This window comes from Methanomicrobiales archaeon (assembly GCA_030019205.1).
GTDB lineage: Archaea > Halobacteriota > Methanomicrobia > Methanomicrobiales > JACTUA01 > JASEFH01.
Genome location: JASEFH010000022.1, coordinates 1 through 45,236 on the forward strand (window position 1 = coordinate 1; position 45,236 = coordinate 45,236).

The 45,236-nt window shown below is 64.1% G+C and carries 52 protein-coding genes; 17 read left to right on the top strand and 35 right to left on the bottom strand.

The window, feature by feature from the left end; genetic code table 11:
* Both QMC96_10875 and QMC96_10880 read left to right on the top strand, forming a co-directional pair.
* A partial coding sequence (locus QMC96_10875) for a hypothetical protein (GenBank protein MDI6877258.1) occupies positions 1-281 on the top strand: 281 nt, incomplete at its 5' end.
* A 158-nt stretch (positions 282-439) separates the two neighbouring features.
* Positions 440-913, top strand: a complete 474-nt coding sequence (locus QMC96_10880) for a PAS domain S-box protein (protein MDI6877259.1) — start codon at positions 440-442, stop codon at positions 911-913.
* Here the strand turns inward: QMC96_10880 and QMC96_10885 are convergent.
* The 3 genes from QMC96_10885 to QMC96_10895 form a co-directional block, all read right to left on the bottom strand.
* Positions 895-2,922, bottom strand: a complete 2,028-nt coding sequence (locus QMC96_10885; GenBank protein ID MDI6877260.1) for a DUF2298 domain-containing protein — start codon at positions 2,920-2,922, stop codon at positions 895-897. The two genes, QMC96_10880 and QMC96_10885, sit on opposite strands and share 19 nt — an antisense overlap.
* 119 nt (positions 2,923-3,041) lie before the next feature.
* The gene (locus QMC96_10890; GenBank protein ID MDI6877261.1) at positions 3,042-3,704 is read right to left on the bottom strand and encodes a metal-dependent hydrolase; all 663 of its coding nucleotides are present in this window, start codon (positions 3,702-3,704) and stop codon (positions 3,042-3,044) included.
* 44 nt (positions 3,705-3,748) lie between these two features.
* Entirely contained in the window at positions 3,749-4,357 is a 609-nt protein-coding gene (locus tag QMC96_10895) for a response regulator receiver protein (protein ID MDI6877262.1), read from the bottom strand.
* A 1,293-nt stretch (positions 4,358-5,650) separates the two neighbouring features.
* Between QMC96_10895 and glyS the strand changes: the two genes are divergently transcribed.
* Both glyS and QMC96_10905 read left to right on the top strand, forming a co-directional pair.
* Positions 5,651-7,381: a glycine--tRNA ligase gene (gene glyS, locus QMC96_10900; protein MDI6877263.1), complete on the top strand. Its 1,731-nt coding sequence runs from the start codon at positions 5,651-5,653 to the stop codon at positions 7,379-7,381.
* Positions 7,378-9,603 (top strand): DEAD/DEAH box helicase, encoded by a 2,226-nt coding sequence (locus tag QMC96_10905; GenBank protein MDI6877264.1) that lies wholly within the window; start codon positions 7,378-7,380, stop codon positions 9,601-9,603. Before glyS ends, QMC96_10905 begins: the two co-directional genes overlap by 4 nt.
* Here QMC96_10905 and QMC96_10910 read toward each other — a convergent pair.
* A complete protein-coding gene (locus QMC96_10910) occupies positions 9,600-9,953 on the bottom strand; it encodes an autoantigen p27 domain-containing protein (GenBank protein ID MDI6877265.1) in 354 nt (117 codons plus the stop codon). The genes QMC96_10905 and QMC96_10910 overlap by 4 nt on opposite strands.
* A gap of 71 nt (positions 9,954-10,024) precedes the next feature.
* On the opposite strand from QMC96_10910, the gene QMC96_10915 reads away from it, so the two are divergent.
* Positions 10,025-10,288: a UPF0147 family protein gene (locus QMC96_10915; protein ID MDI6877266.1), complete on the top strand. Its 264-nt coding sequence runs from the start codon at positions 10,025-10,027 to the stop codon at positions 10,286-10,288.
* Positions 10,289-10,308: 20 nt separating this feature from the next.
* Here QMC96_10915 and QMC96_10920 read toward each other — a convergent pair whose 3' ends face one another.
* The 10 genes from QMC96_10920 to QMC96_10965 all read right to left on the bottom strand — a co-directional run bounded on the left by QMC96_10920 (position 10,309) and on the right by QMC96_10965 (position 20,751).
* Positions 10,309-11,133, bottom strand: a complete 825-nt coding sequence (locus tag QMC96_10920) for a radical SAM protein (GenBank protein MDI6877267.1) — start codon at positions 11,131-11,133, stop codon at positions 10,309-10,311.
* A gap of 11 nt (positions 11,134-11,144) precedes the next feature.
* A complete protein-coding gene (locus tag QMC96_10925) occupies positions 11,145-11,558 on the bottom strand; it encodes a secondary thiamine-phosphate synthase enzyme YjbQ (GenBank protein ID MDI6877268.1) in 414 nt (137 codons plus the stop codon).
* Positions 11,559-11,609: 51 nt separating this feature from the next.
* Complete coding sequence (gene gyrA, locus QMC96_10930; protein ID MDI6877269.1) at positions 11,610-14,063, bottom strand: DNA gyrase subunit A; 2,454 nt, start codon at positions 14,061-14,063, stop codon at positions 11,610-11,612.
* Positions 14,053-16,026, bottom strand: a complete 1,974-nt coding sequence (gene gyrB, locus QMC96_10935; protein MDI6877270.1) for a DNA topoisomerase (ATP-hydrolyzing) subunit B — start codon at positions 16,024-16,026, stop codon at positions 14,053-14,055. The genes gyrA and gyrB overlap by 11 nt, the downstream gene beginning before the upstream one ends.
* 111 nt (positions 16,027-16,137) lie before the next feature.
* On the bottom strand, positions 16,138-16,446 hold the full coding sequence (locus tag QMC96_10940) for a hypothetical protein (protein MDI6877271.1): 309 nt from the start codon (positions 16,444-16,446) through the stop codon (positions 16,138-16,140).
* A 55-nt stretch (positions 16,447-16,501) separates the two neighbouring features.
* Positions 16,502-17,317, bottom strand: a complete 816-nt coding sequence (gene cbiQ, locus QMC96_10945; GenBank protein MDI6877272.1) for a cobalt ECF transporter T component CbiQ — start codon at positions 17,315-17,317, stop codon at positions 16,502-16,504.
* Positions 17,314-18,147: an ATP-binding cassette domain-containing protein gene (locus tag QMC96_10950; protein ID MDI6877273.1), complete on the bottom strand. Its 834-nt coding sequence runs from the start codon at positions 18,145-18,147 to the stop codon at positions 17,314-17,316. The genes cbiQ and QMC96_10950 overlap by 4 nt, the downstream gene beginning before the upstream one ends.
* A gap of 36 nt (positions 18,148-18,183) precedes the next feature.
* Complete coding sequence (locus tag QMC96_10955) at positions 18,184-18,534, bottom strand: PDGLE domain-containing protein (protein ID MDI6877274.1); 351 nt, start codon at positions 18,532-18,534, stop codon at positions 18,184-18,186.
* The gene (gene cbiM / locus QMC96_10960) at positions 18,534-19,172 is read right to left on the bottom strand and encodes a cobalt transporter CbiM (GenBank protein MDI6877275.1); all 639 of its coding nucleotides are present in this window, start codon (positions 19,170-19,172) and stop codon (positions 18,534-18,536) included. The genes QMC96_10955 and cbiM overlap by 1 nt, the downstream gene beginning before the upstream one ends.
* A gap of 400 nt (positions 19,173-19,572) precedes the next feature.
* Entirely contained in the window at positions 19,573-20,751 is a 1,179-nt protein-coding gene (locus QMC96_10965) for an NAD(P)/FAD-dependent oxidoreductase (GenBank protein MDI6877276.1), read from the bottom strand.
* A 75-nt stretch (positions 20,752-20,826) separates the two neighbouring features.
* Between QMC96_10965 and QMC96_10970 the strand changes: the two genes are divergently transcribed.
* The 5 genes from QMC96_10970 (at position 20,827) to truD (ending at position 24,050) form a co-directional block, all read left to right on the top strand.
* On the top strand, positions 20,827-21,414 hold the full coding sequence (locus tag QMC96_10970) for a TIGR03557 family F420-dependent LLM class oxidoreductase (protein MDI6877277.1): 588 nt from the start codon (positions 20,827-20,829) through the stop codon (positions 21,412-21,414).
* Positions 21,411-21,539, top strand: a complete 129-nt coding sequence (locus QMC96_10975) for a hypothetical protein (protein MDI6877278.1) — start codon at positions 21,411-21,413, stop codon at positions 21,537-21,539. Before QMC96_10970 ends, QMC96_10975 begins: the two co-directional genes overlap by 4 nt.
* A gap of 422 nt (positions 21,540-21,961) precedes the next feature.
* Positions 21,962-22,123 carry a hypothetical protein gene (locus QMC96_10980; protein ID MDI6877279.1) on the top strand — a complete coding sequence of 54 codons (162 nt, stop codon included), beginning with the start codon at positions 21,962-21,964 and terminating at the stop codon, positions 22,121-22,123.
* Between the two features lie 302 nt (positions 22,124-22,425).
* Positions 22,426-22,788, top strand: coding sequence for a peptidyl-tRNA hydrolase Pth2 (pth2, locus tag QMC96_10985; GenBank protein MDI6877280.1), 363 nt, complete (start codon positions 22,426-22,428; stop codon positions 22,786-22,788).
* On the top strand, positions 22,785-24,050 hold the full coding sequence (gene truD, locus QMC96_10990) for a tRNA pseudouridine(13) synthase TruD (protein MDI6877281.1): 1,266 nt from the start codon (positions 22,785-22,787) through the stop codon (positions 24,048-24,050). The genes pth2 and truD overlap by 4 nt, the downstream gene beginning before the upstream one ends.
* Here truD and sppA read toward each other — a convergent pair.
* Positions 24,019-24,837, bottom strand: coding sequence for a signal peptide peptidase SppA (gene sppA / locus QMC96_10995; protein MDI6877282.1), 819 nt, complete (start codon positions 24,835-24,837; stop codon positions 24,019-24,021). The two genes, truD and sppA, sit on opposite strands and share 32 nt — an antisense overlap.
* The gene (locus tag QMC96_11000; GenBank protein MDI6877283.1) at positions 24,821-25,525 is read right to left on the bottom strand and encodes a dihydrofolate reductase family protein; all 705 of its coding nucleotides are present in this window, start codon (positions 25,523-25,525) and stop codon (positions 24,821-24,823) included. The genes sppA and QMC96_11000 overlap by 17 nt, the downstream gene beginning before the upstream one ends.
* Positions 25,526-25,609: 84 nt before the next feature.
* On the opposite strand from QMC96_11000, the gene QMC96_11005 reads away from it, so the two are divergent.
* Complete coding sequence (locus tag QMC96_11005) at positions 25,610-26,239, top strand: CDP-alcohol phosphatidyltransferase family protein (protein ID MDI6877284.1); 630 nt, start codon at positions 25,610-25,612, stop codon at positions 26,237-26,239.
* Between the two features lie 309 nt (positions 26,240-26,548).
* On the opposite strand, the gene artA is transcribed toward QMC96_11005, so the two are convergent.
* Entirely contained in the window at positions 26,549-27,400 is an 852-nt protein-coding gene (gene artA, locus QMC96_11010; GenBank protein ID MDI6877285.1) for an archaeosortase A, read from the bottom strand.
* Between the two features lie 214 nt (positions 27,401-27,614).
* On the opposite strand from artA, the gene QMC96_11015 reads away from it, so the two are divergent.
* On the top strand, positions 27,615-27,923 hold the full coding sequence (locus QMC96_11015) for a transcription factor S (GenBank protein ID MDI6877286.1): 309 nt from the start codon (positions 27,615-27,617) through the stop codon (positions 27,921-27,923).
* Positions 27,924-28,095: 172 nt separating this feature from the next.
* Here QMC96_11015 and QMC96_11020 read toward each other — a convergent pair whose 3' ends face one another.
* The 7 genes from QMC96_11020 to cfbA form a co-directional block, all read right to left on the bottom strand.
* On the bottom strand, positions 28,096-28,710 hold the full coding sequence (locus tag QMC96_11020; protein ID MDI6877287.1) for a hypothetical protein: 615 nt from the start codon (positions 28,708-28,710) through the stop codon (positions 28,096-28,098).
* Positions 28,707-28,961: a hypothetical protein gene (locus tag QMC96_11025; GenBank protein ID MDI6877288.1), complete on the bottom strand. Its 255-nt coding sequence runs from the start codon at positions 28,959-28,961 to the stop codon at positions 28,707-28,709. Before QMC96_11025 ends, QMC96_11020 begins: the two co-directional genes overlap by 4 nt.
* 329 nt (positions 28,962-29,290) lie before the next feature.
* Entirely contained in the window at positions 29,291-30,160 is an 870-nt protein-coding gene (ilvE, locus tag QMC96_11030) for a branched-chain-amino-acid transaminase (GenBank protein MDI6877289.1), read from the bottom strand.
* A gap of 78 nt (positions 30,161-30,238) precedes the next feature.
* Positions 30,239-31,609: a Ni-sirohydrochlorin a,c-diamide synthase gene (cfbB, locus tag QMC96_11035; GenBank protein MDI6877290.1), complete on the bottom strand. Its 1,371-nt coding sequence runs from the start codon at positions 31,607-31,609 to the stop codon at positions 30,239-30,241.
* Positions 31,606-32,670 (bottom strand): Ni-sirohydrochlorin a,c-diamide reductive cyclase catalytic subunit, encoded by a 1,065-nt coding sequence (cfbD, locus tag QMC96_11040; protein MDI6877291.1) that lies wholly within the window; start codon positions 32,668-32,670, stop codon positions 31,606-31,608. Before cfbD ends, cfbB begins: the two co-directional genes overlap by 4 nt.
* Before the next feature lie 3 nt (positions 32,671-32,673).
* Positions 32,674-33,831: a coenzyme F430 synthase gene (gene cfbE / locus QMC96_11045; GenBank protein MDI6877292.1), complete on the bottom strand. Its 1,158-nt coding sequence runs from the start codon at positions 33,829-33,831 to the stop codon at positions 32,674-32,676.
* On the bottom strand, positions 33,832-34,236 hold the full coding sequence (cfbA, locus tag QMC96_11050) for a sirohydrochlorin nickelochelatase (protein ID MDI6877293.1): 405 nt from the start codon (positions 34,234-34,236) through the stop codon (positions 33,832-33,834).
* A gap of 185 nt (positions 34,237-34,421) precedes the next feature.
* On the opposite strand from cfbA, the gene QMC96_11055 reads away from it, so the two are divergent.
* From QMC96_11055 to QMC96_11065, 3 genes are read left to right on the top strand one after another with little or no spacing between them, the layout of a single operon-like run.
* The gene (locus QMC96_11055) at positions 34,422-35,555 is read left to right on the top strand and encodes a methanogenesis marker 9 domain-containing protein (protein ID MDI6877294.1); all 1,134 of its coding nucleotides are present in this window, start codon (positions 34,422-34,424) and stop codon (positions 35,553-35,555) included.
* Entirely contained in the window at positions 35,524-36,345 is an 822-nt protein-coding gene (locus QMC96_11060) for a triphosphoribosyl-dephospho-CoA synthase (protein ID MDI6877295.1), read from the top strand. Before QMC96_11055 ends, QMC96_11060 begins: the two co-directional genes overlap by 32 nt.
* The gene (locus QMC96_11065) at positions 36,336-36,902 is read left to right on the top strand and encodes a DUF447 family protein (GenBank protein ID MDI6877296.1); all 567 of its coding nucleotides are present in this window, start codon (positions 36,336-36,338) and stop codon (positions 36,900-36,902) included. The genes QMC96_11060 and QMC96_11065 overlap by 10 nt, the downstream gene beginning before the upstream one ends.
* Here the strand turns inward: QMC96_11065 and QMC96_11070 are convergent.
* Positions 36,893-37,075, bottom strand: coding sequence for an antitoxin family protein (locus tag QMC96_11070; GenBank protein MDI6877297.1), 183 nt, complete (start codon positions 37,073-37,075; stop codon positions 36,893-36,895). The two genes, QMC96_11065 and QMC96_11070, sit on opposite strands and share 10 nt — an antisense overlap.
* A gap of 79 nt (positions 37,076-37,154) precedes the next feature.
* Between QMC96_11070 and QMC96_11075 the strand changes: the two genes are divergently transcribed.
* Positions 37,155-37,457 carry an acylphosphatase gene (locus QMC96_11075; protein MDI6877298.1) on the top strand — a complete coding sequence of 101 codons (303 nt, stop codon included), beginning with the start codon at positions 37,155-37,157 and terminating at the stop codon, positions 37,455-37,457.
* Here the strand turns inward: QMC96_11075 and QMC96_11080 are convergent.
* The 5 genes from QMC96_11080 to QMC96_11100 form a co-directional block, all read right to left on the bottom strand.
* Positions 37,454-38,347: a glycosyltransferase gene (locus tag QMC96_11080; GenBank protein ID MDI6877299.1), complete on the bottom strand. Its 894-nt coding sequence runs from the start codon at positions 38,345-38,347 to the stop codon at positions 37,454-37,456. The two genes, QMC96_11075 and QMC96_11080, sit on opposite strands and share 4 nt — an antisense overlap.
* 127 nt (positions 38,348-38,474) lie before the next feature.
* A complete protein-coding gene (locus QMC96_11085) occupies positions 38,475-38,912 on the bottom strand; it encodes a type II toxin-antitoxin system VapC family toxin (GenBank protein MDI6877300.1) in 438 nt (145 codons plus the stop codon).
* Positions 38,893-39,087, bottom strand: coding sequence for an antitoxin family protein (locus QMC96_11090; protein MDI6877301.1), 195 nt, complete (start codon positions 39,085-39,087; stop codon positions 38,893-38,895). Before QMC96_11090 ends, QMC96_11085 begins: the two co-directional genes overlap by 20 nt.
* Positions 39,088-39,790: 703 nt before the next feature.
* The gene (locus QMC96_11095; GenBank protein ID MDI6877302.1) at positions 39,791-40,138 is read right to left on the bottom strand and encodes a type II toxin-antitoxin system HicB family antitoxin; all 348 of its coding nucleotides are present in this window, start codon (positions 40,136-40,138) and stop codon (positions 39,791-39,793) included.
* Between the two features lie 403 nt (positions 40,139-40,541).
* Positions 40,542-41,951, bottom strand: coding sequence for an ATP-binding protein (locus tag QMC96_11100; GenBank protein ID MDI6877303.1), 1,410 nt, complete (start codon positions 41,949-41,951; stop codon positions 40,542-40,544).
* 35 nt (positions 41,952-41,986) lie between these two features.
* Between QMC96_11100 and QMC96_11105 the strand changes: the two genes are divergently transcribed.
* A complete protein-coding gene (locus tag QMC96_11105) occupies positions 41,987-42,148 on the top strand; it encodes a hypothetical protein (protein MDI6877304.1) in 162 nt (53 codons plus the stop codon).
* A 296-nt stretch (positions 42,149-42,444) separates the two neighbouring features.
* On the opposite strand, the gene QMC96_11110 is transcribed toward QMC96_11105, so the two are convergent.
* The 5 genes from QMC96_11110 to QMC96_11130 form a co-directional block, all read right to left on the bottom strand.
* Positions 42,445-42,900 (bottom strand): type IV pilin N-terminal domain-containing protein, encoded by a 456-nt coding sequence (locus QMC96_11110; protein MDI6877305.1) that lies wholly within the window; start codon positions 42,898-42,900, stop codon positions 42,445-42,447.
* Positions 42,901-43,071: 171 nt separating this feature from the next.
* A complete protein-coding gene (locus QMC96_11115) occupies positions 43,072-43,473 on the bottom strand; it encodes a type IV pilin N-terminal domain-containing protein (protein MDI6877306.1) in 402 nt (133 codons plus the stop codon).
* 164 nt (positions 43,474-43,637) lie between these two features.
* Positions 43,638-44,051: a type IV pilin N-terminal domain-containing protein gene (locus QMC96_11120; GenBank protein MDI6877307.1), complete on the bottom strand. Its 414-nt coding sequence runs from the start codon at positions 44,049-44,051 to the stop codon at positions 43,638-43,640.
* Positions 44,052-44,105: 54 nt separating this feature from the next.
* Positions 44,106-44,243, bottom strand: coding sequence for a type IV pilin N-terminal domain-containing protein (locus tag QMC96_11125; GenBank protein MDI6877308.1), 138 nt, complete (start codon positions 44,241-44,243; stop codon positions 44,106-44,108).
* Positions 44,244-44,551: 308 nt separating this feature from the next.
* Positions 44,552-45,229: a PEGA domain-containing protein gene (locus QMC96_11130; protein ID MDI6877309.1), complete on the bottom strand. Its 678-nt coding sequence runs from the start codon at positions 45,227-45,229 to the stop codon at positions 44,552-44,554.
* Positions 45,230-45,236 lie beyond the last annotated feature (7 nt).

The following is a 45,236-nucleotide window of genomic DNA, read 5'->3' on the forward strand; positions in this document are numbered from 1 at the left end:
CGATGGAACTGGTGGACATGCCCCCCGAGCAGGATATCCACCAGTACATCGCCGAACGCATCATCGAGCTCGTTCCGCGGGCCCATGTGTTTGTTATATCCTACGACGAGGCCAGCCGGCAGTTCACCGTGCAGGCTCTCCGCGACCGGGAGATTCGAGATACCCTCACGACGATACTGGGAATGGATCCGGTCGGACTGACGTACCCGCTGACAGAGATCTTCTCGCATCCCAAAAGGGGGGGGGCGCCGTCGAGCCTGCTGACGGGGGAGGATCTGTAAGTACGATTTCTAGCCGGAGATCGGGCCGGAGGGGATGTCTTTGAACGAGATCTGTTTCCGGCAGATCCCGGGAGAGCTCTGTGACGAGATCTGCCGGACGCTTCCCATCGGAAAGGTCTACTTCATCTTTCTCGTCTGGGGCGAACAGCTCTTCGGCAATGTCGGGATCTTCCTGCCCCCCCGATGCGGTGCTCGAAGACCGCCAGGCCTCCATCGCGATCGCCCGGCGGCAGACCGAGGACCGCCTCCGCCGCAGCGAACGGCGGTTCACCGAGGTGCTCGATGCTTCCCCGGTCCCGGCCGCCCTTGCGCAGGCGGACGGGCGCTACACCCTCCTCAACCAGAAGTTCACCGAGCTCCTCGGGTATACCCTGGCGGATATTCCTGCAGAAGAAGAGTGGTTCGAACGGGCGTTCCCGGATGCGAGCGAGCGAGAGGAGGCGGCCGCCGCCAAGGTGTGCACAGGGCGGGTGTGGTGCAGGAGCGGCGAGGAGAAGACCGTCCGCTTCCGTGCGGTCCCCCTCAGCGATGGGACCCGGTATGTCGCCTGCGAAGAGGTTTCAACTCCCCTGCAGCGGCTCCGCGGCGGAGCCTCCTGCCGCAAAGAGGAGCCTCATCTCTCCCGCTCGTAGATCTGGACACCCCCTTCATCGTATATCCGGTTCAGGCCCCCAGGGGGGAGGCTGACGCTGTAGCGCTCCCGTTCGAGGTCGCCGACATAGAGCAGGGTCATACCGTATTTATCCATAAGCGGGATCGTCCGGTGCGGGTCCTCGTAGATGGCCCGGATATCCTCCGGACGCTCTTCGTACCAGCCGTCGGGATTGCCCCGCCAGGTGAACTCGTGAGCCCGCTGCCCCAGGATGGTGGGGATGCCCGTGAACGTCGACACCCGCGAGTAGTAGGTGTAGTCTCCGTTCTCGGCCTCCACGATGCGGTGGCTGCCAGGCAGGCCTTTCAAGTAGGCGATGGCGGCAGCGTCCCCCGGATGGACGCCCTCCAGGTAGGCCGAACCGTCCAGGGTGTGGTAGCCCGAGGGGTACTGGATGCCGAGGAGGCCCCTGCCGATATCGATCGGGAGCGCGAACGGCGCGATCAGCAGGGCGATGGCAGCCCCCGCCGCTGCCAGGCGCTGCACAGCGGGGGTGAAGAGCGGCCTCCGCTGGGAGAGGCGCGCGCCCGCGACGAGCAGCGACCCGCTCCCGAGGAGCACCCAGGAAACGAAGTAGAACTTGAATACCGTGTTGAAGCGGCTGTAGTCCCCTCCGAGCCTCTCCTGGAAGTAGAAGATCTCGCAGAAGATGAGGGCGGACAGCCCCGCCACGCAGAGGAACTCTGAAAACGCGTGTTTCCCCCTGCGGACGAGGTAGAGGAGCGGCACCAGGGCAACGGCGAGGGAGCAGTAGCCGGCAAAGAGGAAGGGTAGGCCAGAGAGGAGATATCCCGGGGACTGCGCCATATCCCGAGCGCAGTCCAGGTAGAGTACAAGCAGGAAGAAACCCCACACCCCGAGAAAACTCACCGGATCCGTCGGCCCGAAACCGGAGCCGATGCCCTCGATACCGGAGGGCTGCAGGTGCAGGTAACAGGGGAGGTACCAGCAGAGCGCGATCGGGGGGACGAGGAGTGCAGGGGTCCAGGCGCTGGAGTGCGGTGCATCGCGCCGCGCCCGGAGCCGCTGGTAGAGAACGAATCCCAGCACGAGCGGGCCGTAGACGAGGGCATCCCAGGCATTGAGGAGGGGCATCGTCCCCAGGGAGAGCGAGAGGAGCAGGACGAGATGCAGTCTCCCGCGAAGATCCAGATCAACCCATCGGTGCCATGCGAACGCCAGGAGGAAGAGGAGGAGGAGCTGGTTGAAGATCCCGATCTCGAACGCGTGGGCGTTGCCCAGGAAGAGGGAGAAGAGCGGGAACTCGAAGCGCCCGCCGGCGATCAGCCAGTTGGTGCGGTCCAGGGCACCGTAGAGGCCGCAGCCGGAGCCGAGGAACCAGAGCACGGATGGCGGGATGGCGAAGAGCACCGCGAGCGGGAGCCACCTGTGGCGGGGAAGGATCAGGTCCCCCAGCGCATACAGCATAACAAACGAGACCCCGAACACGGTCGGCAGGATGAGGTTGAACGCCACTTCGGAAGGAGCGGAGACAGCGATGGCGAGTGCCCCCATCGTGAAGTGGCCCAGGTAGTAATAGATACTCAGGTCCCCGCCGACGAACCAGGGATCCAGCGGCGGGATCTGGGGGTTCAGCATGATGCCGGCCAGGAAGGCATGGTTCATGAACTGCTCGCTGAAATGGCTGATTGCGGGGTTGACGAACCGCAATCCGAGGGCGAATGCAAAACCGAGCAGGAAGAGCGCATCCCAGACGGCGAGACCCCGCAGCGCTTCGCGGGAATATCCGCCCCGCACAATGCCGGAGATCGCCAGGCCGATGAACACGAGCAGGGAGAGCTGGATCGGGAGCCGCAGGAGGGCGAGATACCAGCTGCCCAGTGCGAAGAGGAGGATCGAGAACGGAAAAGCGGCTGGATAGGCGTACTGCGAGAGCGTGGATCGGAGGTGGGGCCAGACGCTCATCTGGAGCAGTTTGATGAGCCCTGCCCATGCCAGAACGCAGTATGCCTGGGAGATGCCATCCATGGCTCAGGTGTTGCTCGTTGTAGAATTGCAGCAGCTCCTGCCCCGCGTCCCCCGAAGCTCGTCCCGGTCCGCGGAGGAATTCTTCCGGCAGGCAGGCATCGAACCGCTTCACTGCCGCTCTATTCTTGACCTACCTCGATCCCTTCACCCGGGGCGAGCACCGCCACCCGCATGTCGGTCGTCCGCTCGATCGCCCGGCGGAAACTCTGCGCATCCTGATCGATGACGGGCCAGGTGCCGTAGTGCATGGGTATGACCAGCGGTGCGCCCACGAACTGCGCCGCCATCATCGCCTCCTGCGGCCCCATCGTGAAGTGCCCCCCGATGGGAAGCATGACGACATCCGGGCGGTAGAGCTCCCCGATCAGCCTCATGTCCGAGAAGAGCGCCGTGTCGCCGGCATCGTACACTGTCACGCCGTCCATGCGAATGACGAAACCCGCCGCAAGCCCGCCATAGAATCCCCGTCCGCCGCTCTCCAGCCAGGAGGAGTGAATGGCCGGTACCATCGTGGCGGAGATCCCGTCCACGTTCACCGTTCCGCCGATGTTCATCCCCACGGCCGGTATCCCCTTCTCCGCGAGGAACTTGGCAATCTCGTTGTTGCAGACGATCTTCCTACCGAGGGCGAGCGCGTCCCCCAGGTGATCCGCGTGGCCGTGCGTGACGAAGACCAGATCGGCATCCTGCGGGGGGCGGCCGTTCGGGACGAAGGGATCGATCAGGAGCTTCCTGCTGCCCTCCAGGTAGAAACAGGCATGTCCCAGCCAGGTGAGTCTCATAGGGAGAGATGAAGCTCCCGTGCTCTAAAAAAGTTGTGCCGGGTCTATCCGATATCGATCAGCTCGGCCTCCGTGATGTCGATGGCCTCGCCGAGCCCGTCCACCGTCACCCCCCGCGTCATCTGCTGGGTGAGGTCGCGGTCCTCCATCACGTCCCGGATGCGCTCAAGGTAGTAGTCCAGGGTGTGGTCCTGCTGCTCCTCGATCACGTGACGGTACTCCCGCAGCGTCGAGGGACTCACACCGAGCTCGTCGCTGACCTCCTTCATGGTCTTGCCGGATTCAAGGAGCGCTTCCAGGGAGGTGCGGTCAAACGGCATCTTGAAGTCCAGCTCCCGGAAGAGCTTCAGGCGGACACGCGCCCGCGCCACGGTCTTGGAGAGCTTCTCGTCTCCGAGCAGCCTGGCGATCTCGGTGTCGTTCTTGCCATCCTGGAAGGCCATGATCAGTGTGGCGAGCTGCCGGGGCGTGAGCTTGGTCTTGAAGTAGCCTTTGTCGAGAACTTCGCGCATGATGAGCGCTATCTCGCGCTCGATCGCATCCCTGTCCCGAAGGGATCCGTGGATCTTCTTCATCGGCTCCACGATCTTCGTCTTGCTGGTGATGTTCTCGAAGAGCTGCAGCAGCTGTTTTTTCCTCGCGTCTTCTGGCATTTCTTGATCCCTTGTCGCTCTGTATTAACCGAATTTAATAAGCCCCCTCGTATATAATGGTTCCCATTGGATGACGATCTCTCCAGCGGGTCGAGAAACGGCCCCGATCTCCCTGCGGAAGTCCTGGAAAACGGCATGCGGCATGGGCGGGGCGCCTGGAGGGGGCAGCGGTATCGGTTCCCGTTCCTGCCCCGGAATGCTTCATCTTCTTTCCGTTTGGCGCTTCTGAACCCCCCTCGAAGCGGACCCTGCACCGCTGCGGGCTGTCTGTCCGCAGGCGGGGACGATCTCCCCATCGTCCCCTGCGACCCCGTCCGTAGAAGGAGAGGTTTGGTGCCCGGGATGCGCATGCCGCACGATCAGCCCGTGGAAATGCCCGCGCGGGGAGGGGCGGACTGGCGCCGGAGCGCGTTTCTCCCGAGAACAATGACGGGTCCCAGTCTGCGCGACCACACTTTCTTCTTCGTCTGTTCGGATTGCCGGTGCACGGACCGGGCGGCGTTTGGGATTCGCCTGGCCCCGAATCCCTGTGTCGCCGTTCGCTCCGCGCGCGCCCTCACGACCGCTCGATGTTGTCGGGGGACACCATCCCCGGATACTCCTGCTTCCCACGCTTCCCGAAGGTGCGCTTGGCACCGGTCCAGTTCCGCGCTCCCGGGGCAGGCGGAGCGCACGCGATCGTGAACGCATCCCGGACGCGTCGGGAACGCCCCAGTCGTCGCGGCGGTCCGCGAGGGATCCCTCCGGACCGGAGCGGCAGGACTGCAGATCGCGGGACAGGGAGTCATCGCGTCCTCCCACCGGAAGGTACCGCACACGCAGGGTGAGATCCCTCCCCGGGTACAATCGTTCCGCTGCCGGGGTTCCGGAGGGACCGGACCCGGTCACGGGAAGGGAGAGGCGGATTCCCTCCTGGATCGGCTGTTGATGCATCCCGCGGACAGATCCCGCCGCTGTCGGAACTCCCAAGCGGCCCGGTGCCCCGAACCGATTCGCCCGGGATCCGTTTGATCCGTCGCCGGGGACGATTGGATCCGCCGTCGCGCACGCGCTCGGGCAGACCTGCCCCGGGGGGGGGCGGCCTCCCGCAGGTGCAGGCGGCGCCCCCTATCGTCCGCCCGTATCGGCAAGAACCGGCATCGACCGGGATGGCCTTCCGCCCGGGGAGCGCACGCAATCGCCCCGCCGGTCGCCCGATTCCCGAATGACCCCTTCCGTCCCCGGCGCGGCGAAGGATCCCTAAAAATGCTATAGACATTTTAATGTCCGCCGCAGAAATATCCTTAAGAGACCATGGTGAAAGAGACCGATACCTACGAGAAGGTGATGGAGCTGGCGCGGCGCAGGGGTTTTGTCTGGCCGACCGCGGAGATATACGGCTCTGTCGCCGGTTTCGTGGACTATGGACCCCTCGGTGCGATGATGAAGCGGCGCATCGAGAATGTCTGGAGGGAATTTTACGTCGTCCAGGAGGGCTACTACGAGATCGAGAGCCCCACCATCGGCATCGAGGAGATCTTCATCGCCTCCGGCCACGTGAAGGGGTTCGCGGACAAGATGGTCCAGTGCCCCCACTGCCGGGAGTACCTGCGGGCAGACCACTGCGTCGAAGACGGGGGCGGGTGCAGCGCCGCCTCCCTTTCCGCCGAAGCCCTCGCGGAAGCGCTGCAGTGCCGCCCCTGCCCCTCCTGCGGCGAGATCCTCGGTCCGGTGCCGGTCTTTGAGTTCAACCTGATGTTCGAGACGAGCATCGGGCCCGGTGCGCAGCGGAAGGGCTACCTACGCCCGGAGACCGCACAGGGCATGTTCACCCTCTTCCACCGCCTCCTCCGCTTCTACCGCGACCGTCTCCCCTTCGGAGCGGTCCAGATCGGCAAGTCGTACAGAAACGAGATATCCCCCCGCCAGGGCATGATCCGCCTGCGGGAGTTTTCGCAGGCGGAGGCGGAGATCTTCGTCCATCCGCTGGAGAAGCGGCATCCCGCATTCGGGCGGTACGCGGACTACGCCGTGGATCTGCTGGGCATCCGCGAGCAGCAGGCGGGGATACCGCCGATCCGCATGACCATGGCGGATGCCGTGCGGGAAGGGTGCATCGCCAACGAGTACGTCGCCTACTACATCGCCCTCACCCACCAGCTCCTTGTGCGGATCGGCGTCGATCCGAAGCGCCTCCGTTTCCGGCAGCACCTCTGCGAGGAGCGGGCGCACTACGCGACGGACTGCTGGGACGCGGAGATCTTCTCCGACCGCTTCGGCTGGGTGGAGATCGTGGGCATCGCGGATCGGACGGATTACGATCTGCGATCCCACGCGAAGCAGAGCGGGGTGCCGTTCACGGTCTTCGTGCCCTTCCGGGAGTCCCGCCGCGAGCGGAGACGACGCGTCGTCCCGGACATGAAGAGGCTCGGGCCCCTCTTCCGCGAGCGGGCGAAGGAGGTGGGCGAAGCGCTGGCGGCTGCGGAGCCGGGAGAGGAGGGGGCCCGGGTCGAGATCCGCGGCGAGAGGATGCTGATCCCGCCCGACTGCTACCAGGTGCGGGACGAGGAGGTCGAGGTGCGCGGCGAGGAGGTCGTCCCCCACGTCATCGAGCCCTCGTACGGGATCGACCGCATGCTCTACGCGGTGCTCGAACATTCCTACGGGGAGGAGATGGTGGAGGGCGAGATACGCCGCGTCCTCCGTTTCCCCCCGCACGTGGCCCCGATCCAGGCGGCGGTCTTCCCGCTCGTCAACCGCGACGGACTGAACGAGATCGCAGAAGAGGCCGCCCGCTCCCTCACGTCCAGCGGGATCCTCGCCGAGTACGACGATGCAGGGGCAATCGGACGCCGTTACCGCCGCCAGGACGAGGTCGGCACGCCCTACGCCGTCACGATCGACTACGATACGAAGGAGGACCGCACGGTCACGCTCCGGGAGCGCGACAGCATGGAGCAGGTCCGGGTGCCGCTGGACGCCCTCCCGTCGCTCCTGAACGCGCTCCTGGAGGGTCGGCGGACGTTCGCCTCCCTCCGCCCATGAAGACGGTCACCCACCCGCTCATCCGCCCCGAAAGCCTCGAGGAGCGGCGCTACCAGTTGTCCCTCGCCCTGCGGGCGCTGGACGGCAACAGCATGATCGTCCTCCCCACCGGACTGGGGAAGACCGCGATCGCGCTCCTCGTGGCAGCGTCCCGGCTCTACACCGAAGGGGGCAAGATACTCTTCATCGCCCCCACGAAACCCCTGGTTGAGCAGCACCTCCGCTTCTTTCGCAGGTTTCTCCTCCTGGACGGGGACGGAGACTTCTCCATGTTCACCGGTGAGACGCATCCCCAGGAGCGGAAGGAGCGCTGGGAGGCGTGCCGGGTCTGCTTCGCCACTCCGCAGGTTATCAAGAACGATCTCATCGCCGCCCGCTACAGCCTCCGCGATGTCTCCCTGCTGATCGTCGACGAGTGCCACCGCGCTGTGGGCAACTACGCCTACGTCTACCTGGCGGAACGCTACCGGCGGGACGCCCGATCCCCGCTCATCCTGGCGATGACTGCATCCCCGGGGGGCGACAGCGCACGGGTGCGGGAGGTATGCGAGAATCTCGGTATCCGCGTGGTGGAGACCCGCACCGAGGAGGACGAGGACGTCCGCCCCTACGTCCACGAGCGGGAGGTGCTGTTCGTCAACGTCGATCTCCCGGAGCCGCTCGCGCAGGCAATCCTGGACCTGAACGACCTTCTCGAGTCCCGCCTCGATCACCTGAAGAGGCAGAACTACACCGTCCCGCGGCGGGAGCGGCTGAGCATGCGGGCGCTGGAGCTGATCAACGCCCAGATCCAGAGGAGGATCCGGGAGAAGGACCGCTCCGCGTTCCTGGCCGCCTCCGTCTACGCGGAGTGCATGAAGATCCGCCACGCGATCGCGCTCGCCGAGTCGCAGGGGAGCGTGGCGCTCTCGCGCTACCTGGAGAAGCTCACCCGGGAGGCGACCTCCGGCAGGGGCTCCAAGGCCAGCCTGCGGCTGGTGCGGGATCCGCTCTTCCAGAGGTTGCTGGAGCGGTCCGCCGCGTGGAAGGGCGAGATGCACCCGAAGCTCCAGATCATCCTCGACCTGGTGCGCCGCCAGCTGGAAGGTTTTCCGGAGAGCCGGATCATCATCTTCGCCACCTACCGGGATACGGTCCAGCTCCTGGTCGATCACCTCATGGCAAACGGCTATCCGGCCAGGCGGTTCGTCGGCCAGGCAGCGAAGGATCAGGAGAAGGGACTCTCCCAGAAGATGCAGATCGAGCTCCTGCAGCGGTTCCGGGCGGGGGAGTTCAAGGTGCTGATCGCGACCTCCGTCGGCGAAGAAGGGCTCGATGTGCCCTCCACCGACATGGTGATCTTCTACGAGGCCGTCCCCTCGGAGATCCGCAGCATCCAGAGGAAGGGGAGGACCGGGCGGAGCGGCGCCGGGCGGATCGTGGTGCTGGTGACCCGCGGCACTTCGGATGAGGTCTACCGCTATGTCAGCCAGAGAAAGGAGGAGGCGATGGTGGAAGGGATGCGGGCGATGCGCTCCGACGCCGTCCGCCAGCAGAACGCGGGCGGCCGCCAGCTCTCCATCTCGACCTTCGTCGAGGAGGAGGGGCCGCTCGTCGTCGTCGACGATCGCGAGACCGCGTCGCGGGTGGTCGAACACCTGGAGAGCCTGGGTGCCCGCATCCGACTGGAGCGGCTGGACGTCGGCGATTATGCCGTGGGGGAGCGGATACTCGTGGAGCGGAAGACCGCCCGTGACTTCATGGACACCCTGGTCAACCGGGATCTCTTCGGGCAGCTGCGGGCGCTGGCGGACGCCGCCCTTCGCCCCGTGCTCATCATCGAGGGCGGCGACCTCTACGGCATCCGGGATATCCATCCCAACGCCATCCGGGGCACACTGGCGGCCATCGGGGTGGACATGGGAATATCCGTCTTCTTCTGCCGGGACGAGGCGGAGACCGCGGAGATGCTCTGCGTGCTGGCCCGGCGGGAAGAGGAGGGGCCGGGGGGCGAGAGGAAGATCCACCACCGCAAGGCGTCCCGCACGCCGCGGGAGCAGCTGGAGTACATCGTCTCTGCCTTCCCCTCCATCGGGCCCAGGAACGCACGGATCCTGCTCGAGCACTTCGGATCCGTCCAGGCGATCACCAACGCCGGAGAGGAGGACCTGCGGAAGGTGAAGGGGATCGGGGAGAAGAGCGCCGAGCAGATCTTCGAACTCTCCCGCCGGAAGTACCTCTAGCCGATCTCGCGGAGGGCGGCAATCCCCTCCCGCAGGCACTGCATCAGCAGGAGGCAGCGGTTCGGATCCGGTTCGGCCTGGATGCGGCGGCAGAGCTCGATCAGGGTCTCCTGCAGCGCGACCTCGATGGCCGGATTTTCAGCTGCCCTCCGTTCCCCGGCATGGGGAGCGGCTGCAGGGGGAACGGGCGCCTCCGCCGGCTGCTCCTCGTCCCGGGGATGTTCGCAGACGACGCAGCATGTCCTGCCCTTGTACTCGAAGAGGGGGGAGCCGCACTCCGCGCAGGCGCGGGAGAGCATCTTCCCGCCCTTCAAAAGGTATTCAGCCATGATCTCGTCGGGCGCTTTCATTCGCACGCTCCGGATTATCTTCGTGAAATTATATATGCCTGGATCAGATTAATAGTAAGGGGGAAGTTCGTATGGCGAATCCAGCAACGACAATAAACGCATGTGTCCAGATGCTGTCCCAGATCATGGAGGACACCAGCATTCCGCGGAACATCCGCCGCGTGGCAGACGAGACGCGCAACGTTCTCACCGACGACTCCAAGACGATCGGCCTCCGGGCCGCGACGGCAATCTCCATGATCGACGAGGTCAGCAACGACCCCAACATGCCGGTGCACGCCCGCACCCGAATCTGGGAACTCTGCTCGCAGCTGGAGACGATCCCGCTGGATTGAATCCCATCCTTCTTTTCCGATCAGGCCCCCGCGCGGTCCGGCGGGATGAACCTGTAGCGTGGCCAGAGAATTCGGGCACGGCTTGCGATCCGGTGCGCGAACCGCTGGGGATCCGCACATGCCGCTTCGAGCTCCGCCAGTTTTCCGGGGCGGCAGCACTGGATGAGGCTTCGCAGGGCGGCGATCGCCGAGGGGTAGCAGTTGAGGGGATCGTAGTCCACGCAGCCGACGCCCGCCCGCTCCGCCCGCGCGAGGATGGCGGAGAGCGACTCATCCGAGTCCCCGATCCCGGGGATGACGGGGGAGATGAAGACCCAGGTGCGGATGCCCGCCGCCGCGAGCGCGGACAGGGCATGGAAGCGGCGGGACGGCGGGGAGGCTCCGGGCTCCAGGAGGCGGGCGAGGTCGTCGTCGGCGGTCGTGATCGAGAACCCGACCTCGACGTCCGCCATGCCGCGCAGAACGTCCAGGTCGCGGAGGACGCCGTCGGATTTCGTGAGGATGGAGACCGGCATCCGGGTTCGGCTCAACCGCTCCAGGCAGGCCCGGGTGAGACGGTACTGCTGCTCCGCGGGCTGGTAGGGGTCGGTGACGCTGGAGAGCAGCACCCGCCCCTCTCTTCTCCCCCCGGCGATCTCGCGGGCCAGGCGGTCGGCGATGTTGGTCCTCGCCTGGACGAAGGATCCCCAGGGCTCGGCGGTGCGGAGGAACCGCTTCATGAACGCCGCATAGCAGTAGACGCAGCCATGGCCGCACCCGCCGTATGGGTTGATGCAGTAGTCCGCGCCGGGGATCCTCGAACGGACCAGGGCGCTGCGGCACTGCCGTTCCGAGAGCGTTGCCATGCCGCTCCCGCTCATCCCATCACCGTGCAGGTGACGGTGCGGCTGCGGCTTGAGCGGACGTCCAGCTCCAGAAGGACGATCTGCTGCCAGGTGCCGCAGCCCAGCTCCCCGCCCGCGAGCGGCAGCGTGAGCGACGGCCCCACGATCGCCGCTTTCACGTGCGACCGCCCGTTTCCGTCCCCCCAGGCGCGGTCGTGGGCGTAGGGGATGTCAGCGGGGGCGATGACCGAGAGCGCCCGCCGGAGATCGGAGAGCACGCCCGGCTCGAACTCGATCGTGGTGATCGCCGCCGTCGATCCCGTCACGAATACATGGACGATCCCGTCGGCGATTCCGCTCTCGCGGACGATCCGCCGTACGCCGGGGGTGAGGTCGACGATATCGCCCTCGCCCCGTGTGGTGATCTGCAGGGTATCCCGATACATGGTACGCGGTAATCGGTTGCGGATACGAAAGTCTTTCGGAAGAGGGGGGACCTACTCCTCGTCCGGGCGGAGCAGCGCGACCCCGACCACGCGGTCGCCCTCGTCAGGGCGCATGACCCAGACCCCGCGGGTGTTCCGCCCCTGGATCGGGATGTCCGATACCCGGATGCGGATCACGTTCCCCATCGCGCTCATCACCAGGATCTCGTCCCGCTCGGAGACGGCCAGGGTATCCACCACGGAGCCGGCCCCCTCGCGGGGGATGTTCCGCACGCCCAGCGAGCCCCGGCTGTAGCCCCGGAACTCGTCGAACGGCGTTCTCTTCCCGTAGCCCACGTCCGTGATGGTGAGGAGGGTGTCCTTCTCGACGATCGTCATGCCCTGGACGCTGTCGCCGCGGCGGAGGCGGATGCCCCGCACGCCCATCGCATTCCTCCCCATCGCCCGCACCGACATCTCGTGGAAGCGGAGACTCTGCCCGTTGCGGGTGGTGAGGATCAGTTCCTTCGTGCCGTCCGTCGGCTTGACGTCGACGAGCGTGTCCCCCTCCCGCAGTCGGATTGCGTTGATCCCGGAGGGTCTCGGGCGGGCGAACTCGTCCTGCGGCACCTTCACCACCTGCCCGCTTCTGGTGGCGAACATGAGGTAGCGGTCGGGGCGGAAGGTGCGCAGGGGTATCGCCGCCGTGATCAGCTCGTTCTCATTCAGGTTGAGCAGGTTCACGATCGCTTTCCCCTTGCTCGTGCGGCTCCCCTCCGGAATATCGTAGACCTTGATCCAGTAGGCCCGCCCGTTCGTCGTGAAGCAGAGAAGGTAATCGTGCATGGACGCGACGATGATGTCCTCCACCGAATCCTCGTCTTTTGTCACCATTCCGAGGACCCCCTTGCCGCCGCGCCGCTGGTTGCGGTAGGTCTCCAGGGAGATCCGCTTGATGTAGTTCTGGGTGGTGATGGAAAGGATCACCGGTTTGTCCTCGATCAGGTCCTCCCTGTCCAGGATCTGGGCGTCCCCGACGATCCGGGTGCGGCGATCGTCGCCGTAGGTCTCTCCGATCTCGACGATCTCCTCGCGGATCACCTGCAGGATGTTCCTCTCGTCGGACAGGATCTCCCTGATGCGCCGTATCTCGGCGTCGAGCGCCTTCTTCTCGTCAGCGAGGCGGTTCCGCTCCAGGGCTGCCAGGCGGCGGAGCTGCATCTGCAGGATCGCCTCCGCCTGCGCCTCGGAGAGGGTAAAACCCGCCATCAGCGCTGTTTTCGCATCCTCCGTCGTCTCGGACGATCGGATGGCGGCGATGACCGCATCGATCCGCTCCAGGGCGATCAGCAGCCCGGAGAGGATGTGCACCCGCTCCTCCGCCCTGCGGAGTTCGAACAGGCTCCGCCGACGCACCACCGCGCGGCGGTGGTCGAGGAACTCGCGGATCAGGTCCGGCAGGCCCAGGTAGCGCGGCTGCCCGTCCACGATGGCGAGATTGATGATCCCGTAGCTGCTCTGGAGCGCGGTGTGCTTGTAGAGCTGGTTTAAGACGACGTTCGCCATCGCCCCGCGGCGCAGGTCGATCACCACCCGCACCCCCTCCTTGTCGGACTCGTCGCGGATATCGGAGATGCCGTCGATCCGTTTCTCCTTCACGAGAGCGGCGATGCTCTCGATCAGCCTCGCCTTGTTCACCTGGAAGGGGAGTTCGCGGATGACGATCCGGGCGGTCTTCTCGTCCGCCTCCTCGATCTCGGCGACTCCCCGCACGATCACCTTCCCCTGTCCGCTGGCGTAGGCCTCGCGGATGCCGTCCGTTCCCGTGATGATCCCGCCGGTGGGGAAGTCGGGACCCGGAATCACCGTCATGAGTTCGTCGACGCTGCACTCCGGATCGTCGATCATCCGCACGACCGCGCTGCATACCTCCCGCAGGTTGTGGGGGAGCATGCTGGTCGCCATTCCGACGGCGATCCCGCTGCTCCCGTTCACCAGGAGGTTCGGGATCCGCGCCGGAAGAACCGTCGGCTCTTTCGTGGAGCCGTCGAAGTTCGGGACGAAATCGATGGTGTCCTTGTCCAGATCGTCCAGCAGCTCCTCGGCGTAGCGCGTCAGCCGCGCCTCCGTGTAGCGCATCGCCGCCGGCTCGTCCCCGTCGATGGACCCGAAGTTCCCCTGACCGTCGACGAGCAGGTGACGGTAGGCGAACGGCTGCGCCATCTTCACCAGGGTGTCGTAGATCGCCGCGTCGCCGTGCGGGTGGTACTTCCCCATGGTGGCGGCGACCGCCCTTGCACTCTTGCGGTAGGGTTTATCGCTGGTGTTCCCCTCCTCCCACATCGCGTAGAGGGTGCGGCGGTGGACCGGCTTCAGGCCGTCACGCACGTCCGGGATCGCGCGCCCGATGATCACGCTCATCGCGTAATCGATGTAGGAGGACTTCATCTCGTCCTCGAGGCGGACGGGGATGACCTCCTGGCGCGCCGACGGCCCGGGGGGGTCAGCCCGGCGCCTAGATGTCAAGGTTGGTCACCTCTTTCGCGTGGCGGCGGATGAAGTCACGGCGGGCGGCAACGTCGTCGCCCATCAGCTTCTCGAAGATCTCCTTCGCGTACATCGCGTCCTCGATGTAGACGCACTTCAGGATGCGGTGCGCCGGATCCATCGTGGTCGACCAGAGCTGTTCAGCGTTCATCTCCCCGAGACCTTTGTAGCGCTGGATCGTAACCCCCTTCTCGCCCCACTCCGCCAGGATACCCCGCAGATCCTCATCGCGGTAGGCATAGCGCTCCTGTTTGCCCTTCGCCACACGGTAGAGGGGGGGCTGGGCGATGTAGACGTAGCCGTTCCTGATCAGGTCGGGCATATACTGGTAGAAGAAGGTCAGGAGCAGAGTGCGGATGTGCGCCCCGTCGACATCGGCATCGGTCATCAGCACGATGCGGTGGTAGCGCAGGTGCTCGTCCGAGAACTTGTCCTGCACGCCGCAGCCGATCGCCGATATGAGCGCCTGGATCTCGGCGTTTTTCAGGATCTTGTGCTCCGTCGCCTTGATCACGTTCAGGATCTTCCCACGAAGCGGCAGGATCGCCTGGAACTGCCGATTCCGCGCCTGCTTGGCGGAGCCCCCCGCGGAGTCCCCTTCGACGATGTAGAGCTCGCTCTTCTCGGGGTCCCGTTCCGAGCAGTCGGCCAGCTTCCCCGGCAGGCTGGAGCTCTCGAGAATGCTCTTCCGCCGCGCGAGCTCCCGTGCGCTGCGGGCCGCCTCCCGAGCCCGGGCCGCCGCGACCACCTTCTCCACGATCGCGGCGAGCGTCTTCGGGTTCTCCTCGAAGTACTCCAGCAGGCACTGGTAGACCAGGGAGTCGACGATCCCGCGGATGTTGCTGTTCCCGAGGCGGGTCTTCGTCTGCCCTTCGAACTGCGGGCTGGCGACCTTGAGGCTGACGACGGCGGAGAGCCCCTCGCGGACGTCCTCGCCCCGGATGGCGATATCGTTCTGGCGGATGAGGTTGTTCTTCCGGGCGGCCGTGTTGACGGCGCGGGTGATCGCGCTGCGGAACCCCTCCAGGTGCGTCCCGCCCTCGCGGGTATGGACGCTGTTCACGAACGTGAGCACCTGCTCGCCGTAACTCGCGTTGTACTGGAGGGCGACATCGACCTCCACCTGGTTCTCGGCGTCCACCTTCTGGAAGAAGATGATGTCGTCGTGGATGGGGTTCTTCTCCGTGTTCAGGTAGCGCACGAAATCGCGGATGCCTCCGTCGTAGAGGAACGTGGCAAAGTCCCCCGTCCGCTCGTCCAGGATGCGGATGCAGAGCCCTCTGTTCAGGAAGGCCAGCTCCCGCAGGCGGGAGGCGAGCACGTCGTAGTCGAACCGCGTCTCCTCGAAGATCTCCGGGTCGGGGCGGAAGCGGATGCGGGTGCCCGTCATCCGCGGGGGATGCTCGGAGTCATCCGCGCACGACGCCCCGTAGCGATACTCCATCCGCTTCGCCAGCCCGGCAGGCGTCTCGACCTTCTCCAGAAGCTCCCCCTTCGGCACGCCCCGCTCAAACTGCATCGAGTAGACCCGCCCATCGCGGTAGACGTGCACCTGCATCCAGGAGGAGAGTGCATTCACGACGGAGACGCCGACGCCGTGAAGCCCGCCGGACACCTGGTAGGTGCTCTTGTCGAACTTCCCGCCGGCGTGCAGCACGGTAAGAACGATCTCGAGAGCGCTCCTGCCGTACTGGGGCATGGTGTCGACCGGAATGCCCCGCCCGTTGTCCTCGATGGTGCACGATTGATCCCGGTGCAGGGTGACGAGGATGAGGTCGCAGTGGCCGGCGAGGGCTTCGTCCACCGAGTTGTCGACGACCTCGTATACCAGATGGTGAAGCCCCCGTTCATCCGTACTGCCGATGTACATGGCGGGCCGTGTGCGGACCGGCTCCAGTCCTTCTAGTACGGTGATATGGGATGCATCATAGGTTTCATTCATCAGGAGCCTCCGGAAAAGGGAGAAGATCCTCAATTCGAGAATGAGGATGCTTCGCGGGACATTTCACGATATATATTGGTGTTTAGAGCACTTATAGGTAATTGGAGCGTCCTAATCGTAGGCGCCGGCATCCGGATCGGCGATCCCGAGTTCCCTGTCGATGGCGATCGCCAGGCGGTTCATGAGCCGGATCACCTCTGCATAGTCCTCCCTGTCCATGGTGCCCGGCTGGTGCCAGATCACCCGTTTCCGGAACTGGGCGAGCAGGGTCTCCACCTCCGTTCCCTTGAACTGGGGGGGCAGGACGAACTCTTCGAGGTGGTCTGCAGCTCCGTAGAATGCCTGATCAGGGGGGAGGGCGAAGTGCTTTGCAAGCAGTATCAGGTTGACCACGAAACCTCTTCCGAACTTGCTGGTCATGAGTAGTGCTCTTCTCCGCCGGCATGAAAAAGGTGATGCAATGCACCCGCACCATTCAGGCCAGGATGTAGACCGCGATGGTCCCGATCACGATATAGCCCAGGGCGGCTGCCAGGATCGCCCCTTCCCGGGGCGTGAGGGGACTCTTTTTCACGAAGATCTGGGAGTCCTGCCCGTAGCCCCGCGAGAGCATGGAGAGGTAGGTGCGTTCGCCCTGCTCGTAGGAGCGGATGAAGATCGTCCCTATGGTGTAGCCCAGCTGGCGGAGGCGGTAGCGGTAGGAGAGGTTGCGGTCGAATGGGTCGAAGCAGCGGGTCTCCAGCGCCTGCTTCACCTTGAGGAAGATGTAGGCGAAGACGAAGAGGTAGCGGACCATCATGCCCATCGCGAGCGAGAACTCTTTCGGGAACCCGAGGCGCGCCGCCCCCTCGATCAGCTTCTGCATGGTGGAGGTGGAGGAGAGCAGGACGATGAACGATACGCTCACGATGAACTTCGTAAAGAGGATCGCGGCGAACTCGACGGACTCCGCGTAGATCACCAGCCCCGGAGGGAGCGTTGCCAGCGGATGGAAACTGGCGTAGTAAGGATTTTTAAAAAAGATCTGGAAGACGACGAGGAAGATGCCGAACGGCAGGATGAGCAGCAGCCGTTTCGCATAGGCGCCCGGCGGGAGGCGGGCGGAGATCCAGAACGCGATGAAGAGGATGCCGAGAACGCCGCCGAGCGTGAAGACCGCCGGCGTGTAGGGGAACGCGACGACGGCGACGATCGCCGCAAGGCAGACGATCAGCTTCACCCGGGCGTCCATGCGGTGGACGGCGCTCGTCCTGTAGGCGTACTTCTCGATGTCGAAGATCTCGTCGATCATGGCCGCGCCCGGAATGCCTGCAGGAATACCCTCACCGCGTCGTCGTAGCTGTATGCCATGGAGATCTCGATCCCCTGCTCCTGCAGGGAGCGGATCAGCTTGGGCAGGATCGGCACGTCCAGGCGGCACCGCGCGAGGAGATCCTGCCGCACGAAGATCTCCTCGACGGTGCCCTCCGCCACGATCCGCCCGTGGTCCATGATGTAGATGAAGTCCGCCATCTCCGGCACCAGGTTCACCTGGTGGCTGGAGAAGATGACCGTCATCCCGTACCGCTCGGGGAGCGTGTTCAGAAACCCGATGAGGTCCAGCACCCCCTGCGGATCGAGCCCGGCGGTCGGTTCGTCCAGCACCAGCACCTGCGGCTCCATGGCGATGACGCCCGCGATGGCGACCCGTTTCTTCTCGCCGCCGGAGAGATGGTGCGGCGCCCGATCGCGGATGTGCTCGAGCCCGACCATGCGGAGCGCCGCTTCCACCCGGTGCTCGATGGTCTGCGGGTCGAGGCCCAGGTTGGTCGGGCCGAAGGCGACGTCCTGCTCCACCGTCGGGGAGAAGATCTGGTCGTCGGGGTGCTGGAAGACGAGCCCCACCATCTTGCGCACCTCGCGGATGTTCTCGCGGGTGATGGGCTCGCCGTGGATCAGCACCGAACCGGCGGTGGGTTTCAGGATTCCGTTGAAGTGTTTGAAGAGCGTACTCTTGCCCGCCCCGTTGGCCCCGAGCACGGCGATCCGCTTCTTCCTCTCGGCGACGAAGTTCACGCCCTCGAGTGCGGTCACCCTGTTAGAATAGCGGTAGAGGAGATCCCGGGTCTCGATGAGGTGCATGTGCGGTAGACAGGTATGCGAAATAGGGTAATTAGGTTATGTTTTCTGGCGCGATGCGGCCCGCGAGATGCCCAGCCCGAGCAGGAGCACGATCAGGGTCCCGAGAACGATCGCGGCGACCTCGCCGGATTTGTCCAGGCCGGCGATGGTGTAGTCCGGGAAGGGGGACTCCCAGGTGAAGTCGTTCCCCGTCATCTGGACGACCTCCTCCTCGGCGAGGGCTGCCCGCTCCTCGTCGAGGTCGTCTCCCCGGATCTCCTTCGCGCCGAAGATGCCGAAGAATGCGCTTTCCAGTCCGTCGGGGTTGCCGGAGGCCAGAAACGGCGCACTCGCGGCGATGATCAGCGCCACGGCGACACCGATCAGGATGAACCTGCTCCGGTCCATCAGGCGGTCACCCCCGCGGTATCCTTCAGGATGTCAGGACGGGCCGCCGAGATCAGGTAGAGGGCCGCCACCGTGATGCCCCCCTCGACGAGCCCGATCACCGCGTGGTAGAGGCCCATGGAGGCGAGCCCCAGCACGAGCGGGAACGTTCCGGCCAGGGCGAGTTCTATGGCAGTGAGGATCGCCGCCAGGAAGAGGGCGGCCCAGCCTGCGGCGAACGCGGAGGCGTAGGGATTCCGGATCAGCCGGTTCAGGCCGTGGTACGTGTAGTAGCCGACGAATCCGCCAACGACGCCCATGTTGAGAATGTTCGCCCCCATGACCGTGATCCCGCCGTCCCCGAAGAAGACGCCCTGCACGATCAGCACCAGGGTGAGGATGAATATGCCCGCAAACGGTGACCCCAGGACGATGGCCGCCAGGGCAGCACCCGCCATGTGGCCGCTCGTCCCCCAGGGAATCGGTATGTTCATCGCCTGGATGGCGAAGATGCCGGCGGCGAGCACGGCGACGAGCGGCACCTTGTCCTCGCTCATCTCCCGTTTTGCCCACCGCAGCGAGAGTGCGATGAATACGAGCGCCGCAACCCAGTAGACGGCTGCCTGTCCGATCGGTATGAACGCATCCGGAATGTGCATGGTTCACCACTTCTTACCTTATTTTTAACTAGTAACACCAAGTATCATAAAAAAGTTGTTGTTTAGCAGTTTTATATACCGATCCGGATGGAAGTATGCCGCCAGGGGGTACCGCCTCTGGCGGAATCCTCACGAAGCGGGGACCTGCTCCGGTTCGGCGGGCATCTTCGCGGGAGAGGGCTGTCCCCTCCTCCGTGTGGTAGGGCGGATGCAGGGAGACCCCTGCAGCCCTGCGGTACGGTTCCCCGCACCACTCCGAGAGGAGGACCCCGATCCTCGGAACCGAGGATTATCCGCGCGATGCATGAAAACGCGGTTCCCCGAATAGCGGGACCGCGTTTTCTTCGTCTGCGAGCTCCGGTTCCTGGCCGTCCACAGAGCCGCCGGAGCGGGCACCCCGTCAATGCGGGTCCGCCCGCACACCGGCTCGAAACAGCGTCCCCAGGATGCGTATGAGACCGGGCCTTCCCGCCAGCTGCCGGAGCAGCCGGCTCGGGCGGTCCATGTCGCCGTACTGCACGATCGCCGCCAGGATCCCGGGATCGTTCAGCCGCGCCAGGATGCCGTCCAGCTCGCCATCGCTCATCCGTCTGCGGAGGGACAGGAGACGCATGCCGACCTCCAGCTCGTGCCCGAAGTCCTTCTTCCAGGCGGACTCGTAGGATCGCAGGGCATCGTCGTCGAACCTGCCGGATTCGCAGCATTCTGCAGCCACACGCGCGGCATGGCGGGCGGATCGGACGCCCGTGTAGATGCCGCCGCCGGAGGTGGGTTTGGGAAACCCGGCGGCGTCCCCGACGAAGAGGACACGGTTCCCGAAGGTCCTCGGCATCGTCCCGAGCGGGATGACGCCGCTGACCAGGGCGAGGGAGCTATGCCCGAAGCGGGCGGCGAACCGCTGGAACCGCTCGCGGACATCGCGTAGGCCGCAGAGCCCCACGCGGGCCCGCCCATCCCGGACCGGGATCGCCCACCCGAAGAAATCGGGGGAGGCGTGGGGATGGATCTCCACCAGGTTCGGATCGAGATCGCAGGGCATCTCGCACTGGAGCCCGGAGAGGTGGAGCCGGGGCCTCTCCATCCCAAGCAGGCGGGCGATGGTCGAACGGGGCCCGTCAGCGGCGATGAGGATGCGGAAGGGTATCTCCCTCCGCTCCCCCCGCTCCTTTACCGTCAGGGTGCTGCCGCGGATGGCGCAGGCATAGGTCTTCAGCGCGAACTCGGCGCCTCTGTCGGCGGCGATCCGGGCCATCTCCCGGTCCATGACGCCGCGGTCCACGACGAAAGCCCTGGTCGTTCCGGCGTCGAAGGCGAGGGATGCGCCCCCGCCATAGCAGATCCGCGCCCCCCGCACACGGTTCTGGACCGATCGCTCCGATACCCCGCACTCCCGGAATGCCTGGCAGGAGAGGAGCCCGGCGCACTGCACGGGGTGCCCGATGGCGGCGTGCTCCTCGATGCAGAGGGTGGAGAGCCCCGACTCGGCGCAGGATCGGGCGGCGGCGCTCCCGCAGGGGCCGGCACCCACCACCACCACGTCGTACACGATCAGACAGGTGTGGGGTTCGTGTATATACATGCAGCGCCTCTCCGCCGAAAGGATTCACGGGATGCAGAGATCCGCTGGAGCCGGAGAGACCCCGGCGGAGTCGAAATGGTCGAAATTGGATACTACCTGGACTGCGAGGAGCACGGCCCCCCCGACCTTATACGGAACGCCCGGATGGCAGAGGAGGGTGGGTTCTCTCATGCGACGATCGCGGACCACCACCCCTGGACCAGCGCCGGGGGGCAGAGCCCGTTTGCCGGGAGCGTGCTCGGAGGGTTCTCGCAGGCGATCTCGCGGATGCGGATCGTGACGGGAGTCACCTGCCCGACGGTGCGCTATCACCCGGCCCTCGGAGCCCAGATGGCCGCGACCATGGGGGTCATGATGCCCGGGCGGTTCACGCTCGCCGCGGGATCGGGAGAGTACCTGAACGAGCATATATACGGAGATAAGTGGCCTCCGGCGCCGGTGCGGATCGAGACGCTGGCGGAGGCGGTGGGCCTTATCCGCACTCTCTGGCAGGGCGGCATGCAGGACTACCATGGCTGGTACTACACGGTTGAAAATGCCCAAATCTTCACGCTCCTGGAGGAGAGCCTGCCGATTGCCATCGCCAGCGAGGGCAGAAGTCGGCGGATCTCGGCGGGCGGATCGGAGACGGTCTGGTGGACCCCGCCCTCCACCCGGAGATGATCGTCCAGACCTTCCAGGATGCGGGCGGGCGAGGCAGGCCCTGTTATGTCGAGTTCTCCGCCTGCTATGCCGCCGAAGAGGGAGAGGCCCGGCGGACCGCCCACGCCCGGGCAGAGGCCGTCTGAGCGGTGCGGGAGATCGGGAGCCGCCGGCGGGCAACCGCCACACTGGCTAAACCCTGTGCCGCAGCAGGAGTCCTGTGCGTGCTCCTGTCCACTGGCCAGGATTGACACGATGTTCATGAAGGTGCGGGTATGGGTCAGCAGGACGGGCGCAGGGGCTCCTGCCCGGTGCGTCACCGGAGGGATGCCGCAGGCGACCGGGGGCATTCGGATGCGGGATGACGTGCCCGATCGTTCTCTGCCATCCGGCGCTCGCGGCACAGAAGGCGGAGCGGCGGTCAGGCTGCCGGATCGATACGAGCTCGTTATCGGGACGGGGAGAAGCGGAACGAGCCTGTGGTCGGGGACGGTTATCCGACGTCGGGTTCGCGTGCGCCCGGACGCGCCGCGCGAGGCGCCATCATCCGCGCCTCTGGAAGGGGGAGGTGCAGGACGGCACCCGCTACACCGCGATCAACGCCCGGATCTTCGATCTGCCCGACATCCCGCCGAGCGTCGAGGCTGTAAAGCAGAAGCCGGAAGAGGCCGACGTTCCGCTTCTCGGGAGGGAGGGGAGACCCTGCCGCCTGGAGTTCTGCATCTGCTGAGCGCGGGGCGAGAGCCAGGCGAAGAAGACCGCCTGCGAATGGCCCCCATCGTGGCGGGCGAGGGCGAGACTGACGGGCTCCTTCCCACGGACTTCGGGCAGGTGCAGCCGCCATGCCGCACGACGTGGCCAAGAGACGGATCATCGGTCCTGACGGGCCCGGACCTGGAGCTCTTCATCCGTTCCCCCGCGAAAGAGCCTGCCCGAGTTCCTCCGCGCCTGTGCCGCTGCGGGAAAGGGGGCGCAGCCGGCTCCCGACAACCCATATTTTTAAGGAGAGCGGCTCCGTACAGTACACCCGCAATGGCTGACGACCTCATGTTCGCCTGGAAGCAGTGCATCGTTGTGCGGGGCGATCTCCGCATGGGCTGCGGAAAGACCTGCGCCCAGGTCGCCCATGCCTCCATCGCCGCCTACGAGCGGGCGGACAAAGACGTGAAGCGGAGCTGGCTCGCCGAGGGGCAGAAGAAGGTCGTCCTCAAGGCGAAGGACGAGCGGGCCCTCCTGGAGCTGCGCACGATCGCCGAGGCGGCCGGCATATCCGCCGCCCTGATCCAGGACGCCGGGCTCACCGAGATCCCGCCCGGTACGGTGACGGCGCTCGGTCTGGGCCCGGCGAGATCCGAGGCGCTCGACCGCGTCACCGGCGGGCTTCCCCTGCTATGATGGAGAGCCCCCATCCCCTGGAGCAGAGTCTGGGCATGCATTACTACGGGACCGACACGCCGGGGATCGGCGGTGTGCTCAAGAGGGTTCCCGGGGACTTCGTCGTCGATGAGATCCCCACCCCCCCGGCAGGCGACGGCCCGTACCTCCTCGTCCGCCTCACGAAGGAGAACTGGGATCTCCAGCACGCCGTCCGGGAGATAGCGAACCGCCTCGGGATCAGCCACCGCCGCATCGGATGGGCGGGGACGAAGGACAAACGGGCGGTCACCACCCAGGTCATCTCGATCTACGACGCCGATCCCGAAGACGTGGAGCGGGTGCGGATCCGGGACATCTCCCTCACCGTGATTGGATGCGCCGCCCATCCCGTCGCGCTCGGCATGCTCGCCGGAAACCGCTTCGCGATCGCGATCCGCGAGTGCGAGACGCGGGATCTCCCCGAACGGGTCGGAGAGGTTGCCGCCTCGGTCCCCGCCGGGATCCCGAACTACGTCGGCATCCAGCGCTTCGGGGCGATCCGCCCCATCACGCACCGCGTGGGGGAGTTCATCCTGCGGCAGGACTACGCGGGCGCGGTGCTCGCCTACGTCGGAGAGGCGTTCCCCCACGAACCGCAGGAGATACAGGCTGCCCGCAGGGACTACAGCCGCACTCTGGATGCCCGGACGGCGCTGCAGGCGTTCCCGGTGCACCTCTCCTACGAACGGTCGATGCTGCACCACCTGGACGCTCATCCCGCCGACTACGCGGGCGCCCTGCGCCAGCTCCCCCCCAAGCTCCTCTCCATGTTCGTCTCCGCCTTCCAGTCCTACCTCTTCAATCTCGCCCTCACACGGCGGCTGTCGCGCGGCATCAGTCTCTCCACGCCCGTTCCGGGGGACACCCTGCTCTTCCCCGACGGGAGGGGCGATGCCGTGACGGACCAGAACCGCCTTGCCGCCGCCCTGCAGGTGCGGAGAGGACGGGCGCGCATCGCCATCTTCATCCCGGGCTCGAAAGGCGGGGAGGGGAGGAGTCCGTGCCCGATCATGCGGGAGCTGCTCGATCTGCACGGCATCACCGCGGAGGATTTTGCCAGCGCCCAGAAGTTCGTGAAGGCAGCGTTCGAAGGGGCCAGCCGCCCCATCGCGCTCGCCACACGGCTCGATGCCCGGGTGGACGGGGATACCGTCCACCTGGCGTTCACGCTCGAGCCCGGGCAGTACGCGACCACCGTCTGCCGGGAGTTCATGAAGTCGGACCCGCTGACGATGGTCTGACCCCTGCCAGGCTCCTCGCACCCGCGATGGCATCGTAGAGGTTCCCGAACTGGTCCACCAGACCGATCCGGAGCGCCTCCTCCCCGCGTATCACCCGCCCGTCCCCGATCAGGTCGCGGGAGACGTTCCGCTGCTCCAGGATATCGGCGATGAACCGTTCGTAACTCTCGTTCACCAGCGCCTGGGCGTAGGCGGACTCCTCGTCGCTCAGCCCCCGGTAGGGGGAGGTCATGTCCTTCCGGCTGCCGGACTTCACCACCTCGACGGCGATTCCCTCTCTCTCCAGCCAGCCGCTGATGTTGTAGAAGGTCCATGTGGTGCCGATGCTCCCCGTCAGGGTGTCGGGGCTGGCGTAGATCCGGTCGCCGTGGGCGCTGACGTAGTATGCCGCCGAGGTGGCCACCTCCCCCATGGAGACCACGACCGGTTTGCGGCTGCGGGCGTACTCCATGTCCGCCACGATCTCCTGGGCCGCGGCCGGCGAGCCGCCGGGGCTGTTCACCCGCAGCACGATCCCCTCGACCAGCGGATCGTCGGCGGCTTCGCGCAGCTGCCGTCCCACGTACTCGCTGCCGACAAACCCGGAGACCGCAAAGTCGCCGGTGTGGATCTCCCCCTCCAGCGGGATCACGACGATACTCCTCTGCTGCGTGTAGGCGAAGAGGACGGCGCCACCGACGGCTGCTGCAAGCAGGAGAACTGCCACGACGACGATCGTTGGGATCCGCGATCCTCTCTTCTTTCTTCCGCCATCGATCCGCGCAACCTGATCATCCAGATATCCCACGGGAGTCCTCCCGGTACTGCACCTCGTACTCGGTCACCAGATTACTGCCGCACAGATAATACCTCTTCAATCGCAGGCGAATCATCTCGTCCTCGGAGTCGATGTGCATCCCGCCCACGAGTGAGGGCGTATCGGATCCCCCGACGATGAACGGGAGGTGGATCAGGCGTATCTCGTCCACCAGGCGGTGCTGGAGCATGTGCCAGTTCAGCGTCGGTCCGCCCTCGATCATCATGCTGCGGACGGAGAAGCGGTCGTACAGGATTCGCATGAGGAGAGGGAGGTCCACCCGCTGCCTGCCCGCCACCACGACCTCCGCCCCCCGCTCCCGCAGCGCCTCGACGCGGTCGGCGGGGGCATCCTCGCTCACGGCGATGAGCGTGGGGGCATCCCTGTTGAGGACATTGGCGTCCAGCGCGATATCGGCGCGGCTGCTCGGGATCACGCGCATCGGGCTCTTTCCCGGGACCAGACGCACGGTCAGATAAGAGTTGTCGATGCGTATGGTATTGGATCCCACCATGATGGCGTCGCACTTCGCACGCGTCTGGTGGAGCAGCACCTCGGTCTCCGGCGCCATGTATTTCATGAGGATCTTGCTGGAAGCGCCCCGCTTCAGCGTGAGTTTGCCGTCGGCCGTTATCTCGGACATCATCAGAACGTAGGGTCGCCTGGTCCTCTCTGCCATATCTATTCGATTGATATATCGTCCCCGGGATTAAAAGAAGATATGGTGTGAGCCGCACGGACGGGGGCTCGCCGGGGAGGATCGATGAATATCACCGCACTGAGGCCGAAACTCATCCAGTATCTCGAGCCGCTCTCGGAGTTCTTCTTCCGGGCCGGGTTCACCCCCAACCAGGTGTCCCTGCTCTCCCTGCTCTTCGGCATCGTCTGTGCGGTTCTCTTTGCGGAGAGGCACTTTGTCGTCGGCTCGTTCTTCCTGCTCGTATCCGCGGTCCTCGATCTCGTCGACGGCAGCGTCGCCCGGAAGCTGGGGCGGGAGAGCACTTTCGGGGCGGTCTTCGACTGGATAGCGGACAAGTACGTGGACATGCTGATCCTCTTCGGCATCGGCATCTCGGGTATCCCCATAATAACCCATCTCCTCGATCTGCCTCCGATCTACGATTTCGGTGTCGTTGCGCTCGCCATCATCGGTTCGATGATGAACACGTTCATCAAACCCGTGGTCTACGCCGAGGCCGGTTTTCAGGAGCGGGTTGCCGGCAAGATCGAGGATCCCCTGGAAGGGATCGGGTTCTTCGGCCGCCCGGAGACGGTGCTCGTGGTGGGGCTGGGCGCGCTGACGGGCCTCGTCTGGATCTCTGTTATTCTCGTCGCGGTCGGCACCAATCTATCGGCAATCCAGCGGATCGTCTACCTCTACCGGAGGCTGTGATACCGGCAGGCGGCATCCCTGTCGGGCAACAGGAAGGGATGAGGTTCCCCTGCGAGCCAGATCCGCTTTCCCCTCTGCAAATCCGACCGCCGGGAGAGTGCCCGCGCTCGCCCCGGGATAGAGGGGGAGGGCGAACAGCCGAACCAGCGAAGGGGAGTTCCCGAAGACCGGGCAGCTCAACCTCCTGCCGCATGCCCAGCGCTGCGCCCTGGACGCGGATCGTTTTTATCGCCGGAGAGAACTGCGCTGCCGCTCTGCATTCGACTCGTGAGATGCGTGGCGAAGACGGGGGTGCATCTCCTCATCCGTTCAGGCCAGCTCCTCCGCGCCCCTCGAGAGGTGGAGAGCCTCGCTCAGGTCTTTCCGGTAGATGCCGACCAGATCGGCGGCCCAATCCCCGAGATCCGGGATGATGGCAAAGAGCCCGTAGGCGATGAGCACCAGCAGAACCAGCGCTCCCAGCTCGGAGAGCACATTGTGGGCCCAGAAGAAGGACTCGTAGCCGAACTCGCCGTTACCAGCGATCTCCGGTAGATAGGGGAACCACTGTTCGGTGTAGGCGATGATGACGAATGCGTTGCGGAACGTGTTGAGGATGTAGATGGTCGGGAAGACCAGCAGGAATGCGAGCACCTTCTGGCGGAGCGTGGTTCGAACGGCCCCGACGACGCCGAGCATGATCGCGATGCTCTGGATGCCGGTGCAGGCCAGTATCATCTCGATCCGCAGGCCGTTGCGGGTCACCATGTTCCAGGCCGGGTTCTGGGCCGAATACTGGAGCAGGTCCAGGGTCCAGAGGGTCTGGGCGACGAGCGCCGATATCATCCAGGTGCGGAGGGGTTCGATGTACTCGAACGGGGCGTATATCAGGAATGCCACGGCGGCGGCGGTGGTCAGCTGCATGACCGCCCCGCTGCCGTCGCGGATCCGCCGGACGGTGACGTAGAGGAAGGGGATGGAGAGCAGGGCGATGATCGGATACAGGAAGTTGTTCTCGACGGCGATGAGGTGCGGAATCTGCGAGTACAGGAACGCGACCATGGCACCCCAGCCGGCGATGGCCAGGTGGCGTTTGTAGGGTGAGGGGATGAGAAACGCCAGGAATGCGGCACAGGATACCAGCAGCAGGACAAACGACAGAAGTGCCAGGGGATCGTCCATCCCGGTATAGTGGGCGCTCCGGGGGAAAAAGAATTTTGGGCTGCTCTCCCCGCCGCCATGCCGCCGGTGGATCTCCCGCTCTTCGGGCGCACCCATCCCCGTTCGGGGGGACTTCCGCGGGGCTCGTGCTGCGGACGGCCGTTCCCCTTCCATCCGGGATCGCGTCTGCCGTTCGGGGCAAGCATTATGCGACGGTAACAACTAATGAATGGTGATGTTTTGCCCCCATTGCAAGAGTTTGATGATCTCCAGCGGCGGCCAGCTGAAGTGCCGGAAGTGCGGCTATATCCGCGAGTTCGACGGAGACGGAAAGGTCAGGGTCCAGTCGCAGACCGAGGGGAAGGAGATCACCATCATCGAAGACAAGAAGATGGCCACGCTCCCGACGATCAGCATCCGCTGCCCCAAGTGCGGCCATACCACGGCTTACTGGTGGCTTCGGCAGCTCCGGGCTGCCGACGAGAGCGAGGTGCGGTTCTTCCGCTGCGAGAGGTGCGAGTACACATGGCGGCAGTACGATTAATAGAGAGACGACATTTTTTCACGGAAACCGCTGAAGAACAACACTCAAGCGAAACCCGTTTCCCACGCGGTCCGGGACGCGCCGATCCCCTCCGGCAGCAACACGCCCAGGATCTCCGCATCCGTCCTTATGCATGCAGCGCGGGGATGAATTTGTCCCGCCAAACTATGTCTTACTCCGGGCGGCCTGCAGGACGGGGCGGTCCCCGATACCGGCATGGGAGATGATCCCGACCGCTCCACTCCCCCCATGCGAGGGGGCCCGGTGCCGCATCCCGGCACCGCCCGATCGGTGCGACGGCGGCTGCACCATCCTCCCCGCGGACGTTCGCGATGCTCCCGAGGTCGGTGCGTACGGATCCGCCGGAGAATCGGGATCTCCGCGGCGTCCCGGGACTTCCCCCGGGGAGCGAGGCTGATCCGGCGGAGGGATCCCAACCTCCTCGGGGAGCGGGATCCCGGGCGGCCGCACAGCCGATCGGCCGCCGGAACGCATGGGGGGAGCGGACGATGGCGATGCGGGTGTCCCGCACGGCGGCGGATGCGCTGGCGCAGCCGGTCCGGCTCTCCAGGCTATCGCGCATATCGCGGCGCGGCGACGCGGCCCGGGTGCGTTCCGCGAGGGGCGCGGCGTTCCCCGGGATGGGCGCGATCGGCAGCTCCGCCAGTCCGATCGCCATGGAGGCGAACGCCGCGTCCGCAACACGGTTCTCCCGCGGGGAGGACACCGGCCCTCTTCGGCCCGATGCCCCCGGCTGCGCACCCGAGCGTTCGGTCTGCACGTTCATTCTCTTCCCCGGGAGGGCACCCAGCGGGCACCCGTCTCGATCCCGGCGGAGATGGCCAGCGGCACCTTCACGCGGGACTCGCTCCCGTCCTCCCCGCGGTGAGCGGGATTCCGTCGTAGTGCCCACGGGCGAGGGAGCAGGTGCGGCCTTCCGCCGGGAGGGAGGCGATCGGCAGGGGGATCGGTCGGGATGCGGAGGGGCTTTCGCCCATGGCGGAACCGCGCCTTCCCGCAGTGGAGGGGCTGTCCCACCGGAACGCCAGGAGATGGGAGGAAAGCCGGGATTCTTTTCCAGAAACCCCTGTGGACCTGCGGCATGCGGGATTCCGGCCGCTCCTTCCCATGCCGCCCCGGGACAGGCCCCGGCGGCCCTGTCCACGGTAGATCGGGAGGAGTTCGTCGTCTGCCCTGCCGATTGGATGCTCCGGGAGGCGGGGGCCCCTGCCAGCCCGGTTTTCTCGGTGACTGCTTCGTATGCGGATCGAGGGAGAGTCTGGCGATCCGACGGCGATATGACAATCCCCTGGCCCGTGCTCCGGGCGCGTTCCCGTTCCCTCCCGGGAAAGCGGTGGCAGCCCGATTCAGATGCCGATCGGTGTGCCCTCCTCCTGCGTGCGGACCCGGAACGCCGCCATCAGCTGGCGGGTGATCGGGCCGGGCCTGCCGCTGCCGATGCTCCTTCCGTCGATCCTGACGATGGGCGCGACCTCGGCGGCGGTTCCGGTCACCATCACCTCGTCTGCGGAGTAGAGGTCGTAGTAGCCCATGTTCTGCTCCTTAACCGGGATGCCCAGGGAGGCGGCGATCTCCAGCACCACCTGGCGGGTGATGCCGCGGAGGTTGTTGAGGGTCGGCGGCGTGAACAGCACGCCGTTCTTGACGACGAAGATGTTGTCTCCGGACCCTTCGGAGAGGTAGCCGTTCGTATCGAAGATGATCGCCTCGTCCCCGCCCTTGTAGTTGCACTCGATCTTGGCCAGGATGTTGTTCAAGTAGTTCAGGCTCTTGACGTTTGGAGGGAGCGCCTCCGCGGCGTTCCTGCGGACGGAGACCGTGATGGCGGTGAGCCCGTTGTCGTAGAGGTCCCCGTACATCGCCCCCCACTCCGTGGCGATGATGATGACGGTCGGGACGCGGCACTTCCGGGGATCGAGGCCGAGATCCCCAACCCCCCTTGTGACTACCGGACGGATATAGGCGTCTTTCAGGTTGTTCCTGCGGAGCGTCTCCAGGATCAGCTCCCTGAACTCCTCCTTTCCGACCGGGATCCTGAGGTCGATCGTGCGGGCGCTGTCGTAGAGGCGGTCCAGGTGTTCGTCGAGGCGGAACACCCGCCCGTTGTAGGCGCGGATGCCCTCGAAGACGCCATCCCCGTAGAGCAGTCCGTGATCGAAGACTGATATGGTCGCCTGCTCCCGTGGAACGAACTTTCCATCCAGGTAGATGATCATGCGTACCCGTTTCACCTCCGCTCACTATTACTTTGCGCTTTCGTGCGCCGCCTGGTCTACAGCGGCAGAACAGGGGCGTCAACGGCATGCGGCGACGAATCTCTCGAGCAGCCCGCGGCTCGCGAGCGGGTGGAGGTGCAGGTAGCTCGCCAGCGTGCGGTCCACGAGCGCCCCGTCCCTCCCGCCCGAGATCCCGACTCCGCGGGTGAGGCGGAAGACATAGCGGGTCCCTGCATCCAGGGCGACGTCGCTGTAGTGGAACTCGTGCCCCCGGAAGGTGCCGGAACCGAGAGGGCTCCCGGGGAGCGCCTCCCCCTCCACGTAGCTGACGATCCGCCGGGCGGGGATGCGGGTGCTGCCCGAGAAGACTCCGCACATCTCGCAGACCGCCTCTTCCGACCGCCCCTGCCATCCCTTCTCCGTGCGGATCTCGTCTGTCAGGTACATCAGCCCTCCGCACTCGGCGTAGACGGGCGTCCCGTTGCGGGAGACCTCGCGGATCGCCTCCCGCATGGCGGCGTTGCTCTCGAGTTCACGCCCGAACATCTCCGGGTAGCCGCCCCCCAGGATGTATCCGTCGGCATCCGGAAGGCGCCCGTGCATCGGGCTGAAGGGGACGGTCTCCGCCCCCCAGGCGCGGAGCAGGTCGAAGAGGTCGGCGTAGTAGAAGTTGAACGCCGCGTCCAGGGCGACGCCGATGCGCACGTCCGTCCCGGGAGAAGCGTCGAACGGCGAGTCCGCCGGCGTCTCCGGGGGTTCTCTCTCCACGGCCAGGTCCTCCAGCAGGTCGATATCGACGTGGGCGGCGACGGTCTCGGTGAGGGCGCGGATCCGCCCGTCAAACTCGCTGCGCCCGTGCCCCTCAACGAAGGGCACGAGACCCAGGTGGCGCATCGCGAGCCCGATACCGGCGTGGTGCGGGACCGCCCCGACGACGGGGATGCCGCAGTGGTGCTCGATCGCCCGGGTCGCCTTCTGCCTGTGCCCCTCTCCGCCGATGTTGTTCAGTATGACCCCGGCGATGCGGATGGCCGGATCGAACTCCTGGAACCCGCGCACCACGGCGGCGGCGCTCCGCGTGATGCTGCGGGCGTTCACCACCAGCACGACGGGGAGATCCAGGAGTTTGGCGATCTCCGCGGTGCTCCCCCGGTCGGTGAGGGCGTCCGCCCCTTCGAAGAGACCCCGCACGCCCTCCACCAGGGCGAAGTCCGCCCCGCGCACCCCGTGCTCGTAGACCATCCCGATCTGCCGCCCGTCCATGACGAACCCGTCAAGGTTGCGGCAGGGCCTCCCCGATACCCCGGTCAGGTAGGAGGGATCGATGTAGTCCATGCCCACCTTGAAGGTCTGCACCGCGTGCCGCCGCGAGAGGAGGACGGCGATGGCGAGGGTGATGCTGGTCTTCCCGCTGCCCGAGCGGTCCCCGGAGATCAGGAGCGCCTTCATGCCAGGCTCCGCAGCACGGCCCCGAACTCGCTCTCCACGATCTGGCGCACGCCGAGTGTCCTGGGGTGGAGGTCGACCTCGACCAGCACGTGGCGGTGCCCCAGGCTCCGCAGGGGTTCGACCTGGCGGGGGCCGTTCGTTACGGAGAAGACCTCGACGCCCTCCGTGTATGCCGGCTCCACCGCGTGGGGGACCCCGACGATGAGGGCGAACTCCGCTCCAGCATCGAGGATCCGCTCCCCGATGGCGGGGCCGTTCGCCCCGTACTCGTCGAGCGCCCCGCAGAGATCGGGGCGAACCCCCCGCGCCTCCATCTCCCGCAGGATCGACGCCGCGTCCCGCCGCACCTTGGGGAGACCCCGCTGCTCCAGGTTGGCGATATAGGCAACGTCGGCCCCGGGGGCGGCGTCGTGCAGGGCGATGAGTTCGTCGGCGAACATGTAGGCCGTCTCCTTCTTGGCGTTCATGACAGCGACGCCGCGGGCGCCGCTCTTCGCGAGTTCGAGCAGCCGGGAGGCGGCGACGTGCTTCAGGTCCCCCCGCGAGGGCTCGATGTACTCCCTGTACGCGGCGCCCCGCAGCCGCTCCACCTCGTTCGCCTTTGCGAGGAGGAACCGCTGCCGCTCGAGCTCGTCCTGGCTGATCCATCCGGCCGCGGCGGCCGGCTCCAGGGCGGCGATGACACCATCGATGTTCTCGCGGAACCCGGCGTGGATGTTCACCACGATCGTCGGCGTCGAGATGCCGGCGTGATCGACGGCAGCCTGGAGGTCCTCGCCGATGATCATCGAGACGCAGGTGCCGACGACCGCCATCCGCCGGGGATGGAACTGCGCCTCCGCGTGGTGCAGCACTCGTTCGAGCGGGATCTGCCCGCCGAAGATGAACTCGTTGTCCGCGAGCGAGGTGGTGAGCACCCGCATGCCGTCCTCCTCCAGCAGACGGGCGTGCTTGAACGAGCATCCGGACGGACCGTGCAGGATGGATACGTCAACCATCAGGTCCCGCGCCGTGTAGAGGGCGGCGACGATCGAACTCGGGCGTGGCTGGATGTACTGCATCTCTCATCTCCAGGTCTTGACGGCGAGGAGGATGCTCCCCCTCTCCGTGATCGAACGGGCGATCTCCTCGCCCGCGGCGAGCGTCGCCGCATCTCCGCCCTCTCCCACCCGCACCACGCGGTCCGGGCGGATGGCGGCGATCGCCCTCCGTATGTCCTCCTCGGGAAACCCCTCGCAGACGGCCCGCGACTCTTCGCCGATGACGATCGTCAGGTCCGCCCGACCGGCGAGGGCGCGGGCGTAGGCGGCGGCTTCGATCGTCGTCTCCGCGGAGGTGCCGGAGTTGGCATTGTCCACGATCAGCGTCCCGGCGCTCCAGCGGTGCGCCATCCTCCCCTCGAGCGCCGGGAATGCGGTCAGGGGCGCGGGATCGACCGAGAGCAGGCAGGCGGCCGCCGCCGCCATCATCAGGGGCTCTCGGTAGGCGGAGAGGGCGAGCAGGGGATTCCTGAACGAGCCGATCCAGCCGTTGCAGGTATAGATGCACTCGTCGCCCCGGCACTGCACCGCATCCTCCACGGAGACCTCGTTCGGGGCCCGGGCCGCGCAGCCCGGCGGCAGCAGGCGAAGAGGCGCCCGCCGGATCGACCGCCACTTCTCGGAGAGGGCGCTCTTCTTTCCGGTGGCGATCCGGAAATCCTTTCTGGACGTGAGGATTGCCAGGTCGCCGGCTCCGCTGACGCCGATGGACTCCTCGGCGATCAGCCAGCCGTTCCGCTCCCGCGCGAGCGCCGCTGCCTCGATCACCGACGCCGGCGCGATGCTCTTTCTCTGGATCAGCGCCCGCTCCGGGTAGCCGAAGGTCCCGCGGGAGGTGTGGAGGATGCCCGCTCCCGGCATCGCATGGGCGAGCGCATGGGCGGTGGTGGTCTTCCCCTGCGCTCCGCTGATCTCGACCATCGGACGGGGTGTCCGCCCCTCCAGCAGCCAGGCGACCGCCTGGTGGTGGCTCATGACGGGGGCGAGGGCGAGGAGCGGGTGGTCCGGGTCCAGGTGCACCGGGGCGATCACACGGTCGTAGCGGCGTGTTCGGGCCAGTTCCGGGGATATGCCCTCCGCGCCCCGGTAGACGTCCACGCAGTCCACGCGGTGCCCGGCGGAGGAGAGGTGACGGGCCAGGTCAAGCCCGCCGTGGATGGTGTCCAGCACCAGGAGATCCATTCAGGTCTGCTCTTCGATGGCTCGATAGGCGTTCTTCAGCATCAGCTCCGCGAGCAGCGGATCCTGCCCGATCGGGTCAGCGTAGTAGAGGGGGATGCTCCTCCCGTTCAGGAGAAAACTCCCCCGGTTCCGCCCCGGCTCCAGGCCCAGGAGGGCGGGGATGTCCTTCAAAATATGAACGCCCTTGGCCAGGAAGAGGGGGACGACGACGATCAGGTCGATATCTTCCGAGCGGAAATCCTCGAGCGACGCCTCGACGCTGGGTTCGTTGATGCTCATGAAGCCGCATTTGACGACGAACTCCTGGCTCATCCGCTGGATCAGGTGTGCCGTCTCCTCCACCAGTTCCTTATTGTACGGCAGCTTGCTCCCGTGTCCAACGAGTAACATGCCCTTCTTACTCATACCGAAAATAGTAGTACGCCCGTTTTTAAATGGTTACCGATTGCCCGCAGGAGCGCGGGCACGCTCTCGCACATCCCGCTGCGGGGAGAGGGCGGATCGGGATCCGGCATTCCGTACCCGGGGGGGTGGCAGGCCTGCCGCTTCCAAAACGATTATTCCCCCGGAGTTTATAACTGTACAGACTCATGTCAGAGGATCTTTTCGAACTCTCGCTTAACAATACACGCATCAAGACACCCATCGCCCTCGCCTCCATGGCGGGGATCACCGACGCGCCCTACGTCAGCGGGCGTGCCGACCATATCGGGGCGGCCTTCATCGGGGGCTACTCCATCGATGCAAAGACGATTGCAGCGAGCCGGGAGATGGCCTGCACGGGACGGAAGGAGTGGCTCTACGACGATCCCGTGGAGGAGCTCTCCCGCCAGATCGCGCTCCTGGACGGTTCGGGTCTGGCGATCGGCATCAACCTCCGCGGGAGCGCTCCGGAGTCCTACCGCCACGTCGCGGAGGCGCTCGGGGACTCCGTGATCTATGAGATCGACGCCCACTGCCGCCAGGCCCCGATGGTGGCGGCCGGGGCGGGCGAGCACCTGATCCGCCACCCGGAGGATCTCGCCGCCGCGATCGCGGCCCTGAAGTCGGCGGGGGTCACGGTCTCGGTGAAGATCCGCGCCGGCGTTGCCGCTGACGATCGCCACCTCGCCCGCGCGATCTGGAGGGCGGGCGCCGACATCCTCCATGCGGACCTGATGGACTTCGGCTACCGCAAGTGCCGCGAGATTCGGAACAGCATGCCCCTCTTCCTGATCGCCAACAACGGGCTGCACACCTTCGGCCGCATGAGGGAGATGTTCTCCCACGGGGCGGACATGATCTCGGTCGCCCGCCACTCGGAGCCCGGGACGCTGGCCGGACTGGACGCAGCGATCACCCGCTACACCGAGGAGTACGGCTGGTACAATGCCCCGAAGCAGATCTGCCGGGGCGGGGACATCCGCGGGCTCGCCTTCTGCTGCCTGCCGGTCAAAGACTGCGCCCTGCTCCCGACGCTCGCCCGCATCGGCCTCTCGCGGGAGGAGTACGTCCAGTGCAAGCGGGCCGGCGTGCGGGGGACCCTGCTCGAACCGGGCCCTCTCACCTGCTTCGGGTCGATGGCCTGGTGCTGCAAGGCGACCTCCGCCTGCATGCTGCGGGATACGTCGCTCGCGCGGGCCGGCATCTCGACGCAGCAATACATGAAGGAGAAGCATCATCTTGCGGATAAAATAATGAAGAAGATATTCCATGATTCGGTGCACCCCGACGACGCCCGCTGACCGCGCCCAGCTGGCGATGATGCTGGAGGTCTGCGCCTACCCCAAGCCCGGGAACGTGGACCGCTGCCATGACTTCGAGCGCACGCTCCTCGAGCACTTCCTCGCCTCCACAATCCTGGTCCGCCCGGTGCTGGAGCGGGCGGAGCGGGGCGAGGGGTCCGTCGGAGAACTCCTCAAGGAGGCGGTGCAGCGGACCGCCTGCCACGGCGGGGGCAACACCCACTTCGGGGCCTTCATCCTGCTGATCCCCCTCGTGATGGGCGGCGGCATCGAGGGGGCGAGACGGGTGGTCGCCGCGACCACGGTGGAGGATGCGGTCGCCTTCTACGAGGCCTTCGCCCTCACCCGCGTGCGGATGCTGGCGACGGACGAACTGGATGTCGCGGATCCCGGTTCTATCGACGCGATCCGCGAGCGGCGGATGACCCTCCTCGACGTGATGCGCCACTCCTCGGGAAACGACATGGTCGCCGCCGAGTGGATCAACGGTTTTCTGCTCACCCGCCGCGGCGCGGACCTCCTCTTCCACTACGGGCACGGGCGGCGGGCGATCGTCGAGGCGTTCCTCCTCCTCCTCTCCACGGAGCCCGACACCTTCATCGGGAAAGAGCACGGGCGGGACGTGGCGCTCCAGGTGATGCGGCGGGCCCGGGAGGTGCGGGAGGGGCGCTGCAGCCTGGAGGAGTTCGACCAGGAGCTGATCCTGCGCGGGATCAACCCCGGCTCCCTCGCCGACATCACCATCGCCTCCCTGTATGTGGCGCTCTCGGAGGGGTGGCAGTGGGAGTGACGCTCTCGGCAGGGATCAACGAGGTGATCGCGACGACGCGGAACAACGCGGCGCCGATGGGGATCATCGCCCGCGACCGACTCTCGATGGTCGTCTTCCGCGCCAGCCACACCGCGGCGAACCTGGAGCGGGAGGGCTGGCTGGTGGCGAACTTCTGCCACGACCCGCTGCTGTACGTCCGGACCGCCTTCGAAGATCTGCCCGAGGAGGAGTTTCTTGCCTTCGATGTCCGCGGGACTGCGATGCAGCGGCTGCGGGAGGCGGAGGGCTACATCGCGTTTGCCGCCTCCGTCGTGAACCGCACGGAGGATCGCCTCTTCGTCCTCCTGGAACCCCTGCAGGACGAGGTGCTGCAGCACCGCCTCCACCCGGTGAACCGCGGGTTCAACAGCGTCGTGGAGGCGGCGATCCACGCGACCCGCTACGTGCGGAACGGCGATCCCCGCCTCCGGGTGCTGATCGACCACCACGCGGGGCTGATCCGCCGCTGCGGCGGTCCCCGGGAGTGGGAGGCGCTGCGGCTCCTGGAGGGCTACCTGGAGAGGGGTCAGTCGTAGACGTCCCAGCCCTCCTCCTGGAGCTCGTCCTGCCATGTCTTGTACTCGCAGATGAACTCCCCCTCCTCGGTGGGGATGTGCACGTAGGCCCGCGTACCCTCCTCGAGGTCGGTCACCTCGTCGAGCGGCTTGAAGACCCCTCCCTCAAAGACCACTTCGATGCGTCGTGCCATCGTCCATACTCCGGCTCCTGTTGCCATATATCGTTTGCGCCGACCACCCGCACCGAAGCCCTTTTCCCTCCGTCCGTCCATGCCGGAGTTGATGCAGCGTGCGGTGATCAGCGTCAGCGGTCGTGTGCAGGGGGTCGGCTACCGTGCCTACGTGCAGGATCTGGCGCGGGGGATGCGTCTCACCGGCTACGTGCGCAACCTCCCCGACGGCAGCGTGCGGGTCTTGGCGGAGGGGGAGGAGGGGCAGCTGCGGCGGTTTCTGGACGCCCTCTGGGTCCGCGGGGATCCCCTCATCCGGGTGCGGTCTGTCGACGTCGAGTGGTCGGAGGCGAGCGGCAGCTACACGGATTTCCGCATCCAGTACCGCGCACGCCCGCTCTAGCACCGCCCGATCCGGATCGCACCCTCCTCCTCTTCGTCGAGCGCCGGCGGCCCTGCAGCCGTTCCGCCCCCTGCGATCTCCGAACGCTCGTCTCCTTTCGCCGCATCGCTCCCCAGGGCCTCCAGCATCCCGGCGAGGTTCATCCCGTCGAACCGCGGGTAGCGGCGCAGCCTCTCGTAGTCCCGTGTGACGTGATAGTGGTACTGGCCGTAGAGGAAGAGCAGCACGTAGCCCAGCAGGTTGCAGATGCGGCGGGCGGAGGTGTAGACCACCTGGCGGGGATCGTAGCTGAACTGCAGGTTCCGCTCCCGCCGCAGGCGGATCGAGAGGTCGTAGTCCTCCAGGATCGAGATGTCCGCGTGGCCATGGATGCGGTCGTAGGCGGGGCGGGTGATGGCGATGTTGGGGCCGATCAGGCGGTAGTAGTTGAAGTAGTTCATCAGGGTGTAGACCTTCCGCCAGAGCTGGAGCAGGTCGGACCGCCACGACCCCTCCTGGAAGAGGATGGGGCCCGTGCTGACGTCGTAGCCCTGCAGGACCAGGTTCTCCGCGATCGCCGGCAGCCAGGCGGGCTCAAAAGAGGAGTCTGCATCGGTGAAGACCAGCACGTCGCCCCGGGCCGCCTCCGCCCCGTCGCGGCGGGCCCCGCCGATCCCGCTCCGCCGCTGCACGAAGACGGCATCCGCATACTGCTCCGCGATTGCCACCGTGTCGTCTGTCGAGTTCCCGTCCACGACGACGATCTCGAACGCCTCCCGCTCGAGATCCTGGCGGTCGATGGAGCGCAGGCAGCCCTCGATCGACTCCGCCTCGTTCCGGGCCGGGATGACGACGGAGATGGCGGGTCGATCCCCGTGCAGCGGGACCGTCTCCGGGAGGGGAAGGAGCATACCGGGCTCACTACGCGGCAGGCCCTATTTAAATGTGATCGTCAGGCGGCGAGCGGCCAAAATATTCATCCCAGCTAACCCAAAATTTCTAGAAGGATACCTATCGGTGAAAATCCTGATCCGACATTCAGGATCGCACATTCACAATCTCTAAAAAGCCAACCCGCTCAAAGTCGGCATCAAACGTGGCGATCCTGCTGATGCCATAATACTTACAAGTAGCTGCAATAAGCGCATCATTTGGAAGTAGCCCAAGGTCGGCGATTATGAGGAAGGCTTCCTTCTCGATATCGCGGTTTATCGGCAGGCTCTCCGCCAGATCCAGGAGATCGATAACTCGATCCAAGTTGCGCCCCTGTCCCTGTATCAGAGCTGGTGTTTTCCGCAGGGCATGAGGCCTTTCTCCTGTTGCGAGCCGTAAGAACACATGAACAACTTCGCTGAACACGATAGAATTACGATATAACTTCTGATCAGAGTGCAGTGCCAGAACTCCTTCCTTTACTCGTTCATCTCCTTCCAATATGTTTAAAAAGACGTTTGAATCAACAAAGACCCCATTCATCTTCCAGCTCCTGGAGAGCTTTCTGGGTGTCCTTCCCTTTTAAAAGCCCGAATGCCGCATTCACCGCCGTTTCGGCACTGATCACCACTTTCCCTTTTGTGCCCTCTTCCAGACGGATCCGATTCAGCGGTTTGAACACCCCGTCCTCATAGATAACATCTATGGTCCTAGCCATGTATCCTCACCACATTATTTGCAGGAACCTGTTAAATGGATTGTGGATGCTGCGCGCATCGAACCGCATCCTGGTTATTCCGGCAGATGCCGGTTATCTGCAACACTCATTATCTCTGTGTTTTATCCATGGTACCACAATAGCCGGATCAAACCATGACCTCGGCGATCTGTTTGTATTCTATAGCGATCTTGTCGTCGGTCTCAATGTAGAATTCGATGGCTTCCCTGATATTCTCCACGCTTCCTCGATCCTCTTCCCCTGCGATATGCAGCCCGGCAGGGAAGGAACCTCGACAACGTACCATCCGTCCTCCCCTTCGCGGACTACTACTTTGATCTTCATAGGTGTTCGTAGGAGAGGGGGATCCAAAAGGCTGCCTCTTACCGAAGCACCTCCCGTTCGCAATGACAATCCTGCAGGACTCCCGCTCCAGGCTCTGGCGGTCAATGTACCGCAAAGTCGTCCCTCAATCGCCCCGGCCTTGTTCGGATAACGACTGAGATCGCGGGGCAGCCTTCGCACAGGTTGAACTGGGGTGGGAGATAGGCATGGAGGAACCTACCGGACTTCGACACGGTTGGCCATTTAAAACTGATCGTCATGCAGAGAGCAACGCACCTCATTCTTTTCAATCCTCCTTCTCTGCGATTGCCGTAGCCCCTGATTTTGGCCGAACAGGTAAAATAGAATGATATCCGAATCAGAAGACGCCTCTATTCTCGATGTCCGAGATGATCTCCTCTACGGGCATTCCTTTCAGGATCCCTTGCGTCCTCCGGGAGATCGCTGAATCGAGGATGACTTTTACCCGAACATTCTCTCGGGGTTCGACGGTGAGGGTGTATTCCCGCAGTCCTTCCTCGGTGGGGATGTCCTCGCCTTTCTCCTGGAGATCCTCGATGTAGAGCTCGATGGCCTCTTTTGCCATCGCTATTGCCTCCTCGACCGTCTCCCCGAAGGTGACGCAGCCGGGAAGTGTCGGCACGGTAACCGTATATCCCCTCTCCGGCTCTTTCCGGAGCAGGATCCGATAGTTCAGGCGTCTCATCGCATCGCACCCCGTAGCATCGCAGATCAAACGTCTGCCCGTTAATAATACCTTACTCGGGGAGGTATAAAGGATATCCGAGCCGGGGCTGCGGGTCCCCGGGGACAGCTGGAAAGATTTTGAGGGACAGCAATCTATCTCATCGCAGGGGGTTGTATAGTGAAGGATGGCCCGAGCCATCCTCTCCCGATTATCTTCCCACGCTGAGGTATCGCGCTCAGGGGTGGGGGTGCGGGGGGAGCGAGTGCAACCCCCTCCCCTTCGTATGATAGGACCGCATGCCTATTCCTCGATGGCGATTCGTGTTGCCACACGATCCATCTCCAGGCGGGAAGTGGCGCAACAAAAAGGGCTATGGACCGGGCGTTACTGCCGGAAAATATTTCCCGCAGAACAGAGAACCTTAAAAATACCTTCGATTGAGGCCATGGGCGGGCCCGATGCCCAGATCGGCGAGGTCGCGGGTGTAGTGGCCTTCAGCAGCCAGATCCGCCTTTCCATCTATTGTGCGGGCTGCAATCCCCAGGCTCACCGGTTCGCCGATGCCCTTCACGAGCGGGATCTTCTTCTCGAGCCGGGCCAGGATGGTCCGTGCCTCTTCGAGAGTGAGATCCTGGTTCTTGATCTCAATCGCGAGGGGCCCGGAGGGACCGATGGCAAGAAGGTCGATCTCGTCACCGCGGCGGTTCCACCACGGGCCTGCATGATCGAACCGGGGCAGGAGATCCTCTTTCAGGAGGACCCGCACCATATCCTCGAACGCCTGGCCGGAGAATCCCCTCCACTCGCGGAGTATCCGCTCTTTGAGGAGATCGTAGCGACCGCTCTGGTACAGACTCATGTTGCGGTAGATGTAGCGGGCGAAGAAGCGGAAGAAATTGTCGGAGAGGAAGTACCGCCCCATCTTCGACGGGCGGTCCCGTTCGGTTACCGGGACCCTGTACTCGATGATCCCCAGGAGGTCGATGAGATCCCTGAGGTACGGCGGCAGGGAGGTAGGGGCGATATGGGTGAAATCGGCGATCTCCTTCTGCGATGTCTTCCCTTCGGCGATGGCAGAGAGGATCTCGTAGTAGGTCGCGTGCTCCCGCCCGAACTCCTCGATCAGCACGTCGCTCATCTCGCGCTGGAGCGGGGCGAGATCGTTCAGGATGAGGCGATCGAGGGCGGTCTCCAGGTCGGTGCATCCGTACTTCTCGAGGAACGTGTAGTAGTAGATCATCCCGCCGAAGAGCAGGTAGAGGTCGAGCCGTGCGGTCGGGTCCTTCACGCCGATGTCGGCGAGTATGGAGAGGCACTCCCGGGGTCCGAAGGGGCGAAGGGTGAGTATATTGTCTGCACGGCGGAAGAGGGGGGCGTCACCCTCCTGGAAGATCTTCCGGATCATACCCACCGATGAGCCGGAGACGATGAGGAAGAGGCGAGACTCTCTGCTTCGCAGATCCCAGAACCGCTGCAGCTGCGTGATGAAGGAGGGATGGATCTTCTGGAACCGCTGGAATTCGTCAAACACTGCGATGCACGGCTGGTCGAGGGAGAAGAGGAATTCGAGCAGGGCTTCGGGGGAGTCCAGGCGGATGTATTCGGGCAGGTCCAGGGCCAACGCCGTTTCCCGCCCGAACTCGTCCATGAGGGTATCGATGCTCTTGTTGGCGTCCACGAAGAAGTAGAGGGCTCTCTTCCCCCGCATGAATTCCAGGATGAGCTCGGTCTTCCCGACTCTCCGCCTGCCGGTGACGACGAGGAATGAGGGGCGTGCCGAGTGGAGCCGGTCCATGAGCCCGAGCTCCCGGTCCCGGTTGTAAAACCTCATAATAATTATGATTATAATTATTATATTTATTATTAATGATCCCGAGGACGGCCGGGATATCGCTGACAGCGATGGATCTCCGGGGCATGAACGCCGGGGAAATTCCTGCAGATATCGCAGCATTCATCGCGCGATACCTCGAGAGCGCGGATGAGCATGCCCCGCAGCGGCCCGCCATCCCCGGACGGCAGGCCTGACAACCCACGGACCGTGAGGTCAGCCCCCGATAGCCTCCGCCTCGTTCCATGCCGTGATGACGACGGAGATCGCGGGGCGACTCTCGCGCAACAGGTCTGTCAACGGAGCCGGAAGCATCTCTCGAGATCTTCAAGGGTGAACCCCACGGCAGGATCTCATCGAGGTCCAGGGTTTAGACCGGCGTGAACCGTATCGATTCTCCCCTGCGATGGCTAACGCGGATCACCTCCTTAAAGCAATCCTCAACGATCGTTATCGCTATCGAACAAACGGAGACATTCAGAAAAGGTGGTAATCAGACGTACTTGTCCATTATCAGAATCTCGGTACCGTCGATAAATGTCGCCACGATATAGATCCGATCCGGCTTCTGTGTTGGAGGTACATTACTCTTTCTTGTAACGCCGATCTCCGGCGGCGCCCAGGTCCAGTTATCCGGTTGATTCTCCCCATTGAGAATCCACACGTCCAGCCGCACCAGTTTGTCGTGGTCCTGCCCGCCCTGGTAGGTGACGACGATATTCCCGATTCCGTCGTCGTATGCCGATGCAGAGACCAGATAGGTGTTCTTCGTCTTCTCCGCCACTCCATATACATTGGCGGCCACCCAGGCGGCGAGCATGACAGTTATCGCGACTGCAAGGATAATGCCAACCGTTTCAGAAACTGCCTCCTCGCTGTCGATCTCCCGCATCGTTACCCCCGCATCCGGCACGACCGGATTGAATTGTTTCAGTATTGTTAGAGACATTGTATAAATATTTCTAAGTGATGTTATGGTCAATCAACTGTAAAACCAGAAACAATCGAATATTATAATAAAAATCGGATGAAGAGAGTGGAACGCACATTCGATTCAAACTCATTTCAATCCCACGAGGTCTGGTTCTACCGGATAGCCGATCCTCCTTCTCGCCGCCCGCTAGACATAGGCATCCAGGATCACCCGCTCGGAGTTATCTTTGAATCGGGCGACGACCACCACGTGATCCCTCCCCGCCGTTGCACCCGCTTCTGAATGCGACTCTCCGATGGACGGTGACGGCAGCTCATGGTTCGGCTCGAGGGTGACGCCCCGGCTATCGACGATGGTGATCCTGATCGCTTCGACAGCCTCATGATCCTGCCCTCCCCGGTAGGTGACCACGATATTACCGCCCTCCTGATACGCGGAGGCGTGTACATCGTACGGCCTCTGAATAGCGCCGGTAAATCCTATCGCGAACGCGGCCATGACGGACGCCAGGATCACCGTGATGGCGAGCATCAGGATGACGCCGATCACGGGCGAGACCCCTTTGTCCTGATCGTCAGTTTTTACCATCTTACTAACGGGCGAGTATTTTCTCTGGAATACAATATAGGGTTTCCATTTCCTGATTTATTAAAAACAAAGCATGGAGAAATACAATTCTAAATTTTATGGGCAAATTGCAAATATTCGTGGATTCATGATGCATTTAGACGGTTAGAGCCTAACCTGCCGGTTCATACATATGCATCCAGAATGACCTGATCCTCGTCGATATTGCTATTGAAATGAGCGATCACGATTACGTGCTCTTTTCCATCTGTGCCCAGGCCTGGGAAGGTATCAATGCAACCCACTACTGGATTGTTCACGGTATGCGATGCCGTTCCCAGAGAACTGTACACCGTGATATCAAGAGATTGAACCTGTCCCCTATCCGGACCGCCGTGGAAGTAGATCAGGATGTCATCCTCGTTCTGGATGGCATTGGCTGCTACCATTCTTTTTGCCTCGACTGTTGAGGTCATGCCGAGCACGACCGTGGCAATCACCGCGGTAAGAATCACCGTGATCCCGACCATCAGGATCACCCCGATAACCGGCGATACGGCTTCATCTTCACGAGGCCTGCCCTTGACTTTCCCAATCATTTCTTAATCTTCCAGTATCTTTTTTATCTTTCCCCTATCGCCTTGCGACGCACATCAGCCCAGCCCGGGCACGAATCCGCTGACGAGAAAGGCCAGGATGACGATGACCGTGACCATCATCATCTGCCCGACCGTCTCGGATACGCCCTCTTCCCTGGGAAATAATCTATTGTGAGAGATACTCTCCAGCATTTCAGATCTCACCTTTAAGTATGAAAATTAGAAAAGTTCACATATATAAATACTTTCTCCATTGAATTATTTTGAATTAAACCTGAATATCCTGGATTGACTCAATAATGTAAACTTAATTGCGATTTCTTGCATTCAAATAAAAAATTAAAAGAAAATATTTATCTGGCATTATCCAACCTCTCCATAATTAATTGCCTACCGTGCGAAAAATCGATCCCGGGGATTCTCGCGGGAAAATTCTCTGCGACTATCGGCTCGATCGGAAAAGATAGGATTTCTCTCTTCGATAGGACCGAAAAATATTGTTAGAGAGCAATAGAGCCGCTGTAGGACTTATCGTACTTATCTTTATACCTGAATGATATCGATCCGCCCTTGTACTCTCCGCCGCAATCAACCGGGACCTCGACGTAGAAGCTCCTGGATTTACCCGGTTCGACTGTACCGACCGTGACCGTCTTGGATCCCGTTGCGAATCCTGACTTGGTTGGGTTCATTGTGGCGGTCAGGGTTAGTTCCTGGGCCGAGATCTCGCCGGAATTCGTCAGTGTTCCCGAGAAGATCCACTTGCAGGGGTTTCCATATACATACTGGGTCTTTGTGAGCGTTCCCTTGACATCGGGCTTTGGAAGCGTCATCGTCTGTGAGAATGTTGCTATCTGACCTGCTTTCACATCCACAGTACCGTTGACAGTTGCATAATCGGGCATGGATAGCCGGACCTCATGCTTTCCCACGGGGACATCCGTGATGTTCAGGGGAGTGCTGCCGCGGTAGGTGCCGTCCAGGTAGACGGATGCCCCCCAGGGAGTGGAAGTCACTTTTATAGTTCCAACTGATGGGACCGGAGTTGCTGGTGTTTTTTGGGCAGAGGATTGACCCCCCGCAGTGCTGGAACCGCTCTGTGCTACCGTACATCCTGCGGAGATTAGAGCGGTGCAGAGGATTAATATTACCAATAGTATCAAGATTTTTCGCGCCATAGATTAT

What these genes read in the sequence shown, in the direction of transcription:
- truD (MDI6877281.1), top strand. Translation starts at nt 22,785, where the DNA reads ATGATGGAGAGCCCCCATCCCCTGGAGCAGAGTCTGGGCATGCATTAC.
- QMC96_10955 (MDI6877274.1), bottom strand. Translation starts at nt 18,534, where the DNA reads ATGGACCGGAGCAGGTTCATCCTGATCGGTGTCGCCGTGGCGCTGATC.
- QMC96_10970 (MDI6877277.1), top strand. Translation starts at nt 20,827, where the DNA reads ATGGTCGAAATTGGATACTACCTGGACTGCGAGGAGCACGGCCCCCCC.
- pth2 (MDI6877280.1), top strand. Translation starts at nt 22,426, where the DNA reads ATGGCTGACGACCTCATGTTCGCCTGGAAGCAGTGCATCGTTGTGCGG.
- QMC96_11120 (MDI6877307.1), bottom strand. Translation starts at nt 44,051, where the DNA reads ATGATTGGGAAAGTCAAGGGCAGGCCTCGTGAAGATGAAGCCGTATCG.
- QMC96_11000 (MDI6877283.1), bottom strand. Translation starts at nt 25,525, where the DNA reads ATGGCAGAGAGGACCAGGCGACCCTACGTTCTGATGATGTCCGAGATA.
- gyrB (MDI6877270.1), bottom strand. Translation starts at nt 16,026, where the DNA reads ATGAATGAAACCTATGATGCATCCCATATCACCGTACTAGAAGGACTG.
- QMC96_10880 (MDI6877259.1), top strand. Translation starts at nt 440, where the DNA reads ATGTCGGGATCTTCCTGCCCCCCCGATGCGGTGCTCGAAGACCGCCAG.
- QMC96_11115 (MDI6877306.1), bottom strand. Translation starts at nt 43,473, where the DNA reads ATGGTAAAAACTGACGATCAGGACAAAGGGGTCTCGCCCGTGATCGGC.
- QMC96_11110 (MDI6877305.1), bottom strand. Translation starts at nt 42,900, where the DNA reads ATGTCTCTAACAATACTGAAACAATTCAATCCGGTCGTGCCGGATGCG.
- QMC96_10920 (MDI6877267.1), bottom strand. Translation starts at nt 11,133, where the DNA reads ATGGCAACGCTCTCGGAACGGCAGTGCCGCAGCGCCCTGGTCCGTTCG.
- QMC96_10975 (MDI6877278.1), top strand. Translation starts at nt 21,411, where the DNA reads ATGATCGTCCAGACCTTCCAGGATGCGGGCGGGCGAGGCAGGCCCTGT.
- QMC96_11090 (MDI6877301.1), bottom strand. Translation starts at nt 39,087, where the DNA reads ATGGCTAGGACCATAGATGTTATCTATGAGGACGGGGTGTTCAAACCG.
- QMC96_11060 (MDI6877295.1), top strand. Translation starts at nt 35,524, where the DNA reads ATGATTCGGTGCACCCCGACGACGCCCGCTGACCGCGCCCAGCTGGCG.
- QMC96_11080 (MDI6877299.1), bottom strand. Translation starts at nt 38,347, where the DNA reads ATGCTCCTTCCCCTCCCGGAGACGGTCCCGCTGCACGGGGATCGACCC.
- QMC96_10915 (MDI6877266.1), top strand. Translation starts at nt 10,025, where the DNA reads ATGGCGAATCCAGCAACGACAATAAACGCATGTGTCCAGATGCTGTCC.
- QMC96_10890 (MDI6877261.1), bottom strand. Translation starts at nt 3,704, where the DNA reads ATGAGACTCACCTGGCTGGGACATGCCTGTTTCTACCTGGAGGGCAGC.
- cfbD (MDI6877291.1), bottom strand. Translation starts at nt 32,670, where the DNA reads ATGCAGTACATCCAGCCACGCCCGAGTTCGATCGTCGCCGCCCTCTAC.
- cfbA (MDI6877293.1), bottom strand. Translation starts at nt 34,236, where the DNA reads ATGAGTAAGAAGGGCATGTTACTCGTTGGACACGGGAGCAAGCTGCCG.
- QMC96_10905 (MDI6877264.1), top strand. Translation starts at nt 7,378, where the DNA reads ATGAAGACGGTCACCCACCCGCTCATCCGCCCCGAAAGCCTCGAGGAG.
- ilvE (MDI6877289.1), bottom strand. Translation starts at nt 30,160, where the DNA reads ATGATCATCTACCTGGATGGAAAGTTCGTTCCACGGGAGCAGGCGACC.
- glyS (MDI6877263.1), top strand. Translation starts at nt 5,651, where the DNA reads ATGGTGAAAGAGACCGATACCTACGAGAAGGTGATGGAGCTGGCGCGG.
- QMC96_11075 (MDI6877298.1), top strand. Translation starts at nt 37,155, where the DNA reads ATGCCGGAGTTGATGCAGCGTGCGGTGATCAGCGTCAGCGGTCGTGTG.
- QMC96_11095 (MDI6877302.1), bottom strand. Translation starts at nt 40,138, where the DNA reads ATGAGACGCCTGAACTATCGGATCCTGCTCCGGAAAGAGCCGGAGAGG.
- cfbB (MDI6877290.1), bottom strand. Translation starts at nt 31,609, where the DNA reads ATGAAGGCGCTCCTGATCTCCGGGGACCGCTCGGGCAGCGGGAAGACC.
- cfbE (MDI6877292.1), bottom strand. Translation starts at nt 33,831, where the DNA reads ATGGATCTCCTGGTGCTGGACACCATCCACGGCGGGCTTGACCTGGCC.
- QMC96_11005 (MDI6877284.1), top strand. Translation starts at nt 25,610, where the DNA reads ATGAATATCACCGCACTGAGGCCGAAACTCATCCAGTATCTCGAGCCG.
- artA (MDI6877285.1), bottom strand. Translation starts at nt 27,400, where the DNA reads ATGGACGATCCCCTGGCACTTCTGTCGTTTGTCCTGCTGCTGGTATCC.
- QMC96_10910 (MDI6877265.1), bottom strand. Translation starts at nt 9,953, where the DNA reads ATGAAAGCGCCCGACGAGATCATGGCTGAATACCTTTTGAAGGGCGGG.
- QMC96_11085 (MDI6877300.1), bottom strand. Translation starts at nt 38,912, where the DNA reads ATGAATGGGGTCTTTGTTGATTCAAACGTCTTTTTAAACATATTGGAA.
- QMC96_11020 (MDI6877287.1), bottom strand. Translation starts at nt 28,710, where the DNA reads ATGAACGTGCAGACCGAACGCTCGGGTGCGCAGCCGGGGGCATCGGGC.
- cbiQ (MDI6877272.1), bottom strand. Translation starts at nt 17,317, where the DNA reads ATGATCGACGAGATCTTCGACATCGAGAAGTACGCCTACAGGACGAGC.
- QMC96_10950 (MDI6877273.1), bottom strand. Translation starts at nt 18,147, where the DNA reads ATGCACCTCATCGAGACCCGGGATCTCCTCTACCGCTATTCTAACAGG.
- cbiM (MDI6877275.1), bottom strand. Translation starts at nt 19,172, where the DNA reads ATGCACATTCCGGATGCGTTCATACCGATCGGACAGGCAGCCGTCTAC.
- QMC96_11100 (MDI6877303.1), bottom strand. Translation starts at nt 41,951, where the DNA reads ATGAGGTTTTACAACCGGGACCGGGAGCTCGGGCTCATGGACCGGCTC.
- QMC96_10965 (MDI6877276.1), bottom strand. Translation starts at nt 20,751, where the DNA reads ATGTATATACACGAACCCCACACCTGTCTGATCGTGTACGACGTGGTG.
- QMC96_10940 (MDI6877271.1), bottom strand. Translation starts at nt 16,446, where the DNA reads ATGACCAGCAAGTTCGGAAGAGGTTTCGTGGTCAACCTGATACTGCTT.
- QMC96_10895 (MDI6877262.1), bottom strand. Translation starts at nt 4,357, where the DNA reads ATGCCAGAAGACGCGAGGAAAAAACAGCTGCTGCAGCTCTTCGAGAAC.
- QMC96_11125 (MDI6877308.1), bottom strand. Translation starts at nt 44,243, where the DNA reads ATGCTGGAGAGTATCTCTCACAATAGATTATTTCCCAGGGAAGAGGGC.
- QMC96_10885 (MDI6877260.1), bottom strand. Translation starts at nt 2,922, where the DNA reads ATGGATGGCATCTCCCAGGCATACTGCGTTCTGGCATGGGCAGGGCTC.
- QMC96_11055 (MDI6877294.1), top strand. Translation starts at nt 34,422, where the DNA reads ATGTCAGAGGATCTTTTCGAACTCTCGCTTAACAATACACGCATCAAG.
- QMC96_11105 (MDI6877304.1), top strand. Translation starts at nt 41,987, where the DNA reads ATGATCCCGAGGACGGCCGGGATATCGCTGACAGCGATGGATCTCCGG.
- QMC96_11015 (MDI6877286.1), top strand. Translation starts at nt 27,615, where the DNA reads ATGTTTTGCCCCCATTGCAAGAGTTTGATGATCTCCAGCGGCGGCCAG.
- QMC96_11070 (MDI6877297.1), bottom strand. Translation starts at nt 37,075, where the DNA reads ATGGCACGACGCATCGAAGTGGTCTTTGAGGGAGGGGTCTTCAAGCCG.
- QMC96_10925 (MDI6877268.1), bottom strand. Translation starts at nt 11,558, where the DNA reads ATGTATCGGGATACCCTGCAGATCACCACACGGGGCGAGGGCGATATC.
- QMC96_11130 (MDI6877309.1), bottom strand. Translation starts at nt 45,229, where the DNA reads ATGGCGCGAAAAATCTTGATACTATTGGTAATATTAATCCTCTGCACC.